The sequence below is a fragment of the Ancylobacter moscoviensis genome, assembly GCF_007559435.1.
GTDB lineage: Bacteria > Pseudomonadota > Alphaproteobacteria > Rhizobiales > Xanthobacteraceae > Ancylobacter > Ancylobacter moscoviensis.
Genome location: NZ_VMBP01000007.1, coordinates 172598 through 229933, shown reverse-complemented (window position 1 = coordinate 229933; position 57336 = coordinate 172598). Strand labels below are relative to the sequence as shown.

Below are 57336 nucleotides of genomic sequence, written 5' to 3'. Positions count from 1 at the left end.
AGAGCCTGTCGGGCTTTTTTTGTGCCTGAATTCCGGCGGGACAACGCGGTTCCGCCCGTCCCGGAATGCCCGCGGCCGGCTCTCCTTTCCGCGGCTCCTTCCCCCGATCCCACAAGAACGCAATGGCCCGGCCGCTTGCGATGAGCGCCCGCGCGCCTTTCCGAGGAGAACCCACCCATGTTGCACGGCGACGTTTCCAGCAGCAAAGACACCGTCGGCGTAGCGGTCGTGAACTACAAGATGCCGCGGCTCCACACCAAGGCCGAAGTGCTCGAGAACGCGAAGAAGATTGCCGACATGATCGTCGGCATGAAGACCGGCTTGCCGGGCATGGATCTCGTCATCTTCCCGGAATACTCGACCCACGGAATCATGTACGATTCCAAGGAGATGTACGAGACCGCCTCCACCGTGCCCGGCGACGAGACGGAGATCTTCGCCGAGGCCTGCCGCAAGGCGAAGGTGTGGGGCGTGTTCTCGCTCACCGGCGAGCGCCACGAGGAGCACCCGCACAAGGCGCCCTACAACACGCTCATCCTGATGAACGACAAGGGCGAGATCGTCCAGAAGTACCGCAAGATCATGCCCTGGGTGCCGATCGAGGGCTGGTATCCCGGCAACTGCACCTATGTCTCGGAAGGCCCCAAGGGACTGAAGGTCTCGCTCATCATCTGCGATGACGGCAACTATCCCGAGATCTGGCGGGACTGCGCGATGCGCGGCGCCGAGCTGATCGTGCGCTGCCAGGGCTACATGTATCCGGCCAAGGACCAGCAGGTGGTCATGGCCAAGGCCATGGCATGGGCGAACAACTGCTATGTCGCGGTGGCGAACGCCGCCGGCTTCGACGGCGTCTATTCCTATTTCGGCCATTCGGCCATCGTCGGCTTCGACGGCCGCACGCTCGGCGAATGCGGCGAGGAGGAATACGGCATCCAGTACGCCCAGCTCTCCGTGTCGCTGATCCGCGACGCGCGCAAGAACATGCAGTCGCAGAACCATCTCTTCAAGCTGGTGCATCGCGGCTACACCGGCATGATCAATTCCGGCGACGGCGACAAGGGCGAGGCCGCCTGCCCCTACGACTTCTACAAGCGCTGGATCGCCGATCCGGAAGGCACGCGCGAGATGGTGGAATCCTTCACCCGCACCACCGTCGGCACCGAGGAATGTCCCATCGAGGGCATCCCCAATCCCGAGAACACGCATCGATAGGCGTCGGATCCCGCCTCCTGCAATCTCATGGCCGGGCGTGTCCCGGCCATTCCTGTCTTCGCGCTCACCGCCGCGCCAGGCGGAAATAAAGCTCCGACAGCCGCATCGGCAGGTCCTCGAGCCGGCGCACCGGCATGGCGTTGGTCTTCCCGAAGATGGCCGGCCCGGAGCCGACCTCACCCGGATCGAGCGTGACCCCGAACGTGTCGATGCCCTGCGAGCGCAGCTGCAGCACGACCCGCCGCGCGTCCTGAACCAGATCCTGTGCGGCCACATCGATGTCGGAGGGCTCGCCATCGGTGAGCACAAGGATCAGCTTGCGAAAGCTGCGCACGCGCGACATCTCTGCTCCGGCATGGCGCAGCGCCGCCCCGAGCCGGGTCGACAGACCCGAGGTCAGTCCCGCGAGGCGCGACATGGCCGGGGCGCCGTAAGGCTCGTCGAAGCCTTTCACGCACGTCACCCGCACATCGTCGCGTCCCGCCGAGGCGAAGGCGAGCAGCGCGAAGTCGTCGCCGAGCCCTTCGAGCGCCTCGCCCAGCATCGCCACGGCGAGCTTTTCGACGTCGAGCACGTTGGAACCGTCCGTCAGCTTCTCGCGCGTCGATTGCGACACGTCGACCAGCACCAGCACGGCGAGATCGCGCTGCAGCAGCGCGGTGGAGCGGAACACCCGCATATCCGGCATCTCGCCGGCATGCCGGGCGATGGCGGCCTCGATGGCGGCGTCGATGTCGAGGTCGTGGCCTTCCGCCTGCCGCTTCAGCCGGGCCGCACGGCCGACCTTCGCCGCCCTGACCAACCGGGCGATGCGCGCGCGCACCGGTGCGGCGCGGTCCAGCGCGCGTTGCAGCGGGCGGGTATCCCCCTCGACCGGCAGGGCCGCCCGCACGCTCGTCCAGTCCGGTCGCTCGACACCCGCGCCCGCGTCCCATTCCGGGTAGGTGGCGATCACGACGCCCTTCTCGCCCGCGGCCTTCGGCCGGACGCGGCCGGCGGGCTCCGGCGTCGGCTCCTCGTCCGCCGTGCCGTCCTCGGTCTCATGCCGCTCGATGCGGGCGGCATCGACCATCATCTTGATCTCGGCCACCACATCCGGATCGATGTCGCCGAAGTCCCAAAGCCCCAGCCCGTCGTCGCGATAGGCGGGCTCTACCACATGGCCCCGCCCGTCGAAGCGGATGCGCCGCTGGCCGACATCATTGGCAAGCCTCGTGCCGACATCGAGGCTGATCAAGGGATCCTCGATCCGTTCCAGCGATGCGGCGAACAGCGCCTGCGCCTTGCCGACCAACGCATCCGGATCGCTGTAGGAGGGATCGAACAGCCCGCGCGCCACCCGCGCCAGCAGCGCGCCCGTCGTCGGCCCGTCCTCCGGCGAGGCGACGTGATAGGGCACCCAGAGCCGGCGCAGGCCGGGATAGAGCCGCATCGCCAGAAGTTCGATCCGCGCATCCTCGACAAGGTTGGCCAGCACCATCTGCACCGGCTTGAACTTGCGGATCGGAAAGCGCGGATTGCCGAAGAAGAGATGCGCGCCGGCATGGGCGGCAGCGGCGAGATAGAGCCGGCGCGAGGCCTCCCCCGCAACGCCGGGAAAGACATCCGGCAGGCGGATCGCCGGCCCGGCGATATTGGCGCGGCCCGGCGTGTCCGGGCCGGCGGGCGGCAGCGGCTGAAGGTTCGGCGTCGCGCCCCACAAGGCGGTCAGCACCATTTTTAGACCGGCCTCCAGTTCGTCGAAGCCCGGTCCGGCGCCGATGCGGGCAAGGAGGCCGAGCGCCAGCCGGTCCTCCAGCGCGAAGAAGGCGTGCTGGCGCGCGCGGTCGCGGCCGGCGGCCTTCAGCCCGGCCTCGATGAAGCCCTCGAAATCGGCCGCATGGCCGGGCAGCACCAGCCGGTGCGCCTGCCCGGCGACCCGTTCCACGCAGTCCGGCGCGGCACGGCCGAGGGCGGTCAGCGCGCGCCACCAGATAGCCCGCTCGCCCGCACCGGCGAGACGCGGCTCTATCTGCGTGAAAGCGGCCAGTGCGGCGACGGTGGCGCTCGATCCGGCCTCCCGGCACAGAGCCGCGGCTCCAAGGGCGGTCTCGCCGAGTTCCGCCGGCGTCAGGCGCGGCGACAGCTCGACGCTGGCGCGCCAGAAGGCGAGCAGACCGCCGGCACCCGCGTTGACGTCGACCAGCGCCAGCACGCCCTTCGCCCACGGTTCCAGTTCCGCCTCGCCATGGTATGCGGCAACGCGGCGGCGGGCATCGGCGAAGACGGCGGCCAGCGCCTCGCGCGCGGCCATCAGCCGGACAAGGCGCGTGATCGCGGGCGTGGCGACGCCCGGCGTGTCGAGGTCGACGAGGTCGCTCATGCGAAGCAGGCGGAAATGGCGGAGCCGAGCGCCTGCCGCACATCGGCGTCGTCGGTGATCGGCAGCACGATCCCCGCATGCACCGCCGCCTCCAGCGGCACCCCGCCCGCCGCGAGCCGGCCGGCATGGATCAGCATGCGGGTGGAGGCGCCCTCGTCGAGCCCCTGCCCCTTCAGGTTGCGCGAGCAGGCGGCGATGGCGACCAGCGTGCGCGCGAGGGCGGGATCGGTGCCGGCCTCGCGCATCACGATCTCGGCCTCGAGTGCCGGCGCGGGATAGTCGAAATCGATGGCGACGAAGCGCTGTTTGGTCGACTCCTTGAGGTCCTTCACCGCGCTCTGGTAGCCGGGGTTGTAGGAGATGACGAGCTGGAAGTCGGGATGCGCCGGTATCAGTTCGTTGCGCTTCTCCAGCGGCAGCATACGCCGTGCATCGGTGAGCGGATGGATGACGACGGTGGTGTCCTGCCGCGCCTCGACGATCTCGTCGAGATAGCAGATGGCGCCGTGGCGCACCGCCAGCGTCAGCGGCCCGTCATGCCAGACGGTGCCCTCGGGGGTCAGCAGGAAACGGCCGGAGAGGTCGGCCGCGGTCATGTCCTCATGGGCGGCGACGGTGATCAGCGGCCGGCCGAGCCGCCACGCCATGTATTCGACGAAGCGCGTCTTGCCGCAGCCGGTGGGGCCCTTGAGCATGACCGGCAGACGATGCTTCCACGCCGCCTCGAAGACGGAGATCTCGTCGCCGACCGGCCGGTAATAGGGCTCGGCGTCGATGCGGTAGGCGGCAAGATCAGGGGCGACGAGCATCGGGGTCTCCGCGATGGTGCAGGACCATCCCTCCCCGTCGGGCAGGAAAGGACGGCCCGAGAGAGGGCTGTCGGCAATCCCTGCCGCATCGCCGACAACGGCTTTGTTGCCCGGCAGCGTCATTAGAAATCCATTCGCCGCGCCGCACAAGAGGATGTTTGCGGAGCGCACCGATGGACGCGATGCGCTAGCATGCACCGGCGTCACGGACGGAGCGCCCGCCATGAAGAAGCTCTCCCTCGACAAGGTCTACCAGCTCATCGAGCCCGGCCCGGTCGTCCTGCTCACCACCGCCGAGAACGACCGGCCCAACGTGATGACGATGTCATGGCACATGATGGTGGAGTTCAGCCCTCCGCTGATCGCCTGCATCATCAGCCAGGGCGATTTCAGCTTCCGCGCGCTGGAGAAGACCCGCGAATGCGTCATCGCCCTTCCCGCCGTCGAGATCGCGGAGAAGGTCGTCGCGATCGGCAACTGCTCGGGCCGCGACGAGGACAAGTTCGGCCGGATCGGCCTCACCCCGCTGCCGGCAGGCACCGTCTCGGCCCCGCTGGTGAAGGAATGCTTCGCCAATCTCGAATGCCGGGTGGTCGACACCGCACTGGTCGAAAAGTTCAATCTCTTCGTGCTGGAGGTGGTGGCGGCGTGGTTCGATCCGGCGCAGAAGAATCCGCGCACCATCCATCATCACGGCTACGGTCACTTCGTCGTCGACGGCGAGGAATTGCGGATCGCGTCGAGAATGCCGTGATCCGGTCCTACTGTGCGGCCTGCAGCGCCTTGCGGAAGCGTAGCCCCGCCAGCAGAAAGAAGGCAGCGCCGATGCCGAGCAGTGCCAGCAGCTTCGGCCAGATCACCGAGAGCCCGGCGCCGCGATAGAGCACAGCCTGCGACAAGGCTACGAAATGCGTCGAGGGCGAGAGCTGCATCACGTTCTGCAGCCAGACCGGCATGCTCTCCATCGGCGTGGTCGCCCCCGAGAGCAGGTTCATGACGATCAGCGCCGGCATGACGATGAGGCCGAACTGCGCCATGGAGGTCGACACCGTCGCGACGAGGATGCCCAGTGCCGTGACCGAGAACTGGTAGACCACCATCGACGCGACGAAGAGCGGGACCGAGCCCTGCACCGGCACGCCGAGCAGCCGCTCCACCACCACCAGCAGCGAGAGCGTCGCCGCCACCACGATGACAAGGCCGTTGGCCCATATCTTCGCCAGCATGATCTCGGTCGGCGTCACCGGCATCACCAGCAGGTGCTCGATGGTGCCATGCTCGCGCTCGCGGATCAGCGCCGCGCCTGCGAGGATCACCGCCAGCATGGTGACGTTGTTGATGAGCTGCATCACCGAGGTGAACCATGCCGAGTTCAGGTTCGGATTGAACATCGCGTGGATCACCACGTTGACCGGCTGCGTGGTCGCCGCGCCGGGCACCGCGGCCAGCACCTCCTGGATCAGGATGTTCTGGATGTAGGAGGCGCCGTTGCCCGCCTGCGACATGGCGGTAGCGTCGATGTCGAGCTGGATGGTGGGCTGGCGGCCGGCGATGACGTCGTGCTCGAATTTCGGCGGAAAGCTCACCACGAAGACGAAGCGACCCGAATCCATCGCCGCGTCGACCTCGTCGGCGCCGATGAGCACCGGCTCCTTGAAGAAGGGCTTCAGCAGGGCGTCGCGCAGCCGCTTCGACAGCGCCGTCTGGTCCTCGTCCACCACCGCGACGGCGGCGTTCTCCACCTCGAACTTGGCCCCCGAGGCGACCGTGTAGATCGCCACGGTAAAGGTATAGAGGATCAGCCCTGCCAGAACCGGGTCGGCCCTGAGGCTGTACAGCTCCTTGATGCCGAGCCGGAAGATGCGGGCGAGACGTGCGAACATCGTCAGGCGCTCCGCTTGCGCAGCGCCACCATCGCCGCGCCGATGAAGCCGAGCGCGAAGAGGAAGATCACCACGATGTTGAACCAGAGCGAAGCGAAGCCGAGGCCCTTGGTGAAGACGCCCACGCTCACCGGCTGATACCATGCCGCCGGGAACGAAAGCCCGATCAGGCGCGCCCCGCCCGAGAGCGAGGACACCGGCACCAGCAGGCCGGAGAAATTCACCGCCGGAATGATGGAGATGATGGCGGTGGCGAAGATCGCCGCCACCTGACTGCGCACGAAGCTCGACACGAACAGGCCGAAGCCGGTGGTCGCCAGCACATAGGCGAGCGAGCCGAGCGCCAGCGTCGGCAGCGAGCCCTTCACCGGTACGTCGAAGATGATGCGCGCCACCAGCACCAGCGTGATGAAGCTGGTGAAGGCGATCGCGACATAGGGCAACTGCTTGCCCAGCAGGAATTCGACGCGCGTCACCGGCGTGGACTGGAAATTGGTGATGGAGCCGGTCTCCTTCTCCTTCACCACGCCGAGCGCCGTCATGATCGCCGGAATCAGCACGAGCATCAGCACGATGACGCTCGGCACCATGGCGTTCACGCTCTTGAACGCCTGATTGTAGCGGTAGCGTGGCTCGATCGTGATGGGATAGGGCTCGGTCTCCTTGCCGGTGGTGCGCAGTTGCGCGTCGGCGAGATAGCCCAGCGCGATGCCCTGGACATAGCCGCGCGTCGTCTCGGCGCGGAACGGCATGGCGCCGTCGACGAACACGCCCACTTCCGGCTGGCGCTCGCGCAGCAGGTCGCGGCCGAAATCGGTGGGAACCTCGATGGCGAGCTTGAGCTCGCCATCCTTCAGCCGCTGGTCGAGTTCGTCGGGCGAGGCGATCGAGGGGCGCGTCTCGAAGTAGCGCGATCCCTCGAAGCTCTCCAGCAACTGGCGGCTCTGCGCGCTCTGGTCCTGGTCGAAGACCGCGTAGGGCAGGTCCTCGACATCGAAGGATATGCCGAAGCCGAAAGCGAACATCAGCAGGATCGGGCCGATCAGCGCGAAGGCGAGCCGCGCGCGGTCGCGCAGGATCTCCAGCGCCTCGCGCCACGCATAGGCCCAGAGCCGGCCGACGTCGAAGCGGCGCACATGTGCCGGCGCCGCCGGCCGCTCCCGGAGGTCGGCCTCGCCGTCTTCCCGGCCCATGCCCGCCTCCTCCAGCACGGCGATGAACACCTCCTCGAGCGTATCCATCCCGCGTTCGCGCTTGAGCTCCTCCGGCGTGCCGATGGCGAGCACCTTGCCGGCATGCATGAGCGAGATGCGATCGCAACGCTCCGCTTCGTTCATGAAGTGGGTGGAGAGGAAGATCGTCACCCCGTCCTGGCGCGACAATTCGATCAGCGTGCGCCAGAAGCCGTCGCGCGCCACCGGGTCGACGCCGGAGGTCGGCTCGTCAAGGATGAGGATTTCCGGACGGTGGATCACCGCAACCGCGAGTTGGAGGCGCTGGCGAATCCCCAGCGGCAGGCTCTCGGGCCGGACGTCGACGACATCGGCGAGATCGAAGCGTTCCAGCATCTCGGCCACGCGGCCCTCGACGTCGGCGATCTCGAACAGCCGCGCATGCAGCACAAGGTTCTGCCGCACGGTCAGCTCGGCGTAGAGCGAGAATGCCTGCGACATGTAGCCGACGCGCTTGCGGGTCGCCATGTCGCCGCCGGCGAGCTTCGCGCCGAACAGCCTGGCCTCGCCCTCGCTCGCCGGCAGCAGGCCGGTGAGCATTTTCATGGTCGTCGACTTGCCTGAGCCGTTGGAGCCCAGGAAGCCGAAGATCTCGCCCTTCTCGATGCGGAAGTTCACTTGGTCCACGGCGACGAAATCGCCGAAGCGGCGGGTGAGCCCGGTGGCCTCGATAGCAGGCGCACCGTCATGAACGACACGCGGAAGGTCGGGCATCGGCGCGGCATCCCCGCGCTCGGCCTCGGGCAGAAGCGCCACAAAGGCCCGCTCCAGCGTCGTCTCGCCCGCCTGGCGGCGTATGTCGTCCGGGCTGCCTATGGCGAGAACCTTGCCCGCGTTCATCGCCGCCAGCCAGTCGAAGCGCTCGGCCTCCTCCATGTAGGCAGTGGCGACGACGACGCTCATGCCGGGACGCCGGGCGCGCAGGCGCTCCATCAGCTCCCAGAACTGGCGCCGCGACAGCGGATCGACGCCGGTGGTCGGCTCGTCGAGGATGACGAGATCGGGATCGTGGATCAGCGCGGCGCAGATGCCGAGCTTCTGCTTCATGCCGCCCGACAACTTGCCCGCGGCGCGGTCGGCGAACGGTGCGAGGCCCGTGGCAGCGAGAAGCTCGGCGATCCGCTCGCGCCGCTCGACGGCGCCCTGCCCGAACAGGCGACCGAAGAAATCGAGATTCTCCGCGATGCTCAGCGTCGGATAGAGATTGCGCCCAAGCCCCTGCGGCATGTAGGCGATACGTCCACCGACCTGCCGCCGCCAGGCCGCCTGCGCCATGTCTCCGCCCAGCACCCGCACGTTGCCCTGCTGCAGGCGGGTGACGCCCGCCGCGAGCGAGAGCAGCGTCGACTTGCCCACCCCGTCCGGCCCGATCAGCCCCGCCATGCAGCCCGCAGGAACGGCAAGGTCCACGCCATCGAGCGCGCGCGTCTTCCCGTAGCGATGCACGACGCCGGAAAGGGCGATGGCGGGCTCGCTCATTGCGGCAGCTTCACCGCGAGCGTATCCGGCCAGGAAGTAGCGGAATCGGTACGCACATAGGCGACGCCGCGCACGCCGGTCTTCACCCGGTTCTCGTACTGGCGAAGCAACTGCGGGGCGATGCGCAGCTTCACGCGGAACATCAGCTTCTCGCGCTCATCGGCGGTCTCCACCGACTTCGGCGTGAACTGCGCGCCCGCCGCGACGAAACTTACCGTCGCCGGGACCACATAATCGGGCGCCGGGTCGAGCACGATGCGCGCCTCGTCCCCGAGCGCGAGGCGGCCGGCGACGCGCGCCGGCACGAAGACGGTCATGTAGACATCGGAGAGGTCGAGCAGCGTCACGATCGGCGCACCGGCCGCCACTACCTCGCCGGACTGCACCAGCTTGTACTCGACCCGCCCGCGGCGAGGTGCCTTGAGAGTGGAATCGTCGATCTGCGACCGGATGCGCGCCACCTCGGCCCGCGCCGCGTCGGCGGCGGCATCCGCCTCATCCAGCGAGGCCTGCGCCGCCTTGAGCGCGGCCAGCGCGACGTTGAGCTCGCTCTGGCGGATGTCGAGCGACTGGATCGTACCAAAGCCGCGCTCCTTGAGGGTGGAGGCGCGCTCGTATTCCTGCTCGGCGAGGGTGCGCTGGCTCTCGCGCTGGGCAATGGAAGCCTCGGCCTCGGCGATGGACTTCTCGGCCCGACGCACCTGCGCCTCGCCTCCGGCGAGCTGGGCCTCCAGCTCGGCGGTGTCCATCCGCGCCACCACCTCGCCGGCATCGACGGTCTGGCCTTCCTCGACCAGGACCTGCGCGACGCGGCCGGCGAGCTTGGCGGAAACCAGCACCTGCTCGGCCTCGATCCGCCCATTGGTGGAGAACAGCCCCGCCGGCAGGCCCCGGCCGGTCAGCTTGCCGATCAGTTCCTGCAGCCGCGCGCCGAGGCCTGCGATCGACTTCCCGCTGTCCTGCGCCGCGGCGGGTGCGACGACGCATGCGCACAGCATCGCTGCCGAAAGAAGACGGACCGCCCCCCGTCGCTGCCCAACCATCATAACTCCGTAGAATTGGATTGATACGACCGACAACATGGCGCGCGCGGCCGTCTTCGCCAAGGTGGTCGCGAACATAGCCATCGCCCCTATCATCGTCTTGACCGCGATCAAGGATGGAGACGCAATGGCTATGTTGGATGACGCCTCCGGAACGGCGCGAGGGATTGCGATGAAGGCCATGGTTCTCCACGCCTATGGCGAGGCGCTGCGCCTCGAGGAACGGCCCCTGCCCGTTCCCGGCCCCGGCGAGATTCGGGTGCGCGTCGAGGCTTGTGCCGTCTGCCGCACCGACCTCCATGTCGTCGATGGCGAACTGCCACCAGGCAAGCTGCCCATCGTACCGGGACACGAGATCGTCGGCATCGTCGACGGACGCGGCCCCGGCGTCGTCGCCCCCGCCATCGGCACCCGCGTCGGTATTCCCTGGCTCGGCCATACCTGCGGCGTCTGCCCCTATTGCGAGATGCACCGCGAGAACCTGTGCGACGCGCCGCTCTTCACCGGCTACACGCGCGACGGCGGCTTCGCCACCCATGTCGTGGCCGACGCCGCCTATTGCTTCCCGCTCGACGGCTTCAACGACCCGGTGGCCGCCGCCCCGCTGATGTGCGCCGGGCTGATCGGCTGGCGCACGCTGAAATTCGCCGGCGATGCCGAGCGGGTGGGCATCTACGGCTTCGGCGCCGCCGCCCATCTCATCGCGCAGGTGTGCCGCTGGCAGGGACGCGAGTTCTACGCCTTCACCCGCGAGGGCGACGAGGCGGCACAGCAGCTCGCCCTCTCGCTCGGCGCGCGCTGGGCGGGAGGCTCGGACGAGATGCCGCCCGAGGAGCTCGACGCCGCCCTGATCTTCGCGCCGGTCGGCGCGCTGGTGCCCGCGGCGCTGCGGACCCTGCGCAAGGGCGGGCGCGTCGTCTGCGGCGGCATCCATATGAGCGACATCCCGCAGTTTCCCTATTCCATCCTGTGGGAGGAGCGGCAGGTGGTCTCCGTTGCCAACCTCACCCGCGCCGACGCACTCGAATTTCTCGACATCGCGCCCCGCGCCGGCATCACCGCCACCACCACGACCTATCCGTTGGAACAGGCCAACGAGGCGCTTGCGGACCTGCGCGCCGGGCGCTTCCAGGGGGCGGCCGTACTGGTCCCGTGACACCGGTCCCCGCGCCCTGACTGACCCCATCGACACAGCAGAGGAGAACGAGCCCATGGCAGCCGAGCAGGCCACCGCCGGAACGCTGAGCCCCGACCTGGTCACCCGCATGAACGCCTGGTGGCGGGCGGCGAACTACCTGTCGGTCGGCCAGATCTACCTGCTCGACAACCCGCTGCTGCGCGAGAAGCTCACGCTGCAACATGTGAAGCCACGCCTGCTCGGCCACTGGGGCACGACACCGGGGCTGAACTTCATCTATGTCCATCTCAACCGCGTCATCCGCGAGACGGACGCGAACGTGCTGTTCGTCGCCGGCCCCGGCCACGGCGCGCCGGGCGTGGTGGCCTCGACCTATCTGGAAGGCACCTACAGCGAACTCTATCCCGACGTGTCGCAGGACGCGGAAGGGCTGCGCAAGCTGTTCCGCCAGTTCTCCTTCCCGGGTGGCATCCCCAGCCACGCGGCGCCCGAGACGCCCGGCTCGATCCATGAAGGCGGCGAGCTCGGCTATTCGCTTTCCCACGCCTATGGAGCCGTGCTCGACAATCCCGACCTGATCGTCGCCTGCGTGGTCGGCGACGGCGAGGCGGAGACTGGCCCGCTGGCCACCTCCTGGCACGGCAACAAGTTCCTGAACCCCGTCAATGACGGCGCGGTGCTGCCGATCCTGCACCTCAACGGCTACAAGATCGCCAATCCGACAGTGCTCGCCCGCATCTCGCCCGAGGAGCTGAGGAGCCTGATGGAAGGCTTCGGCTACGCCCCGATCTTCGTCGAGGGTGACGAGCCGGAGGTGATGCACCAGCTCATGGCAACCGCCCTCGACACGGCTTTCGCCGATATCCGCGCCATTCAGAAGGCCGCCCGCACCGCCGGCGACACGGAGCGCCCGCGCTGGCCGATGATCGTGCTGAGGAGCCCGAAGGGCTGGACCGGCCCGAAGACGGTCGACGGCAAGAAGGCCGAGGGTTTCTGGCGCTCGCATCAGGTGCCGTTCTCCGACATGTCGAAGCCCGAGCATCTGGCTCTCCTCGAAGATTGGATGCGCAGCTATCGGCCCGAGGAGCTGTTCGACGACGCCGGCCGTCTCCGGCCGGAAATCGCCTCGGTCGCGCCGGTCGGCGAGAAGCGCATGAGCGCCAATCCGCACGCCAATGGCGGGGCGCTGCGCCGTCCCCTGCGCCTGCCCGACTTCACCGACTATGCGGTGAAGGTGCCCCATCCCGGCGGCGTCGAGCTGGAGTCCACCTATGTGATGGGCACCTTCCTGCGCGACGTGATGAAAGCCAATGCCGCGAGCCGCAACTTCCGCGTCTTCGGCCCGGACGAGACCGCCTCCAACCGGCTTCAGGCGCTGTTCGAGGTGACCAACCGCGCCTGGGAGGCCGAGACCTTCTCCTATGACGACCACCTCGCCCGCGACGGCCGGGTGATGGAGATGCTCTCCGAGCACATGTGCCAGGGCTGGCTGGAGGGCTACCTCCTCACCGGCCGCCACGGGCTGTTCTCCTGCTACGAGGCGTTCATCCACATCGTCGATTCGATGTTCAACCAGCACGCCAAATGGCTGAAGACGGCAAGCGAAGTGGAATGGCGCCGGCCTATCGCCTCGCTCAACTACCTTCTCACCTCCCATGTCTGGCGGCAGGACCACAACGGCTTCAGCCACCAGGACCCCGGCTTCATCGACCACGTGGTAAACAAGAAGGCGGACATCGTGCGCGTCTACCTGCCGCCCGATGCCAACACGCTGCTCTATGTCACCGACCACTGCCTGAAGAGCTGGAACCGGGTGAACGTCATCGTCGCGGGCAAGCAGCCGGCGGCGCAGTGGCTCGACATGGACGCCGCCATCCGACACTGCGCGCAGGGCATCGGCACCTGGGAATGGGCTAGCACCGATCAGGGTGGCGAGCCCGACGTGGTCCTCGCCTGCGCCGGCGACGTGCCGACATTGGAGACGCTGGCCGCCGCCGACCTGCTGCGCTCACACGTCCCCGACCTCAAGGTGCGTGTCGTCAATGTCGTCGACCTGATGACCCTGCAGCCGAAATCCGAGCACCCCCACGGGCTGTCCGATGCCGATTTCGACGCGCTGTTCACCAAGGATAAGCCGGTGATCTTCGCCTATCACGGCTATCCCTGGCTCATTCATCGCCTCGCCTACCGGCGCACCAACCACGACAACATGCACGTGCGCGGCTATGTCGAGGAAGGCTCCACCACCACCCCCTTCGACATGGTGGTCCGCAACCGGCTCGACCGCTTCCACCTCGCCGCCGACGTGCTCGACCGCGTGCCGAAGCTCCAGGGGGACGTCCATACGCGGCAGGCGATTCGCGACAAGCTGACCGAGCATGCGCGCTACATCCGCGCCCACGGCATCGACCTGCCGGAAGTCCGCGACTGGCGCTGGCCGCAGAAAGCGTGACCAAACGGCAGCCGCGCATGGGTAACTGCCTTCGCTGACAGGTCTCCGACAGCCACCGGGACTAGCGTTCGGTGGCTCCGATCGCGAGCCTGATGGTCAGAAAAGGAAATCCCATGCGCACGCTCGTCGCCGGCTCCCTCGCCGGCCTCATTGCCCTTGGCACGCTCGCCCCGCTCGCGGCCGTCGCCGGCCCGACCTGCACTACCGAGACCAAGGACAAGTGGATGACCGAGGACGCCATGAAGGCCAAGGTCGCCGAAATGGGCTACCAGAAGATCAAGACCTTCAAGGTTTCCGGCAGCTGCTACGAGATCTACGGCTACACCAAGGACAACAAGAAGGCCGAGGTCTATTTCAACCCCGTCACCGGCGCCGTCGTGAAGTCCGAGATCGACTGATGGCGCCTGACACGGCTGAGGCCGGGGGCCGCGCGTCCCCGGCCGCGGGCAAGGACGTCCGGGTGTGGGACCCGGTCGTGCGCCTGTTCCACTGGACCGTCGTCACCGGCTGCGTCCTGAATCTGTTCTTGCTGGAGGACGGCGAGCTGGCGCACAAGATCGTCGGCTATGTCGTCGCCGGTGCTCTCGCCATCCGCCTCGTCTGGGGCTTCATCGGTACGAAATACGCGCGATTCGCCCAGTTCGTTCCCTCCCCCGGGCGGCTGACGACCTATGTCACGGCGCTGCTGCGCGGGCGAGAACCACGCATGCTCGGCCACAATCCGGCGGGCGCGGTGATGATGGTGGCGCTGATGGTGCTGCTCGCAGGCGTCTGCCTCACCGGCTGGATGTCCACCCTCGACGCGTTCTGGGGGGAAAAGTGGCTGGAGGAGGTGCATGAAAGCCTCGCCAATGCCATACTTCTCCTCGCCCTCCTGCACGCAGGCGCCGCGCTGTTCGAAAGCTGGCGCCACCGCGAGAATCTGGTCTGGGCGATGGTGACGGGTCGGAAGAGGCCGTGAGGTCGCGGTGAGGCTGCTGCTGGTCGAGGACAGCGCCCGTCTGCGCGAACTGGTGGGCGAGACCATTCGCGCCGCCGGCTGGCGGCTTGATGCCGTCGGCACGGTGGCGGAAGGCGAGGATGCGCTCGCCGCCACGAGCTACGATCTCGTGCTGCTCGATCTCGGCCTTCCCGACGGCGACGGCCTCGACCTGTTGCGGGCCCTGCGCCGGCGCAAGGACAGCACGCCCGTCCTCGCGCTGACCGCGCGCGGTGCGGTGGACGAACGCATCGCCGGGCTCGACGCCGGCGCGGACGATTATCTCCCCAAGCCCTTCAACAATGGCGAGCTGCTGGCCCGCGCACGGGCATTGCTGCGCCGCGCGCCGCTGTCCGCCGATCCGGTGCTGGAGGCGGGCGCCCTGCGTTACGATCCTGCCACGCACGATGTGCGGTGCGGGGAGGAAATCCTCGCCCTCGCCCCGCGCGAACGGGCGGCTCTCGAGATCCTGATGCGCAATGTCGGGCGCGTCACCGCCAAGCGCGGTCTGGAGGAGAAGCTTTCCGAGTTCGACGAGGAAATGAGCCCGAACGCGATTGAGGTCGTGCTCTCGCGCCTGCGCCGACGACTCGCTCCCTACGAGACCGGGACCGCCATCGAGACCGTGCGCGGCGTCGGCTATCTGTTGCGCGAGCTCGACGCATGAAACATGCAGCGGCGGCGCCGCTCGGGCGCATCGTCGCCCTGCGCATCATGTTGTTCGCCGCGCTCGCCATGCTGACCCAGCTCGTCGCGGTGCTGGTCGAATATGGCAGCGACCCGGAATATCTCTCCCTGCTCGCGCTCGAGCAGGAGACCGATGTCCTGGCACTCGGGCTGTCGGTCCAGGGCAATCACCTGTCCTATCAGCTTCCCGACGCGCATGCGGCGCGCTACGGCACCGAGGATTCGGGATATGTGGCACGGGTGCGCACCGCGAACGGCGTCGTGCTGTTCTCTCATTGCGATGCGGCCTGCACCGAGCACTTCCTGCCTCTCGACCTCAACCCGCCCTCGGTCTGGCTGCGCGTGCTGACGCCCGGATACCCGCTGTCCTTCGCCGGCGGCCGCATTATCGAGAAGGAAGGCCAGCGGATCTTCTTCGAGATCGCCGTCGAGCGCGACACCCAGCACGTGGTCTGGGAGGTGCTGGCCGACGAAGTGCTCGACCACATGATCCTGCCGATGAGCCTCACGCTCATCTTCGTCCTTGGTGCAACGCTCCTCTCGGTGCGCTCGGCGCTCAGGCCGGTCACGGCGGCGGCGGAACAGGCGGAGGAACTCGACCCGCTCAGCCCCGACGCGCGCATCGAGGAAGCCGGCATGCCGCGGGAGATCGCCCAGCTGGCCGGGGCGGTGAACCGTTCCTATGCCCGCACCCGCGAGCTGATGGCCGCGCAGAAGCTGTTCACCTCCGCCATCGCCCACGAGATCCGCACGCCGCTCGCCATCATCCGGCTGGAGCTGGAGCGGATCGACCATCCCGCCGCCCGCCGCGCCACCGCCGAGCTCGACGAACTCAGCCATTTCGCCGAGCAACTGGTGACGCTGGCGCGGCTGGAGGCGCTGGACCGCAGCGGCTTCCAGCCGGTGGCGCTCGACGATCTCGGCCGCGACATTGTCGGCACGATGGCCCCCTTCGTCTATTCCCACGGCGCCAGCATCGCCTTCGAAGGGTCGGACAATCCCACGCTGCCCGGCAATGCCGCCCTGCTCAAGGATGCCGTGCGCAATCTCATCGAGAACGCGGTGCGCCACAGCGGCCCCGGCATCGCCATCGTGGTGCGAACCGATGACGGCCCCGGCCTCTCGGTGAGCGACGACGGAACCGGCTTCGTGCCCTCACGGCCCGGTGACGCGCCGGGGCACTACAAGCGCGCCGGCGGCCTCGGCATCGGTCTGGAGATCGTCCGCCGCATCGCCGCCCTCCATGGCGGCCGCCTTGAGCTCGAACGGGTCGAGCCGCACGGCACGCGGGCCCGGCTGATCTTCGCCCCGGCGCCGAGCGTCACACCCGATCGATGAGCGCCATGGCGGCGGCCGGATTGCGTGCCTTGAAGCCGCTGATGACGAACAGGAAGACCTCGCGCGGCTCCGCCTTGGCCGGCGGGGCGAGCAGCGTATCCTTCAGGGCGACGGGCGTCCGGCCCTCGGCCCATGCCTTCGCCGCCTCGGCCCAGCCGTCGAGCGCCTTCCCGGAATAGCCGAGCGGCTCGTCCTCCGTCGTGCCCATAATGCGCGCATAGACGAAGGGTGCGGTGACGTCGGCGATCGAGGGGAACTCGCTGTCGCCGGCGAAGATGACGGCGACGCCGTATTCCCGCGCCAGCGCGATGAACTCGGGCGTCTTGAAGCTGTCGTGACGCACCTCGACCGCGTGGCGGACGGCGATGCCGTCGACGCTTTTCGGCAGCAGCTTGAGGAAGCCTTCGAAATCGGCCGGATCGAACTTCTTGGTGGCCATGAACTGCCAGTTCACGGGGCCGAGCTTCTCCTTCAGTTCGCTCACGCCGCTGGCGAAGAAGCGCTCGATGGACTCGCCCGCCTCGGCGAGCACCCGCCGGTTGGTGGTGAAGCGCGGCCCCTTCAGCGTGAAGACGAAGCTGTCAGGCGTCTCCGCGCGCCATTTGGCGAAACTCTCCGGCTTCTGCGAGCCGTAATAGGTGCCGTTGATCTCGATGGCCGTCAGCTTCGAGCTGGCATATTCCAGCTCCCGCTTCTGCGCGAGGCCGTGGGGATAGAAGGCGCCGCGCCAGGGTTCGAAGGTCCAGCCGCCGACGCCGATACGAATAGGGCCATGCTTCGCCATCGCGACCTCGCTCGCCTGCCCGGAAGGGGTGGCAGGATAGGAGCCGGCATCCGACCCGGCAATCCACCCGATCTCCGCCCCCGCCTATTCGACCGGCAACGCCTGCGAGTGCTTCACCTGGCTCAGCGCGAAGCTCGATTCGATGGAGGCGACGCCCTCCAGCCGCGTAAGAGTGCGCTTTAGGAAGGCCTCGTAGGCCGGCAGGTCCTTGACCACGATGCGCAGCAGATAGTCCCGCTGACCGGTCATCAGATAGCACTCGACGATCTCCGGCCAGCGCGAGATCGCCTTGGCGAAACGGTCCAGCTCGTCCTCGCGCTGGCGCTCCAGCCTGATCGAGGCGAAGACGCTGATCGGCAGCCCCACCTTGTCCTGATCGACCACCGCGACATAGCGCTTGATGACGCCCGCCGCTTCCAGCTGGCGCACCCTCCGCGCGCAGGGTGAGGGCGACAGGCCGACGATCTCGGCCAGCCGCTCCATCGTGGTGTGCGCATCCTCCTGCAGTGCCGCGAGGATGCGTCGGTCGATCGCGTCGAGCTTGGTATCTGCCATATTCAGCCACTTGTAAGCCATTTCATGGCTGGTTCAGCGAATATCATCCCACACCATAGCCTATAATGGCCGCACAAGCTCCCGCCGCGCGTGTAGCGTTCCCTATCGACAAGCGGGAGAAGGCAGATGTCCGCGGCACGGATGGAAGACGTCGAATATCTGGCGGAGCTGGAGCGCAAGATCCTCTGGCTGGCGACGTGGACGATCCACAACGCCAATCATCTGCGCCCCAGCACGGACGGGCTGAAGGTCGGCGGCCATCAGGCCTCCTCGGCTTCGCTCGCCACCATTATGACGGCGCTCTACCTCAAGGCGCTGCGGCCCGAGGACCGGGTGGCGGTGAAGCCGCATGCGAGCCCGGTCTTCCATGCCATCCAGTACCTGTTCGGCCGCCAGACGCGTGAGAAACTGGAGAATTTCCGCGGTTACAAGGGCGCACAGTCCTATCCCTCGCGCACCAAGGACACGGACGACGTGGACTTCTCCACCGGCTCGGTGGGTCTCGGCGTCGCGCAGACGCTGTTCGCCTCGCTGGTGCAGGACTATCTCACCGCCAAGGGCCTGGGCCACGGGCCGGAGGGGAAGATGATCGCTCTCGTCGGCGACGCCGAGATGGACGAGGGCAACATCTTCGAGGCGCTGCTGGAAGGCTGGAAGCACGGGCTGCGCAACACCTGGTGGATCGTCGACTACAACCGCCAGAGCCTCGACGCGGTGGTGCGCGAGGGGCTGTGGGAGCGCTTCGAGTCGATCTTCCGCAATTTCGGCTGGGACGTCGTGATCCTGAAATACGGCCGGCTGCAGCAAGCCGCCTTCCGCGAGCCGGGCGGCGAGGCGCTGCGCCGCTGGATCGACGCCTGCCCGAACCAGCTCTATTCCGCGCTCACCTTCCAGGGCGGCAAGGCCTGGCGCAAGCGCCTGATGGACGAGATCGGCGACCAGGGCGACGTCACCGCGCTGATCGAGCGCCGCTCCGACGAGGAGCTGGCGCAGCTCATGGCCAATCTCGGCGGCCACGACCTGCCCTCGCTGATCGATGCCTTCGAGAAGGCGCGCGCCCACGACCGACCGGTCTGCTTCATCGCCTACACCATCAAGGGCTTCGGCCTGCCGCTCGCCGGCCACAAGGACAACCACGCCGGCCTCATGACGCCGGCGCAGGTCGAGGATCTGCGCGCCCGCCACCATGTCCGCCCCGGCCATGAGTGGGAGCGGTTCGAGGGCCTGTCGATCCCACCCACGCAACTCGATGACTTCCTGAAGGCGGTGCCGTTCAACACCGATGGTACACGGCGACATCAGGCGCCGCAGGTCGCCGTGCCGCCAGTGCTGGATGTCCCGCTGCAGCCGGCCATGTCGACCCAGCAGGGCTTCGGCCTGCTGCTCAACGAGATCGGCAAGCGCGAGGACGACTTCGCCGCGCACATCGTCACCACCTCGCCGGACGTCACCGTCTCCACCAATCTCGGCGCCTGGGTGAACCGGCGCCAGCTCTTCGCCCGCGAGGAGCTGGCCGACACCTTCAAGCGCGAGCGCATCCCCTCGACCTTCAACTGGGAGTTCTCGCCCAAGGGCCAGCACATGGAACTCGGCATCGCCGAGATGAACCTGTTCATCATGCTCTCCGCGCTCGGCCTGTCGCATTCGCTGTTCGGCGAGCGGCTGCTGCCGGTGGGCACGCTCTACGATCCCTTCATCGAGCGCGGCCTCGATGCGCTGAACTACGCCTGCTACCAGGACGCCCGCTTCATCCTCGCCGCCACGCCCTCCGGGGTCACGCTGGCGCCGGAGGGCGGCGCGCACCAGTCCATCGCCACGCCGCTGATCGGCATGGCGCAGGACGGGCTCGCCAGCTTCGAGCCCGCCTTCGTCGACGAACTCGCGGTCATCCTGCGCTTCGCCTTCGACCATGCGCAGCGCGAGGATGGCGGCTCGACCTACCTGCGGCTCTCCACCCGCACCATCGAGCAGCCGCGCCGCACCATGGATGCCGCCCTTGCCGAGGACATTGTGAAGGGCGGCTACTGGCTGCGCCGGCCGGGACCGAACGCGCAGGTCGTCGTTGCCTATGCCGGCGCGCTGGCGCCCGAGGCCATCGAGGCGGTGGGGCTGATCGCCGAGGACCGCCGCGATGTCGGCCTGCTCGCCGTCACCTCGGCGGACCGGCTGCATGCCGGCTGGACAGCCGCCCAGCGGGCACGCGAGGACGGCGAATACGGGGCCCGCGCCCATGTCGAGACCCTGCTCGACGCCGTGCCGCCCGGCTGTGCCGTCATCAGCGTGGTGGATGGCCATCCGGCCACGCTCGGCTGGCTCGGCTCGGTCCACGGCCACCGCTCGCGCGCGCTCGGCGTCGAACGCTTCGGCCAGACCGGCACGCTGCAGGATCTCTACCGCCACTATGGCATCGATGCGCAGGGCATCGCCCGCGCGGCGCAGGCGATGACGCCGGGGCGGCCGATCCGTCACCTGCGCGCGGTGGGCTGATCCACCGTTCCAGCCGCGCGCCAACACCGCTTGCCCGCGCCCGGCCCGGCGGCGTAACAGAGCCGGCCGGGTTCTCACCGCCACCGGGCGGTGATCCCGTGACGGGCGAGGTTCGGCATCGTGGCAGAGCGGCGTGTCTTCATCACCGGCACGGCCGGTTTCATCGGCTTCCATCTGGCCCGGCTGCTGCTGACCGAAGGCTTCCGGGTTCACGGCTATGACGGCATGACGGACTATTACGACGTCCGCCTCAAGCAGCGCCGCCACGCCATGCTCGCCCAGAGCGAGAGCTTCACCGCCACCGAGGCCCGGCTGGAGGACATGGACACGCTGCGGCGGACGGTCGAGGCGTTCCGACCCGACATCATCGTCCACCTCGCTGCGCAGGCGGGCGTGCGCTACAGCCTGGAGCAGCCGCGCACCTATATCGAGGCCAACATCGTCGGTACCTTCAACGTGATGGAGTGCGCCCGCGCCGTGCCGGTGCAGCATCTGCTCATGGCCTCGACCTCCTCGGTCTATGGCGCCAACGAGGAGATGCCCTTCCGCGAGACCGACAAGGCCGACACGCCGCTCACCATCTATGCCGCGAGCAAGAAGGCCACCGAGGCGATGGGCCATTCCTACGCCCACATCTACGGCCTGCCGACGACGCTGTTCCGCTTCTTCACCGTCTACGGCCCCTGGGGCCGCCCGGACATGGCGCTGTTCAAGTTCACCCGCGGCATTCTCGAGGGCACGCCGATCGACATCTACAACCACGGCGACATGTGGCGGGACTTCACCTATGTCGACGATCTCGTGCGCGGCATCCGCCTGCTGATCGACACGGTGCCGCCCCTGCCCGAGGCACGCGGGGAGAGCGTGCCCGGCGCGAATGTGCCCGGTGACAGCCTCAGCCCCGCCGCGCCGTTTCGCATCGTGAACATCGGTAATTCCGACAGGGTGCGCCTGCTCGATTTCGTCGACGCCATCGAGGCGGAGATCGGCCTCAAGGCGATCCGCAACTATCTGCCGATGCAGGCCGGCGACGTGCCGGCGACCTGGGCGGATGCCAGTCTCATCCACGCGCTCACCGGCTTTCGGCCGGCTACCCCGTTCCGCGAGGGCGTGGCGCACTTCGTCGCCTGGTACCGCGATTATTACGGCCGCTAGGTAGGCTAGCCTTCCGACGCGGTCTGGAAGGCCGCCTCCGCCAGATCGACCTCGCGCAGCAGCTTGTGGGCGAGATCGGTCGAGATGCGGTGGCCGCGCGCCATGTGGGCGATGGCAGCGCGCTCGGCCTTCAGCGCCACGACGTGAAGCAGCTCCTCGTCATGCAGGCGCTCCTCGCCGGTGGCCATGCTCGGCTCGGGCTGCAGTTGCGACAGGCGGTGCTGGTAATAATCCGCCACCGCCGCGACCGCAGCCAGATGGTCGCCCTGCTTGGCGTCCCCCTGCTTGCCCTCTCCCTTCTGTCCGGCCTTGGCGAGGGCGGCGATCGCCGCCTTGGCGGCCTCGATCCGTGCCATGCGTTCCTGCTGGTCGTGGTGAGGTTCGGGCGGCACCTTGGTCGTCCGCAGCAGGCCCGGCAGGCTCGCATTGGCGACGACCAGCGAGACCAGGATCACGCCCGCGGCGATGAGGATCACGAGGTCGCGCGAGGGAAAAGGCGCGCCGTCGGGCAACGCCAGCGGCAGGCTGAGAGCGCCGGCGAGCGTGATGGCACCGCGCACGCCCGCCGTCGACATGACGGTGACCAGCCTCCAGTTGGGCAGCCGCTGGCCATTGGCGAGGTCCGGATGCCGGTGCAGCCAGATCACCACCGACACCCACACCCACGCGAAGCGCAGCACCGCGAGCACCGCCGTCACCACCAGCATGTAGACGAGCAGCCATGCGAGATCGGCCCGCCCGCTCTCGGCGGCACCGGCGCTCACGCGGGAGAGAATGTCCGGCAGTTGCTCGCCGAGCAGCAGGAAGATCGAGCCGTTCAGGGTGAATTGCAGCGTCTCCCATACGGCGTTGCGGCGGATGCGGGTCAGGGCGAGCGCCTCGCCGCCGACCTCGACCCAGCTCATCACCAGCCCGGCAGCGACGGCAGCCAGCACGGGCGAGGCGCCGGCCATGTCGGCGAGTAGATAGGCGCCGTAAGGAGTCAGCAGGCTGATGACGATCTGGGTCGACGTATCCTCGCCAAGCCGGGCCACGACCCACAGCTTGATCAGCGACACCAACCGGGCGAAGACGAGGCCGAGCGCAATGCCGCCCGTAGCCGCCCAGGCGAGTTCGCCGGCCGAGTTCCAGAAGGCGAAGCTCCCTGTCATGGTCGCCGTCACCGCGACGCGCAGGCAGACGAGGCCGGCGGCGTCGTTGAACAGCGCCTCGCCTTCCAGGATACGCAGCATCCGGCGCGGGATCGTCACGTTCGCCGCCATCGCCGTCGCCGCGACGACATCGGTCGGCGACAGCACCGCCGCCAGGGCGAAGCAGACCGGCAGCGGCATGGCGGGGATGATGGCGTGCAGCAGGAAGCCGACGCCGACCACGGTAAGAATGACGAGGCCAAAAGCGAGCGACAGGATTGTGACGGCGTTGTCCTTCAGGTCCTGCTTGGGCACACGCCATCCGTCGAGGAACAGCAGCGGCGGCAGGAACAGCACGAAGAACAGTTCCGGTTCCAGCCGCACGCCGAAATCCGTCGTCAGGCCGATGATCGCGCCGGCCGCGATCTGCACGAGCGGCAGCGCGATCCGTCCACCGAGCGCCTTCGCGATCCAGTGGGTCGCGACGACACCGACGAGCAGAACGAGGATGATACCGATCACGCTCATGGAAACCTCGACAGGAAATCGTGAAGGCTTGGCCGGGTGCGGATCGGCGCACGCGTCGATCCCGCGGCAGACGCTGCCACGCGCTGAGCCGGCCTGTTGCTTATGCGCACGATGGTCGCACAGCGGGAAGCCGGGCTCGCGCTTTTTGCCGACGTGCCGGGGCAGCTGCCGGGCGGAGCGGGAAAATAGGAAAAAATCCCACTTTGTAACAGGAACAAAGTGCAAGGCCGGCGAATTTGTTAGGAATTCGTAGCGATTTCCTGACAGGCGAATGCAAGCCTCTCCCGCCTAAACGTTAATTGCCCAAACGTAATATTGAGACCGGCGTGCGGGCCCCCGCCTTCCGCGGCAGCTCGTGGACGCAGCAGGGAGACACGTCGGTAACGACATAGAAAATAATAAGAGAAATATTCTTGCTCTTATTATTCTGAATGCATTTTCTAGTCTTATTAATCGCAATATTTATACTAACAAATAAATGTAATTCCACATACATAACGTAAGTTAGGCCTGATAATATCGAAAAAAGTTCTATTTGATGCATTGACACTAAAAAACAAATACAGATTTACTTATCATTAAGGGGCGGAATTGGGCGGAGGCTCAAAAGCCGTGCGGAGCCAGACACACAGTCAGCTATTGATCTAATCGTCTCCAATGCCCGGATCGGGCTGCGAGCGCCGCTGTCGCAATCTCCAGATTAAACGGATCTGCTCGTCGGCAATGCCGGAACGTCGTTCCCGGCAGCGAGGCGCCGCGTCCGCGACAACACTCCAAACTCATTCATGACGAAAGTTCTGCATCATGCAACGAGCGATGACGCATGTCTTTACGCCACATATTTCGGGCACATCGCGACAGTATCGTCGCGTTCTTGTTACCGGCGGCGCTGGATTTCTCGGCTCTCACCTGTGCGATCGACTGATCGATCAGGGAGATCATGTCGTATGCCTGGATAATTTCTCCACCGGGCGACGGTGTAACATCGAACATCTCATCGGGCACCCCCGTTTTTCGCTGGTCTGCCATGATGTGGTCGACCCGCTCGCTGTCGATGTAGACCAGATCTACAACCTGGCCTGCCCGGCCTCGCCGACCGCCTATTCGGCCGATCCGGTGCACACGACCAAGACCAGCGTGCTCGGCGCGCTCAACCTTCTCAAGCTCGCGACGGACCGCAACGCCCGTATCCTCCAGGCTTCCACCTCGGAGATCTATGGCGACCCGCAGGTCAGCCCGCAGCACGAGGCCTATTGGGGCCACGTCGACCCGACCGGTCCCCGCGCCTGCTACGACGAGGGCAAGCGCTGCGCCGAGAGTCTGTTCTTCGATCATGCCCGTCGCTTCGGCACGCGCATCAAGATCGCCCGCATCTTCAACACCTACGGGCCGCGCATGCGCGGCGACGACGGTCGTGTGACCTCCAACCTCATCATCGAGGCCCTGCGCGGCACCGAGCTGACGGTCTATGGCGACGGTTCGCAGACGCGCTCCTTCTGCTACGTCGACGAAACGGTCGACGCGCTGATGCGCCTGATGGCGACGCCGGACGGGATCGAAGGCCCGGTCAACATCGGCAATCCCGACGAGCGCACCATAGGCGACTTCGCCACCATCGTTCGCCGGCTCACGGGCTCGGATTCGCGGATCGCCTACCGCCCCCTGCCGGTGGACGATCCGCGCCGGCGCTGCCCGGACATCTCCGAGGCCGCGCGGCTTCTCGGCTGGATCCCGACGATCTCGCTGGACGAGGGCTTGAGCCGCACCATCGACTATTTCCGCGCGGAGCTCGTGCGCGAGCCCACGGTGAGGGAGGCGGTGGCATGAATGCCCCCCGTATCCTCGTCACCGGCGGCGCCGGCTATATCGGCAGCCATACCTGCAAGGCGCTGGCGGCGAACGGCTTCCAGCCCGTGACCTACGACAACCTCTTCCTCGGCCATCGCGACGCGGTGCGCTGGGGGCCGCTCGTGCACGGCGACATACTCGACACGCAGACGCTCGCCGAGGCCCTGCGCTTCCACGGCATCAGCGCCGTCATCCACTTCGCCGCGCTCGCCTATGTCGGGGAGTCGGTGGGTGCACCGTCGCGCTACTATCGCACCAACGTCGTCGGCACCCTCTCGCTACTGGAAGCCTGCCGCACGGCCGGCGTGCGCCATGTCGTGTTCTCCAGCTCCTGCGCCACCTACGGCATCCCCGATTGCCTGCCGATCCGGGAATCGACGCAGCAGCTGCCGATCAATCCCTACGGGCGCACCAAGCTGATCGTCGAGGACATGCTGGCCGACGAGGCCAATGCCTACGGCCTGCAGTTCGTCTCGCTGCGCTACTTCAACGCCGCCGGCGCCGACCTGCAGCTCGAGCTCGGCGAGCGGCACGAGCCGGAAACCCATATCGTGCCGCTGGCGATCCTGGCAGCGATGCACCGTACCGGCGCGCTGCCGGTCTTTGGCGACGACTATCCGACACCCGACGGCACCTGCGTGCGCGACTTCGTGCACGTCAGCGATCTCGCCGACGCCCATGTGCGCGCGCTGGACTATCTGCTCAGCGGCGGCGGCAACCTCGCGGTCAATCTCGGCTCGGGTACCGGCACGTCGATCCTCGATCTGCTCGGCGCGGTCGAGCGCCGCATGAACTGCAGCGTGCCGATCCGTGTCGTGCCGCGTCGCATCGGCGATCCCCCGGCGCTCTATGCCGACGGCACGCTGGCGCGCGAGCGTCTCGGTTTCGTTCCGAAATTCTCCGACATCGACACCATCGTCACCACCGCGGTCCGCTTCCACGCACAGGGGGCCGCGCTATGAGCCGCGAGACCCCCGTCATCCTCGCCGGCGCAGACGACCTGCCCGTTTCCGGGTTCAGCGACCGGCGGGCCCACAGCCGCCCGCGCGCTGTGCTGGCGCCGCTGCTGAAGCCGGCGCAGCGCGTGGAACTGGTCGTCGCCATCACCGTCTGGGGAGCCGCCTTCCTGTTTTTCTGGGTCTGGTGGCTCCAGCCGGCGCATGTCGTCGGCATCGGCCGCTTCATCTTCGCGAGCCTTCCTTTCGTCTGGCTCACGCTGATGCCGATCTATTTCTTCTCGGTCTTCACCGGCAGCCGCAAGCCGGCCGGCGCGACGCAGCTCCCTCCCGGCAGCCGCGTGGCGATGGTCGTCACCAAGGCGCCGTCCGAACCCTTCGAGGTCGTGGCGCAGACGCTGGAGGCCATGCTGGGCCAGCCCTATCCGCACGACACCTGGCTGGCGGACGAGGATCCCTCGGACGAGACGCTTGCCTGGTGCGCCGGGCACGGCGTGCGCGTTTCCACCCGAAAGGGCGTCGCCAACTATCAGCGGCAGGAGTGGCCGCGCCGCGTGCGCTGCAAGGAAGGCAACCTCGCCTATTTCTACGACCACTATGGATACCGGCTGTACGACTTCGTCGTCCAGATGGACGCCGACCATGTGCCGACGCGCCATTATCTCGAGCGCATGCTGGCCCCCTTCGGCGATCCGACGGTCGGCTATGTTTCCGCGCCGAGCATCTGCAGCCGCAACGCCAAAGAGAGCTGGGCCGCGCGGGCGCGCCTCTACGCCGAGGCTTCGATGCACGGCCCACTGCAAGCCGGCTATACCGGAGGCTGGGCGCCCCTGTGCATCGGCTCCCATTACGCCGTGCGCACGCAGGCGCTCCAGGCCATCGGCGGCCTAGGCCCCGAGCTCGCCGAAGACCATTCCACCACGCTGATGATGAATGCCGGCGGCTGGCGCGGCGTCCACGCCATCGATGCCATCGCCCATGGTGACGGGCCGCGGACCTTCGCGGACCTCGCCACGCAGGAATTCCAATGGTCGCGCAGCCTCGTGACCATCCTGCTGCGCTATTCGCCAGCACTCGTGCCCCAGCTTCCGGGACGCCTGCGCTTCCAGTTTCTGTTCTGCCAGTTCTGGTATCCGCTCTATTCGGGCATCTGGGCGCTGCTGTTCCTGATGCCGGTGCTGGCACTGGCCAGCGGCGAGCGCTTCGCCAACGTGACCTATATCGACTTCGCCCTGCACTACATGCCGATGTCACTCGTCCTGCTCGTCATGATCTATCGCTGGCGGGCGAGCGGTTGGCTGCGGCCTGCCGATTCCCGGCTGCTGAGCTGGGAGGAGATCCTCTTCGTTCTCGCCAAATGGCCGTGGTCGCTGCTCGGCACGCTCTGCGCGGTGCGCGACTTCCTTGCGGGTTCCTTCGTCGACTTCCGCGTGACGCCGAAGGGCACGGGCACGGTCGATCCAGTGCCGCTGCGGGTGCTCGCACCCTATGTCGCGATCTCGGCGGGCTCTGCCGCGGCGGCACTGCTCTTCCATAGCGCCGGCACGGCGAGCGGCTTCTACATCTTCGCCATCGTCAACGCGGCGCTCTACGCCCTGCTGGTGCTGGTCATACTGGTGCGGCACGGCATCGAGAACCCCGGCCGCCGGCGCGCGGGAGTGCGCGGCACGGCACAGGCAGGGCTGGTCCTCGGCCTGTTCGTGCTGCCGTTCACCGCCGCCGTTCAGCGCGGGCCGGAAGGGCTTGGCGCCCTCACCTGGGGCGCCATGCCGATCTCCTACACCCGCACCGTCTTCTCCGCCGCCGGCGCCGGCATGGGCTACGGCACCTACCGTCTCATCTTCATCCCGCCCTGGATCGCCAGGGACCCCGATCAGGCCGCGACACCGGCCGCCGGGGCCCCGGTCGCCCGGCCGGCACACAAGCGCGACCTTGGGAGGTCAGAATGAAAATCGCGGTCATTGGAACCGGTTATGTCGGCCTCGTCGCCGGGGTGTGCTTTGCCGAGATGGGCAACGCCGTCATCTGCGTCGACACGAACGCCGCCACGGTCGGCAAGCTGAGGAAAGGGCAGAGCCCGATCTTTGAGCCCGACATGGATGAGCTACTCGCCCGCAACATCGCGGCGGGCCGGCTCTCCTTCACCACCCAGGCCCGCGAGGCCGTGGACGGCGCCGACCTCGCCTTCATCTGCGTCGGCACCCCGCCGCGGGACCGCGACGGCGAGCCGGAACTGTCCCTCGTCTACGGCGCCGCGAAAGACATCGCCCGGGCGATGACCGGCCCGCTCACCGTCGTCATCAAGTCGACCGTCCCGGTCGGCACCGGGGACGCCGTCGAGGAGATCATCCGGCGGACCCGACCGGGCGCCGTGGTCTCGGTCGCCTCCAATCCCGAATTCCTGCGCGAAGGATCGGCCATCGACGACTTCAACCGCCCCGACCGGATCGTCATCGGGGTCGAGGATCTTCGAGCGCAGGAAACGCTGCAGCGACTCTACCTGCCGCTCTGCGCGGCCGGCGCGCCGCTGATCGTCACCCGTCGACGCACCTCGGAGCTGACCAAATACGCCGCCAACGCGTTCCTCGCGACGAAGATCAGCTTCATCAACGAGATGGCCGACCTGTGCGAGAAAGCCGGCGGCGACGTCACCGAGCTCGCCGCCGGCATCGGCCTCGACGAACGCATCGGCCGGGCCTTCCTGAATGCCGGGCCGGGCTATGGCGGCTCATGCTTTCCCAAGGACACCTGCGCCCTCCTGCACACCGCGCAGGAATACGGCGTGCCGCTGCGCGTGGTGGAGGGCACCGTCGCCGCCAACAACGCGCGCAAGCACCGCATGGCGATCAAGGTGATGAAGGCTGCCGGCGGTTCCGTCGCCGACATGAAGATCGCGGTGCTCGGCCTGACCTTCAAGCCGGACACCGACGACATGCGGGAGGCACCTTCCATTCCGCTCATCCGCCATCTGCAGCGGGCGGGCGCGCGGATCGCCGCCTACGACCCTCAGGGCATCCGGCAGGCCCGCGAGCACCTCAGCGACGTGGACTTCCACGACGATCCCTATGAGTGCGCGCGCGACGCCGACGTCGTGGTGCTGATGACCGAGTGGGACGAGGTCAGGACGCTCGATCTCGCCCGGCTCAACCGGGTCATGCACACGCCCACCATGGTGGACCTGCGCAACATCTACGCCCCCGAGCTCGTCCGGCGCTTCGGCTTCCGGCTGGCCGGCATCGGCCGTCCCGCCACACCGCGCCCCGAGGCCCCTCTACCGGCCCCGCCCGCCCCCATCCGGAGCGAGCGCGAGCTGGAGGCGATCGTCGTCAAGTAGAAGCTGGAGGAGAGATCTGATGAAACGCGTTTCCAAGAAGACCTATCTCGCCGGACTGTCGGGCGCGGCACTGCTCGCCATGTCCGCAGCGCTGGTGGTTCCGGCTCTGACACAGCCGAACGCGCCGCGCCCCATGCCGCCACCGGCCGGCAAGGTGGCGTTCGGCGTCTACGATCCCGACGGCGTGTTCGCCGGTGATCCGAGCGTCCGCATCGAGCATGTCTACATCCCATGGCAAGATGCCGACCTCGCCTCGCTGACGCGGGCCGACACCTATGCCCGCCAGCATCGCCGCGACCTGCTGATCTCGGTGGAGCCGTGGTCCTGGTCGCCGGGCGCCAACGTTGCCGACGAGCAGTTGCTGCATGGCATCCTCGCCGGCGCCTACGACGCGCAGGCCAAGGCCATCTGCGCGGAATCCGCAAAGCTCCAGAGCCCGGTGACGATCCGCTGGGCGCACGAAATGGACCTGCGCAACGGCCGTTTCCCATGGTCGAGCTGGGCACCGGAAGACTATGTGGCGGCCTACCGGCATTTCGTGACGATCTGCCGCCAGCAGGCACCGCAGGCCCGCTTCATGTGGTCGCCGCGCGGCGAGGACGGTCTCGCCGCTTACTACCCGGGCGACCGCTATGTCGACCAGATCGGTCTCACCGTGCTCGACCTGCAGCAGTACGACATGGACCATTTCGGCCATGCGCGCAGCTTCTCCGAGGCGCTGCGGCCTGCCTATGACCGCGTGGCCGGCTTCGGCAAGCCCGTCGTGGTGGCCGAGCTCGGCTTCCATGGCGATACCGCCTTCAGCGAGCAGTGGCAGCAGGACATGCGCACGATCGGGGACGGTTTCCCCCGCCTGACCGCCGTCGTCTACTTCAACGCCGTCGAGCCCTTCGCCTGGCCGGATCCCTATGGCCGGCCCGACTGGCGGATGCAGCGTGGCCTCGTGAACTGAGCCCGGCCGCGGCTCAGGCCGCGGCCCGTTCCCTTCCAACAGATGGACAACGACAATGACGAACTCGACACTCACATGCACGGCGGCCGCGGCCGCCCTTTCCGCCCTGCTGGCGGCCGGCGCGCCGGCCGGCGCACAAGCCGGCGGCCTCCCGCAGCCCGTCAGCATGGTTCAGCCCCATGACCTCGCCGGGCTCTACGCGGGCAAGACCTGGATGTGGTCGGACGGCGCCGCCTATTTCGCGCCGAACCGCCGCTTCATCGCCTGGTCCGGCTCGGGCAAGGACGCGACCTACGCAGAGGGCGAATGGCGCGTGACGCCGCTGGGTCGCCTGTGCTTTTCGGCGATCTGGCGCAGCCGGGGGCCCTCGGGCCGCAACATCACCTGCTTCGGCCACCGCATGGCTGGCGGACAGGTGGTCTACCAGCAGCGCGAGCCCGGCGGCGACTGGTACGTGTTCAAGCACATGAAGCCGGTGAACGGCGACGAGTACTTCAAGTTCAAGGACGGGGATCAGGCGAGCGCCGGCGTCACCAAGGTGAAGCAGGAGCTCAAGGCGCTCAGCGCGCGCAGCTGAACCGGGCCCACGACCGCCAGGCCCGGGGCAGGCGGACGGGCGGGGAGCGTTATGTGTCCCGCCCGTCCGTTCCTCCCGCTCAGAGCGGATCGCGCAGGATCGGACAGGTCATGCAGTGACCGCCGCCACGACCGCGCCCGAGCTCATCGCCCTCAATGGTGATGACCTCGATGCCGGCCTTGCGCAGCTTGGTATTGGTGTAGGAGTTGCGCTCGTAGCCGACGACGACACCCGGCGCGAGCGCGACGACGTTGTTGCCGTCGTCCCACTGCTCACGCTCCTGCTCATAGGTATCGCCACCCGTGGTGACGATGCGCAGATGCTGCAGGCCGAGCGCGTCGGCGGCGACGCCGGTGCCGTCCTCGGTGAGGAAGGGCCGGTTCTCGACGTGGTACTCGACGTCCTCGCCATTGTCGCCGGGGCGCAGGCTGTAGCAGGTGATCTGCTGGCAGACCTCAAGGAAAATGTTGGCGACGTCGCGGTCGCACAGGGTGAACACCGTGTCGAGGTGCATCGCCGCGCGCGACTTGGGCATCTGGCAAGCCACGACCCGCGTCGCCGCCTCGCTGTCGAATAGCGCCCGCGCGAGCTGGCCGACCGCCTGCGGCGTGGTACGCTCGCCCATGCCGACAAAGACGACGCCGTTGCCCACCGGCATGACGTCGCCGCCTTCCAGCGTCGAGGGGCCGAAGTCCTCGTCCGGGTCGCCCCACCAGATCTTGAAGTCGCCGTGGCGGAACTCCGGGTGGAACTTGTAGATCGCGCTGACCAGAAGCGTCTCCGGCTTGCGCGCCGGCCAGTACATCGGGTTCACCGTCACCCCGTTGTAGACCCAACAGGAGTTGTCGCGGGTGAAGATGGTGTTGGGCAGCGGCGGGATCACGAAGTCACTGGGCCCGAGATAGCGGCCGAACATGCCGCGCGGCTCGAAGGGCAGCTCGAAGCGCGCAATGCCGCCGATGAGATGCTCGGCAAGCTTCGCCGCCGGCATTTCGTCGAGCCAGGAGCGCAGGTCCTTCAGCATACCCGCCCCGACATGGTTGGCGGTGATGCGCCGGTCGAGCACCCATTCGCGGCCCTCCTTGGTCTCCAGCACCCGCGCCAGCAGGTCATGGAACTCCAGCACCTCGACGCCGAATTCGCGCATCTTGTTGCAGAAGTTGAAGTGCTCCTTCTGCGCCTCCTGCACCCACAACACGTCGTCGAACAGCAGTTCCCGGCAATTGCCCGGGGTCAGCCGCTTGTGGGCGAGACCCGGCCGGCAGACCATCACGGTCCGCAGGCGCCCCGCCTCGGAGTGCACACCGAACTGCCTCATGACGTTGCTCCTTGAACTTCCGCATAGCGGATACCGTTTTCTTCCGCCGACACCGTGGTGCCGGCACGGCCGGCGATGATGTCGGCAAGGTCCTTCAGCGCGCCGATGCACGCCCTCTTGCCGGTAGCCTTGGCGAAGCGGCAGGCCGCCTCGACCTTCGGTCCCATCGAACCGGCAGGGAAGGACAATGCGGCGAGCGCCTCGGGCGAGGCGCTGCGGATGGCCCGCTGGTTGGGCGTGCCCCAGTCGACATAGACCGCGTCCACATCGGTGAGGATGGCGAGCAGGTCGGCGCCGAGTTCGCGCGCCAGCAACTCCGTGGCGAGGTCCTTGTCGATGACGCATTCGACGCCGACGAGGCGCCGCCGCCCGCCCGGCTGCTCGCCGGCCTCGTACATGGTCGGAATGCCGCCGCCGCCGGCGGCGATGACGACCGTGTTCTGGTCGAGAAGCCAGCGGATCGGCCGCAACTCGAAGATGCGCCGGGGCACGGGCGAGGCGACGACGCGGCGCCAGCTGTCCCCGTCCGCCTTGAAGACCCACCCCTTTTCCGCGCCGAGCCGATCCGCCTCCTCCTTGGGATAGATCGGCCCGACAAACTTGGTCGGGTTGCCGAAGGCCGGATCGTCGGGATCGACCTCCACCATGGTGAGCAGCGTGGCGAGCGGGCGTTCGAGCGGCAGCAGGTTCCCCAGCTCCTGCTCGATCATGTAGCCGATCATGCCTTCCGTCTGTGCGCCGAGCACGTCGAACGGATAGGTCTCGACCTTGCCGTAGGCCGCGCCCTGCAGGGCGAGCAAACCAACCTGCGGGCCGTTGCCGTGCCCGACCACCAGCCGGTGCTCCATGGCAATGGGCGCCAGCGAACGGGCGGCGATGGCGACGTTCTCGCGCTGGTTCTCCGCCGTGAGCGCCTGCCCACGACGCAGCAGCGCATTGCCGCCGAGAGCGGTGACGATGAGCATGGCGTCAGTCCCCGAGCGTGGCGACCAGCAGTGCCTTGATGGTGTGCAGGCGGTTCTCCGCCTGCTCGAAGGCGATATTCGCCTCGCTCTCGAACACTTCGTTCGAAACCTCCAGCCCGTCGGTGATGCCGAACTTGTCGGCAATGTCCTTGCCGACCGTGGTCTCGGTATCGTGGAACGCCGGCAGGCAGTGCATGAACTTCACGCGCGGGTTGCCGCTCGCCTTCATCAGCGCAGCGTTCACCTGGAAAGGCTTCAGCAGCTCGATACGCTCGGCCCACACCTCCTTGGGCTCGCCCATCGACACCCAGACGTCGGTGTGGATGAAGTCGACCCCCTTCACCGCGACCTGCGGATCGTCGGTGATGGTGAGCTTGGCGCCGTATCTCTTCTCGAGATCGCGGGCGATCGAGACGAACTCGTCCGACGGCCACAGCTTCTTCGGGCCCGCGATGCGCACATCCATGCCCATCAGGCAGCCGGCGATCATCAGCGAGTGGCCCATGTTGGAGCGCGTGTCCCCGACATAGGCGTACTTGATCTCATGGGCGGGACGGTCCGAATGCTCGCGCATGGTCATCACGTCGGCGAGCATCTGGGTCGGGTGATACTCGTCGGTCAGGCCGTTATAGACCGGTACGCCGGCATATTTGGCGAGCTGTTCGACGCCGTGCTGGGACGCCCCGCGATACTCGATCGCGTCGAACATCCGCCCCAGCACCCGAGCCGTGTCCTTGAAGGATTCCTTGTGGCCGATCTGCGAGCCGGCCGGGTCGAGATAGGTCACGTGTGCACCCTGGTCGTGGCAGGCGACCTCGAAGGCGCAGCGCGTGCGCGTGCTGGTCTTCTCGAAAATGAGGACGATCTCCCGCCCCTTGAGGTGCGGCTCCTCGGTCCTGGAGTACTTCGCCCGCTTCAAATCGCGGGCGAGATCGAGCAGGTACTGGAATTCGCGCTGCGTGTAGTCCTGGACGGTAAGCAGGGAACGGTTGCGGAGATTGAAGGACATGGAACGCCTCCTCGGGGACGGATCTTGTGAATTGGCGCGGTCGTCATTTCGCCGCGCAGCCGCGATGGCGGCCGCGAACCCGCCATCCGCCAGGGAATACCCCGCGAGGCAAGTATTGCCCCGCGGGATCTGTTCCATCCGGGTAGCCCTCAGAGCGGGCTGATGACTCCGGTAGCGATGAGGTAGGCCGAGAGGCCCGCCAGGGCCAGCATGCCGAGCGCGAAGAGCAGGTCGATCCCCGTATAGGGACGCGCCCCGCGCTCGCGGCAGGCGATCGCGTAGATGACGAGGCCGGGCGCGAAGAGCAGCGTCGCCATCAGCAGATACTGCAGCCCCGCCGCGTAAACCAGCCACAGGCCGTAGAGCGTCGCGACCAGCCCCACGATCAGGTCGCGCCGGCGACGTCCCTCCTCGCCGCTCTTGTAGGTCTCTCCCGTCAGCGCGAGCTTGAGCGCGTAGCCACCGGAGAACACATAGGGCGGCAGGATCGCCACCGAGGCGATGAAGTAGAAGAAGTTGTAGGCATCCTTGGAGAAATAGGTCAGCACCAGGAAGGCCTGCACGCACAGGTTCGTCACCCAGAGCGAGTTGACCGGCGTGCCGCGGCTGTTCTCGGCCGAGAACCAGCGCGGGAAGGTGCCGTCCTTGCCGCAGGTGTAGGGGATTTCAGCGCTTAGCAGCGTCCAGCTCAGGAAGGCACCGCCGACCGAGATGATCAGGCCGAGATTGATCAGCCCCGCACCCCACGGCCCGACGACATACTCCAGCACGCCCGCCATCGAGGGCACCTTCTGCCCGGCAAGCTCCGGCTGAGCCATAATGCCGACCGAGAGCAGCGAGACGAGGACGTAAATCGCCAGCGCCCCGATGAAGCCAATCACCGTGGCGCGCCCGACATCGGAGCGCTTGGCGGCGCGGGCGGAATAGACGCTCGCGCCCTCGATGCCGATGAACACCCACAGCGTGACCAGCATGGTGCTTTTCACCTGATCGAGCAGGCTGCCGAGCCCCGCGCCTCCTTCGCCCATGCCCGCGCCCATGTTGCGGAAGGCGGCGAGGAACAGGTCGAAGTTGAAGGCGACGATGGCGACCATGATGAACACCAGGATCGGCACCAGCTTGGCCACGGTGGTGATGGCGTTGACGAAGGCTGCCTCCTTCACCCCCTTTAGGATCAGCCCGTGGATACCCCACAGCGCCAGCGAGGCGCCGACGATGGAGATTACATTGTTGCCGTCGCCGAAGATGGGCGCGAAGTAGGACAGCGCCGAGAAGATGGCCACCGCATAGGCCACGTTGCCGAGGAAGGCGCTGATCCAGTAACCCCACGCGCTGTTGAAGCCGACGAAGTCGCCGAAACCCGCCTTGGCGTAGGCGTAGGGCCCGTTGTCGAGGTTCGGCTTGCGCAGCGACAGGCCCTGATAGACGAAGGCCAGCATCAGCATGCCGATGCCCGTGATGACCCAGCCGAGGACAATGGCCAGCGGGGAGGCGCCGCGCGACATATCGCTCGGCAGGTTGAAGACGCCACCGCCGATCATCGAGCCGACGACAAGGGCGATCAGGGGCAGCAGCGTCAGCTTTCCGGCCTCTGGCCGTGCGGGCGCGGAGGCCCGGTCGACGGCTGGCTGGTGAGCGAAAGTGTCGGCCATCTTGGTGTGCTCCTCCGCGGAAGATACTCTTTCGGCATCATGGCGCCCGGTCCCGCGCAAGGCGCTGACGTCCCGGGTCGAGGTCCCGGCGGAACCGTTCCAACGGCACCGCCAGAGTATTCGCAGCAGGCTACCGCGCTAAGGCATCCCGCACCGTATGTTCTTGAGCCATATCAACGATATGGACATAAGCCTCGATCAGTATCAATGTATATACGTGGTGGGACGGATCGCTTTTGCGGGCGATGGCTGGAAGCAGCAGTCATTGACAGGAAAACGGAAGCTTATTCGGTAAACAATATTGACTGACCCTCCGGCAACTCACGGCGTCGGCGGGGTTGCGTGCGCGTTCTCGATCGACTGGAAGACTGTGTGACATGACCAAGACGGCCAAGGACGACAACAGCGGCAAGAAGCTGTCCCGCAAGGTCTACGATCAGGAACTGAAGCGCCTCCACGGCGAACTGGTCGGCCTGCAGGAATGGGTGCGCGCCACCGGCGCCAAGATCTGCATCATCTTCGAAGGGCGCGACGGCGCGGGCAAGGGCGGTGCCATCAAAGCGATCACCGAGCGCGTCAGCCCGCGCGTGTTCCGCGTCGTCGCCCTGCCAGCGCCCACCGACCGCGAGAAGTCGCAGATGTATGCCCAGCGCTACCTGCCTCACCTGCCGGCGGCGGGCGAAATCGTGATCTTCGACCGCAGCTGGTACAACCGCGCCGGCGTCGAGCGCGTCATGGGCTTCTGCACCGAGGAACAGGCGGACAAGTTCCTGTCGAGCATCTCCGACGTGGAGAAGGCCATCATCGAATCCGGCATCCTGCTGCTGAAATACTGGCTGGAGGTCAGCCCCGAGGAGCAGACCCGCCGCATCGAGGGCCGCATCCACGACCCGCGCAAGATCTGGAAGCTCTCGCCGATGGACCTGAAGTCCTACGGACGCTGGTATGACTATTCGCGAGCGCGCGACATGATGTTCGCCGCCTCCGATTCGGCCTGGGCTCCCTGGTACGTCGTCGATTCCAACGACAAGAAGCGCGCCCGGCTGAACGTCATCCGGCATTTGTTGTCCAAGGTGCCCTACGCGGCCCCGCACCGCGAGAAGGTCACACTGCCGAAACGACAGAAGCCGAAAGATTACGTCGAGCCGGAAGACATCCGGCACCACGTGCCCGCAGCCTTTTGACAGACACCACGACGCACATCCGCCAGAGCGAGACGGAGCACCATAATGAGCGATATCGGCACCAAACCTCCCGGCAAGGAACACGAACTCGGCGACGAGAGCTTCATGTCGGCCGCCGACCTGCGCGGCTATATGGACAAGATCGCAGCCGCGCACGCCGAGGAGGCGGTTGAGGCGATCGACCGCGCCCGTCACGCCAAGGAAGAGCTGGCGAAGACGCTCGCCGAGCCGATCGCCCTGACGCCGGAGCGGCTCCACGCAATCACCCAGAATCTCCTCGTCAAGCTGCGTTCAGCCGCCGAGCGCGGCGAGAACGAGATCATGGTGATGCGCTTCCCCAACGAGCTGTGCACCGACCATGGGCGGGCGATCAACAACACTGAGGAAGGCTGGCCGGAGACTCTGACCGGCCGCCCGCGGCAGGCCTACGAGCTGTGGCGCGACCACCTCAAGGCCGCCGGCTACGGCCTCGCCGCGATGGTCATCGAATGGCCGAACGGGATGCCGGGGGATATCGGCCTGTTCCTCACCTGGGGAAAGAGGTAGGTCGCGACAACGCCGAACTCCGACGCAACACCCCTTTCGGAGAGTGGGCATGACACCCGCGCCTCACCCGGCCGCCACCGGGCACTTGCCGTTCTTCATCACCGCTCCGGGCGCGACCGACATCCTGATGATCGTGGCGGCGGTGACGCTCATCGTGTCGGTGCTATTCGCGGGCGTCCTTTTCCTGCATCTGCATTCGCTCCCCGAGCGGATGGCGCATCGCGGTCAGAAGCTGCAGTTCGAGATCGTGGCGGTGCTCTGCCTGCTGGCGCTGTTCACCCATACGCACATCTTCTGGGTGGCGGCGCTGCTGCTCGCCTTCGTCGACCTGCCCGATTTCGGCACGCCGCTGAATCGCATCGCCCGCGCGGCCGAGGCGGTCGCCGGGCTCCCCCCGCCTCCCCCAAAGCCGGAGGACGCCGCCCCGCCGGCGGACGCTCACGGTCCCCACGCGACGCAGGGGCATGAAACGGAGGGCCGGCAGCATGCTTGAGCTCATGCTGTGCTCCCTGCTCACCATCCTGCCGGACTACCTCTACCGGCGCTATGCACAGGGCAAGCGCATCGGCCGGGAGATCACGCTCTACTCGGTCTGGTTCGAGCTGCGCTGGGGCATCACCGCCTGCCTGATGCTGACGGTCGCGCTGATCACCATCATCTTTTACAACCACCCCTCGTCGAGTAACGTCGCCGCCTATTTCCGTACGGTGCCGATCGTCCCCGAGACCATCGGCCGGGTGGCGGAGATCTATGTCGGCGTCAGCGACAACGTCGAGCAGGGCGAGCCGATCTTCCGTCTCGACGATTCCTCCCAGAAGGCCGCGGTGGAAACCGCCCGCCGGCGCATCTCCGAGACGGACGCGGCGATCGTCGTCGCCCGGACGGATGTCGCCATCGCGGACGGGCAGATCACCCAGGCAGAGGAAGCCCTGCAGCAGGCACTCGACGAGTTACGGACCAAATCCGAGCTGAACACCCGCAACGCGGACGTCGTGACCCGCCGTGAGCTGGAGCGTCTGCAACGGGTGGTCGACGGGCGCGAAGGCGCCCTCAACGCTGCACTCGCCACCCGGGAGGGGGCGACGCTGCGCCTCGAAACCCTGCTGCCGGCGCAGAAGGCGAGCGCCGAGGCGGCCTTGTCCGAGGCCGAGGTGCAACTGGGCAAGACGGTGATCCGCGCCGGTGTCTCCGGTCGGGTCGAGCAGTTCGCGCTGCGCGTCGGCGATCTCGTCAATCCGCTGATGCGGCCCGCCGGCGTGCTGATTCCGGCAGGAGCGGGCCGCGAGCGGCTGATCGCCGGCTTCGGCCAGATCGAGGCGCAGATCATGCGGCCCGGCATGCTCGCCGAAGCGACCTGCCTTTCCCAGCCTTTCGCCATCATCCCCATGGTGGTGACGAGCGTGCAGGACTACATCGCCGCCGGCCAGTTCCGCGCCAGCGAGCAGCTGCTGGACATGCAGGCGGTGACGCCGGGCACCATTACGGTCTTCCTCGAACCGCTTTATGAGGGCGGGCTCGATGCCGTCCCGCCGGGGTCGAGTTGCGTCGCCAACGCCTATTCGAGCAATCACGACCGCCTTGCCTCCGGCGAGGTCGGTGGCCTGCACGCGGTCTATCTGCACATCGTCGACACGGTGGCACTGGTCCACGCGCTGCTGCTGCGCATTCAGGCGCTGATCCTGCCGATCCAGACGCTGGTCTTCGGCGGCGGGCACTGACGGAAAGGACGGGGCGGTCCACGCCCGCCCCGCCATCTCAATCCATGATGTGGTAGCCGCCGTCGATATAGAGCACCTGCCCGGTCATCAGGCGTGTCGCATCGTGGGCGAGGATGGCGGTGGCGACGCCCACATCGTCGATCGTCACCAGTTCGCGCGCCGGCGCCTTGCGCTTGGCCTTTTCGAGCAGCGTGTCGAACTCCGGGATGCCGGAGGCCGCGCGCGTCGCCAGCGGCCCCGGCGAGATGGCGTGGACGCGGATGCGCTTGGGGCCCAGTTCCGCCGCCATGTAGCGCACGGCGCTCTCCAGCGCCGCCTTGGCCACGCCCATGATGTTGTAGTTCTCGATGACCTTCTCCGAGCCGTAATAGGTCATGGTGAAGAGGCTGCCGCCGTTCTTCATCAAGGGCTCGGCCAGATGCGCCATGCGGATGAACGACCAGCAGGAAATCTCCATGGTCTTCAGGAAGCCGGCGAGCGGCGCGTCGGTGACCCGTCCCGCCAGCGTGTCGCGCGGGGCGAAGGCGATGGAGTGCACCACGAAGTCGAGTTCGCCCCAGGTCTCGCCGATGCGCTCGAACACGGCCTCCATCTGCCCCGGCACGGTGGCGTCGAGCGGCATGAAGATCGGCGCCTCCAGCTCGCGCGCCAGCGGCTCGACATGGGGCTTCGCCTTGCCGTTCAGATAGGTGACGGCAACCTCCGCCCCGAAGCCCCGGAACGCCCGGGCGCATCCCCACGCGATGGACTGGTCGTTGGCGATACCGACGACGAGGCCCTTCTTGCCCTCGAGCAGCTTCATCTTGACCGCGGGGATGGACATCCGGCCTCCAGATCAGGTGGGGATCGCGTGTTGGCGCGGCGCTTCAGTCTTTCTTGCTGGCCAGCTTGAGCGCGGGCTTGCGGACGCTCGGCTCGGGCGCGGTGGCAAGCCCGAACAGGGTGCGGATCTCCTCCAGCCGCTCGCCAGCCTCTCCGGTCACCGGGCCCCGCGCCGAGAGCACCTCGCGCAGCACCTCAAAGGCCGCCGCGCGCTCGTCCGGCTCCGCCGGCAGCAGGCCGGGGATGGCCTGCAGCGCCGCCGCGGGGTCGATCAGCAGCATGAAGTACTGCTCTCGGACCATCGCCTTGAATTCCTCGAGGGTGCACTGGCGCGCCCGCTCATGCTCGGCCCGCAGCCGGCGCACGGCCTCGAAGCCGCGCTCGTCAGCGCTGTTGCGGGCGAGGCCGATGTAAACCAGCGCACGCGTCACCGCCTCCAGCAGGCCGCCGCGGCCGACATCCTCGCGCAGCTCGCGGATACGCCGGCGGATCAGCTCGCGGTGCAGCTCATTCTTCGCCGCGCTGCGCGGGCGCCTGTCGGCGGTGCGGTCGATGCCCACCGCCGCCTGCAGCAGTGGCGAGCCGTAGATCGCGCGAAAGGCCAGCTCGCTCTGGTGCTCGACGGTCTGGCGCCAGGCATCGAGGGTTTCGACGATCTGACGCGAGACCTGCTCCTGCGCCTTGATGAAGGGATTGTCGGGCGAGACCGGCTGGCGCTCCTCGCGCACCTTCTCCGCCGCCTCGCCCACCCAGGCGAGGAAGGGGTTGCGGGAGCCGAACAGCTCATATTGCAGGCGAAGCGGATGCAGCTTGCGGAAGGCTTCCGCCATCGCCGGGTTGACGCCCGCGCGCACGAAGGGCTGCGCCAGCGCCCGGTAGAGCGAGAGATTGGTCTCGGAGACGCGCGCGGCGGCGGCGAACTGGCGCTCGTCGTCGAGATCGTTGCCGCCGAGCGCCCGGATGTCGTCGAGGTCGCGCGCCTCGCAGCGCATGATCCAGTCGCCGGTGATCAACTCGGGATCGGCCTCGGAGCCGGTCTTCGGCTCGAAGATCGCCTCGTAGAGACCGGGCGGAAGCACATCGATGAAATCGATGTTGGAAGCGAACTCCTCGTGCTCCTTCCGCGCCACGCTGCCGGAGACGAAGATGCCGAGATGACCGATCTTGTCGTGCACGGAATAGACGATGGTCTGGCCGTAGGAGCGGATCTCGTCGACGCTGTCATAGAGGTCGAGAATCCAGTCCAGCGCCTGCTGCGGCGGGGTGATGTTGTCGCCCTGCGAGCAGAACACCACGATCGGCGAGCGGATGTTGCGCAGGTCAATCGCCGTGCCGTCGGAGGTGCGGATGTCGCCGCAGGCAAGGTGATTGCCGACGAACAGCTCGTCGACGATGAACTGGATTTCCTCTGCGTTCAGCGTCACATGACCGCCCCACCACTTCTCGAAACCGAGATAGCGGTCCACCTCGGTGTCGATCTTCGAATAGAGGTTGTACTGCTTGGTCCAGAGCGTGTTGGCGGGGTTCTGGTTCTCGAAGTTCTGCACCAGCCAGGCGCCGTCGAACACGCCGGCGCCGAGGTCGCTGGTCAGCGCGGTCAGCCAGGTGCCGCCGAGCAGGCCGCCGGAATAGCGCATCGGGTTGCGCCCTTTCACGCCGGCCCAGTAGGAGAGCGGCGCGCCGGCGATGATGATCGGGCCGAACAGATCCGGCCGCACCGCCGCCAGCATCATCACCGCCCAGCCGGCCTGGCAGTTGCCGATCACGCAGGGCTTGCCCTCCGCCTGCGGGTGGCGGGCGATGATCGTCTCCAGGAAGTGCGCCTCGGCGCGGGAGATATCCTCGATCGTCTGGCCGGGCACCGGGTCTGGCAGGAAACCGACGAAATAACAGGGATGGCCGGCCTTCATGGCGACGCCGATCTCACTGTCGGCCTTGAAGCCGCCGATGCCGGGGCCATGCCCCGCGCGCGGGTCAACGATCATGAAGGGCCGCTTGCGCTCGTCGACGGAGGTGCCCGCCGGCGGCACGATGCGCATCAGCACATAGTTCACCGCGCGCAGCAGTTCCCGCCCGTCGCTGATCAGTTCGGCGGCATAGTCGAGCACGTTGGGCAGCGGCTCGGCCAGATGGGCCTCGTACTGCAGCCCGCGTCGGCGCAGCGTGTCGAGGAACAGCGTCCAGCGCTGGCCCGCGTCCACCGCATAGGCAGCGGCATCCGCCATCAGCCCGGCACCTGTCACAGCCTCACCTCGGACGTCCATGGCTCCACCTCCAGGTTTCCGACAGCATACGATGCCCGGCCATTACAATCGATGCATGACGCTCCCGGCTTGACGCCTGTCAAAGGGAGGCCTCATCCCCGCCGCACCTCGCGGCGCAGATCCGTCGGCGTGATCCCCCGCAACCGCTTCAGCGTCGCCGTCATGTGGCTGTTGCTGGAGAATCCGGCAGATCGGGCCACCATGTCCAGCGGCGTGTCGGTCGTCCTTACCAGCCGCTCGACGAAGGTCAGACGCTGGGCGACGAGGTACTGGTGCGGCGTCTGGCCGGTGGTCCGGCGGAAGGCCCGCAGGAAATGGCTCGGCGACAGGTTCGCCACGTCGGCGAGCTGCGCGATGGAGAGCCGCCCGGACAGGTTGTCCTGGATGTAATCGCTGACGCTGCGCCACGCCCTCGGCGACAGCCCGCCGCTCATCAACGGATCCGACTGCTCGCGCAGGGAGGAATAGTTGCGGAGCAGATGGGTCGCGAAGAGCGTGATGAGCCCGTCGAAGCAGAGCTCGTTGATCTCGGATCCACGCTGAAACTCTTCCCGCATCAGATTCGTGAATACCAACGCCTTCCGGTCGATGAGGCCGACCTTCGGCGGCTGGAGCTCGAAGCTGTCCTTGCCGAACTCCATGCCCGCCAGCCGGGAGAGACGTCTCTCATCGATAGCGACCAGCATGTTCTCCTTGTCTACCGTCCAGCGCGCGAACACCTCGGCCCCCGCCGGCACGATCTCGATGGCGCCGATCGGAGCGAGCCCGACGGTCTTGCGGTCGCTGTTCAGCGCCACTTCGCGGTTCGGCTGCGGCGAGAGCATCACCAGCGCCAGATTGGCGGGCGCCGTGAAGCTGATCTCGTTCGGTCCCGTCCGCGTCTGGGTTGCCTCACCGCTTTCCGCCCTGACTTTCGGACCCCAGGCATTCGGAACCGCTCGCAACAGGCCAGACAAGGGAACTCCCGATCGATTGAATGACGGAGGAGAATGGCGACACCACCGCCGTTCAATCAATCGACGTCGAAGGACACCGGCGCAACCCACCCCATACGGCCCCCGATGGAGGACTCGGACGCGCGCGCGCCATATATGGCAGGCGTTTGTGATGGCCGGAGGCGATATGTCAGAAGGCGACGCGCTATCGGAATAGCGCTCTATTCTGGTCATTTCGGACCGTCCGGTCGTGAAACGCCCTATTCGGTCGGGCAAGAAGCGTCCCGATCCGATGCCTTGCCATGGAGCCATGCTCCAGGGCGGGAATGTGCCTGTCGTGATCCGCCGGTGGTACGGGCATGACCGCGTCCCCGGTCGCCGACCGCGGCCCGTCCGCCGCGTCGATCGCTCCGCGACCGGGGGTATCGGTACGCACTGGAAGCGACGAAGGAGATGCTCATGGAGACGCCCCGCTGCCGGCCTGCCGGCGCCGCCCTGCTCGCTCTCGGCCTGGCCGTTCTGGCGGCACCGGCCGCCGCTCAGGAGGACACCGGCTTCGAGGTGAACATCGTCCTGTCGGCGAAAGCCGCCGCGACGCTGGCCGCCCGGCACGAAGCGATGGTGATCATGGTCGATTATTACGGCTGGCCGAAGAAAGGCTCGCAGAAGCACGCCGACGAGATGGGCCAGATCGGCTTCGGCCCGAGCCGGGACATCCCCATTCCCGGTATTGCGGGCCGGTATGCCGTTCCCGCCGTCCGGCTCGATCCGCAGCACCTCGGCTGGCTGGAAGGCCCCGTGCAGGTCAACGTCAACATCGCCTCGGCGCGCAAGAGCAGCGACGACAACCTGCTCGATTGCGACATCATCGACGGCCCGCTCGCCGAGGCGAGGCAGGCTCCAAAGACGCTCGCCTGCAAGCTGATTGGCGAGGCTACCGGCACGCCGGCCAAGCCCTAGCCGCAATCCGCCGCAGACCGCCTTCACCAAAAGCCCGCCATCGGCGACACGTCGATCGCCGCCACCGATCCGTCCGGTCGTGGTAACAGGGCGGCGCCCCCCCGGGCCCGGCTGCGGCTTCCGCTCCGGGCCGCTCGTGAGGAATCATCGATGATCCGTCTTGCCTTCCTGCTCCTCGGAGGAGATGCGCTACGCCCTCAGTGGCGCGTCCTCGCGATGGCGGGCGCCGGCACCTGCCTGCTCGGCCTGCTGATGCTGGCCGACCTGAGCGACGGCAAGCTGAGCGTCGTCACCGATACGCTGGGCATCCTTCTCGCCCTGCACGGGCTGGTGGAGCTCGCCGCCGCCATGCTGCTCGGAGTGCGTACTCATCTGCGAGCGGTGGCGCGGGGACTCGCCTTCCTCATCGCTGGCTTCCTGGTCGCCGACATTCCCTGGGACAACAACATCGGCAGCGCCACGCTGTTCGGAGCTGCCTTCGCCATCGACGGCGTTCTGCGCATCGCCTCCGCCGCCGTCGTGCGCAATCCGCGCTGGCGGCAGGGACTGGCCGCAGGCCTCGTCGAGATCGTCCTCGCCGTCGTCATCCTGGCCGGCCACCCCCTGCCCCATCGCCTGACCGTGCCCTTCTGCCTCGCGCTACTGCTGCTGAGCTCGGGCTACACGCTATTCCAGCTCGCCATGCAGTTGCGCGCCCTCGGCCCGGGCCGCTCCGTAACATCGCTGCCCTTCTACGCTTCCCGCAACTGGCATGGCGGCGGGGGCCACGGCTATGAGAACAGGGGGGCCGGCGCGGAGTTTCCGGGACAGACGCTGATGCTTCACGTATGGACCGCCACCGGCTCGGCCGACGGAGGCCACGGCCCCATCGTGGTACGCCGCTACGTCGCCGCGGTAGACCGCCACGGCGTGGTGTCGACCGGCCATGCAGCGCTCGAACTGCCGCCCGATCTCTATGTGAGCCACTATCCGGCGGTCGAGATCGATCGCGACAGCGACGACTTCCGCCACCTGCTGGATTCCCGCACGCAGAACGACGTCGCCGGACGCTTCCAGCCTTCCTACGCGGAAGAAGTCGCGGGCTGGTGCCCCGCAGATCAAACCGTCACCTTCACCCGCTTCAACCCCGCGGCGCTGCGCGCCTTCTGGCGAGAGTATTCGCAGGACACGACCTACAATCTCACAGCGCGCAACTGTTCGTCGTCGTCCATTCTCGCGCTCGATGCGGCGATGGAGGGCGTTCTCCGGGACGGCAAACCCCTGCGCCGCCTGCTGAAGCTGCTCGTCGACCCGCATTTCTGGCTGCTGCGCCTGGTGCGCGGGCGCGCCGAGCTGATGACGTGGACGCCGGGCCTCGCGCTCGACTATGCGCGCTTCCTCCACGAGGTGACCGAGCGTGGCGACCGGCGCTGGCGCCAGCGCCTTCAGGACGCCTGGCGCGAGCGTCACATCGCGGCGCGGGCCCGCATCGGCGAGCGGGCGTGAAGCGCCGGCCCGTTCGTCGGCCGCTCAGTCCGCCCATTCCGGATCGGTGGTGAAGACGATGGTCATCCACCGGTCGGGACTGTCCCTGCCGATCAGCGCGCCGATCTCGTCACGGACCGCGTCCCACGCCTCCAGCCGCCGCGCCGGCCATGCGGCCGGAACGATGACGTAGAGCTCGATCTGCCGGCCGCGACCGACGCGCGCGATATGGGCCCGGCAGGACACGAAGCCGTGCCGCTGGACGATGGTTCGGGCCACCTCGTCGACATGCTGCTTGAGATCGGCCGGCGTCACCAGAAGGATGTCGGCCAGCGCCCGCCGCACGGCAGCGACCGGCATCGGGATTCCACGTTTGCGGCGTCAACAGGCGCAGGGCAGGGCGCGAGGACGCCGCATCGACAATCGCCCCGGCGCAAATTATCTATAAAATATGAGCACACGATCGGAAGAGACGCTGGCGGCCCGCATCAGCCGCACCCTCGCGGAACGGATCATCGCCGGGCAGATCGAGCCCGGCGCCCGGCTTCGGCAGGATCATATCGCCGAGGAATTCGGTGCCAGCCATGTTCCGGTTCGCGAGGCATTTCGCCGTCTGGAGGCGCAAGGACTGGCGGTCAGCGAGCCGCGTCGCGGTGTGCGCGTCGCGTCCTTCGAGCTGGCCGAAGTGAAGGAGGTCGCGCAGATGCGCGCCGCCCTCGAGGTGCTCGCCCTTCGGCATGCCGCGCCTAACCTCACTGCCGCCATTCTCGACGCCGCCGAGGACGCCACGCATGCTGGCGACGCCTCGCGGGATGTACGCTCGTGGGAGGAAGCCAACCGGCGCTTTCACCGCCTGATCCTTGAACCCTGCGGCATGCCCCGCCTGCTCGCCGCCATCGATGACCTGCATGCCGCCAGTGCGCGTTTCCTCTTCGCTGCCTGGCGCTCGGACTGGGAGGCGCGCACCGACCACGATCACCGCGCCATCCTCGCCTATCTGCGCAAGGGCGACATCGAGTCCGCCTGTGCGACCCTTACCCGGCATGTCGGCTGGATCGGGCAGCGTCCGGTTTCCGGCTCCGGCGGCACGCCGCGCAGCGCCTTCGCCATTGTCGGCTGATTATTATCTATAAATAGCATTGCGTCCCGGCTGCTCCTGTGGATTCATTATCGATAGATTCGATAATTATCTATAATTCAGGAGTGATCATGAATCAGACTCTCGCCCTGTCGCCCCCGCAGCTTCGCTCGATGGCGAAGAAAACCGCCGTGATCGTTCTCGGCGTCGCGCTCATCACGCTGTGTGCGAAAATCCGCGTGCCATCCTGGCCGGTGCCGATGACGCTGCACACGCTGGCGGTGATGACCGTCGCCCTCGCCGTCGGCCCGCGCCTCGCCACCGCGACCTTCCTGACCTATCTCGCTGTCGGCGCGGCGGGTCTACCGGTCTTCTCCGGCACCCCGGAACGCGGCATCGGCCTCGCCTACATGGTCGGCCCCACCGGCGGCTATCTCCTGGGCTATCTCGCCGCGAGCTGGATTTCCGGCGCGCTGGCGGAAGGGCGTGGCACGCTCGGCCGCACCGGCGCCATGCTGGCCGGCCTTGCCGTCACCTATGCGCTCGGCCTTATCTGGCTGGCACTCTATGTTCCGGTTGCTGACGTCGTTCCGCTCGGCTTCACACCCTTCATCCTCGGCGATCTGATCAACATCGCCATGGTCGCGATCGGGGCGCTGTTCGTTCCCCGGCGGTTGATCGGGAAGATCGGGCGGTGAGCGCTGCCCCTTCCTCGCCCGGCCGATCCGAGGGGTCGGCCGGCTCCCGCCGCCCCCGTTGGACACAGGCGCAGGCACGGGACATCTACACCCTCCCCTTCCCCGAACTGCTCTTCCAGGCCCAGAGCGTCCACCGTTGCTGTTTCGATCCGGCAGTGGTGGAGACGGCGACGCTGCTCTCCATCAAGACCGGGGGCTGCCCGGAAGATTGCGGCTACTGCTCGCAAAGTGCCCACCACCGCGGCAGCGTGAAAGCGACAAAGCTGATGGAGGTGGAGGCCGTGCTCGCCGAGGCGCGGCGGGCGAAAGCGGGCGGCGCCACGCGCTTCTGCATGGGCGCGGCGTGGCGGAGCCCCAAGGACCGCGACATGGACGTGGTGTGCGCCATGATCGAGGGCGTCAAGGCGCTTGGCATGGAAGCCTGCGTCACGCTCGGCATGCTCACGCCCGCGCAAGCGGAACGCCTCGGCGAAGCGGGCCTCGACTACTACAACCACAACATCGACACCTCCCCGGCCTTCTACCCCCAGATCGTCACCACGCGGACGATGGAGGACCGGCTGGAAACGCTCGACCACGTCCGCGCCGGCGGTATCAAGGTCTGCTGCGGGGGGATCGTCGGCATGGGCGAGACCATCGACGACCGCATCGTCATGCTGGTCACGCTGGCCGATCTCGACGAGCCGCCGGAGAGCGTGCCCCTCAACATGTGGCATCCGATCGCCGGTACGCCGGTGATGCAGAAGGCCGAACCCGTCGAGCCGATCGCTTTCGTGCGGCTCGTCGCGCTCGCCCGCATCCTGATGCCGCGCAGCGTCGTGCGCCTTTCGGCGGGACGCAGCGCCATGAGCGACGAGTTGCAGGCCCTTTGCTTCCTCGCCGGCGCCAACTCCATCTTCACCGGAGAGGTGCTGCTGACCACCGGCAACCCGGCCCGGGACCGGGACGCCACCCTGCTCGGCAAGCTCGGCATGCGGGCAGCGGCGTTGCCTGGAGAGAACGCGGGTCTCCCGACACCATACAGCCCGGCGCAAAGGCCGGTCGCGCATCGACCCGCGCCCGCGACGCCGCTTGCCGGGGATACGCGGTGAACGCCCAGAGTGCCGGCGACGCGCGCATCGTGGTCGCCGGCACCGATACGGACATCGGGAAGACCGTGTTCGCCGCCGGCCTCGCGCGCCGGATCGGCGCATCCTACTGGAAGCCGGTGCAGGCGGGCCTCGACGGCGAAACCGACAGCGAGGTCGCGAAAAGGCTCGGCGGCCTTCCGGCCGGACGGGTTCTGCCGGAAGCCTATCGACTGTGCACACCCGCCTCGCCGCATCGGTCAGCCTGCATCGACGGCGTTACGCTCGAAGCCGGCCGCCTCGTCCCGCCGGCGGCTGCCGGTCCGCTGGTCATCGAGGGAGCCGGCGGGCTGATGGTGCCGCTGACCCGGCGGCTCACCTTTCTGGATGTCTTCGCCGACTGGCGGCTGCCGGTGATCCTGTGCGCACGCACCCGGCTGGGCACCATCAATCACACGCTTCTGTCGCTGGAAGCACTGCGCCGTCGATCCATCCCGGTCCTCGGCGTCGCCTTCATCGGCGATGCCGAGCCGGATACGCAGGAGATCGTCGCCGATCTCGGCGGTGCTGCCGTTCTCGGCCGCCTGCCGATGCTGGCGCCGCTTACGGCGACGACGCTGGAAGCAGCCTTTGCGGCGTCCTTCCCGCATCTTCCGATATGACGCCGCACGCGGAGCCTCGTTGGTCCGCGCGCGGCCTGCTCCTTATTCCGCCGCCTGACGGGCGGGCTCGGCGGCCGGCCGGCCGATCCGCCACTGATAGGGCGGCAGGGTGCCGTTGACGGCGAAGTCTCCGACGATGCGGTCCTTGTAGATGCGCGGATTGTGCGAGGAGAGCGTGCGCGCATTGCGCCAATGCCGGTCGAGACCGAGCGGCTTGCGCGTGGCGGAAGCGCCGAGCGCGTCGAACAGGCTGGTGGCGGAATCGAGCACCAGGCTCGTCACCACCGTCTGCGCCTGCGCGGTCTCCAGCTCGGCAATGGCGTTGGCATGTTCCTCGGCCTCGTCATTCCCGGTGAAACGCGCGTCGAAGGCCCGCTGGAGTGATTCCGCCGCCTTCAGTGCGATGGCACCCGCCGAATAGGCCGCACCGCGCGCGCGTCCCACCACCGCCAGAACCTGCGGGTCCTGGCTGGAACGGGACCCATTGGCATGGGTGTAGGTGCGATTGCGTGCGGCGACCGCGCGGGCAACGTCGCGCGTAATGGCGCGTCCGATGCCGGCGATCGTGGCGAGATGGTAGAGCTGGTAGAATGCCGCCGAGTATTTGAAGCGGTCCTTGTCGTCCACCACCTCCTCGCGCGCCACCGGCACGTCGGTGAAGGTCGTGGTGCCACTCACCGAGAGAATCTGGCCGAAGCCATCCCAGTCGTCGACGATCTTCACACCCGGCGCGTCCGCGCGCACGAAGACCGAAAGCTCCTCGCCCTGCGGACCGGTGACGCCGAAGTCGATCCAGTCGGCGTAGAGAGAACCGGTCGTGTAGTATTTGGCGCCGGTGACGGTGAGTTCGCCGCCCTTCTCGGTCAGCCGCGTACCGAACGCCTCGATCGAGGCATTGCCGGCCTCGGTCCAGGCGCTGCCGGTGGTCTCGCCGGCGGCGATGCGCTTGAACCAGCGCTCGCGGCGGGCGGCGTCCCTCGTGTTGAGGATGTCCTCGACCACGCCGAAATGCACGCGCAGCGCCTGCGTGACATTGGAATCCGCCTCGCTGAGCTCGATCAGCAGATTGGCGAGCTCGGGCAGGCTGGCGCCGAGCCCGCCCGCTTCCACCGGCAGGCGAACCGCACCGAAGCCGGCCTCCTTGAGCCATTTGATCGGCTCGAAGGCGAGCTCCCGTTCGAGCTCGCGCTGGACGGCGCCTTCCGCAATCCGCGCGAAGACCGGACGAAAATGGTCGGCCAGCGCCTCGTAGCGCTCGCTCGGGCCTGCACCCCAGGCGGAATCGATCTGGCTCATGATGTCGTCACCTTGTGAAGAGTGTCGGGAAGCGGCCCACCCGGACGAGGATCGACGCCGGCGGGCCTGCGGAGTTCATTCGGCAGCCACCGCCCCGGAGGCGCGCTGCTCGGCCTCCCGGCGCTTGACCGCCTCAATGTCGCGATAGCCCTGCGCCGGATGGGTCGCCGGCAGGTAGGGCCCGTCGCCGAACAGTTTCTCGCGCAGCGTCCCCGGCCGGTAGGCCGTGGGATAGGCGCCTCGCTTCTGAAGTTCCGGCACCAGCAGGTCGACCACCGTCTCGAAGCTCTCCGGCGTCACCGCATAGGCGAGGTTGAAGCCGTCGACATCGGTCTCCTCCACCCATTCCTGCAGGATATCGGCGAGCGTCGAGGGCGAGCCGACGAAGACCGGTCCGACGCCGCCGATGCCGCCCCAGCGCGCCAGTTCCTCGACCGTCCACGGCTTGTCCTTGCCGGCGAAGTGCTCGACCATCGAGACGATGGCGTTGGTCTCGACCTTCCTGAGCAGATCGGTCGGGGCGTACTGGCCGAAATCGATGCCGCTCCAGCCCGACATGAAGACCAGCGAGCCGTCATAGGAAGCGTAGCTGCTGTAGTCCTCGAAGCGCCGCCGCGCCTTCTCGTCCGTCTCATCCACGATCAGGGTGATGAGATTGTAGATGTAGACCTTGCGCGGATCGCGCCCCGCCGCCGCGGCCTGCGCGCGGATATCCGCGACATAGGCCTTCAGCAGTGACTTGGTCGGTGCGCCGACGAACACGCATTCCGCATGGCCGGCGGCGAAGGCCTTGCCGGCGCCGGAGGCTCCCGCCTGATAGAGCACCGGCGTGCGCTGCGGCGAGGGCTCGGTCAGCCCATAGCCGGGAACCTCGAAATACTTCCCCTTGTGCCCGATCTCGTGAACCTTGGCGGGGTCGGTGAAGACGCGGCCGTCGCGGTCGCGGATCACCGCGTCCTCTTCCCAGCTGCCTTCCAGCAGCTTGTAGAGAACCTCGACATACTCACTCGCCACCTCGTAGCGGTTGTCGTGCCCGCGCAGACCACCCTGGCCGATGTTCTTGGCGCCGCTCTCCAGATAGGAGGTCACGATGTTCCAGCCGACGCGTCCCTTGGTGTGATGGTCGGCGGTCGCGAGGCGGCGGGCGAAGGTATAGGGGTGCTCGAAGGAGGTGGAAGCGGTGATGCCGATGCCCAGATGCTCGGTCGCCAGCGCGATAGGCGCGGCAAGCTGGAGCGGGTCATTGACCGGGATCTGCGCCGCCTCGCGGATCGCGTGCCAGTTCGACCCCTTGTAGACGTCGTAATAGCCGATCACGTCGGCGATGAAGATGCCGTCGAAAATCCCGCGCTCGAGCGTGCGGGCAAGGTCCTGCCAATAGTCGAGGTCCTTGTATTTCCACGACTTGTCACGCGGGTGCGCCCACAGTCCCGGCGACTGGTGGGCGACACAGTTCATGTCGAACGCATTGAAGCGGATGTGGCGGGACATGGTCGTCTCCCGTTGTTCCGGCCGCGCGGGCCAGCCTCAGATCCAGGAATGAAGCGGGGGGTGGACGCCGTTCAGGTAGAACTGGCCGACTGCGTGGTACTTCCACCGCACGGGGTCATGCAGCGTATGGGTGCGCGCGTCGCGCCAGAGGCGGTCGAGCCCATGGTGGGCGAGGCTCGCGCGGGTGCCGCCGAGCTCGAACAGCTTCGAGGTCGCCAGGAGCGCGATGTCGGTCGTCAGTACCTTCGCCTCGGCGGTCGCCACCTTGGCCAGCGCGATGCTGTCGAGGTTGATGTCCCGCAGCGTGGCGTCGATCTGCTCGCCGGCACGGTCGAGCAGGGCCTCGGCCGCGTGCAGCCGGATCGCCAGATCGCCGATGGCCGCGATGGTGTAGGGATCCTCCGTGGCCTTCTCCTGCCCGCTATCGATCCAGGGACGGGCTTGGTTTCGAACGAAATCGATGGTCGCTGCGAGCGCGCCCTTGGCAATGCCGGCATCGATGGCGGCCTGCAGGAGCTGGCTCTGCGGCCCGACGGCACTCGGATTCTCGTAGACGATGTGGGCCGGCAGCAAGCGCGAGGCCGGGATCACGACCTCCTCGATGCGGACCGTGCCGCTCGCCGTGGTGCGCTGGCCGATGCCGGACCAGTCGTCGATCACCTTGAGGCCGGGCGCGTCGCGCTCGGCGACCGCCACGACGACATGCCCCTCTTCATCGAGGGCGATGATCGGCACGAGATGGGCGAAGAGCGCGCCGGTGGAATAGAACTTCTCACCGCTGACCACGTAATGGTCGCCGCGTCGGACGATCCGGGTCGAGAAATCCTCGACATTCTTGCCCTTGAACTCGGAGAAGGCGTTGCCGAGCCGATGGCCCGCGAGCACGAGGCCGAACAGCTCGCGCTTCTGCTCCTCGCTGCCGGTCCGGCGGATGACGTCGATGATCTCAAAGCTGTTCTGCGCGATCTGGGTGAGCGAGGCGTCGCCCGAGGCGAGCTCGACGAACACCCTCGCCAGCGTGCGCTGGGAGACGCCAGCGCCGCCATATTCCCTGGGGATGGTGATCCCCCACAACCCGCTCTGCGAAAAGACATCGACCTCCTCGAAAGGCAGGCGTCGTTCAAGGTCGCGCTCGCGCGCGTCGCGGGCGAAGAGCGGCGCGAGGCTCTTCGCCACCGCGATCGCCTCGGCATCGTCGGCGATCACATGCGCGGGACGCGCGGGACGGGAGGGCACCCAGCCCGGCGCTCCCGGGGCCGGCGGCGCAGCGGGCCGGGGCGCGAAGGCAGTGGCGTCGATGCTCATGATGTCGATATCCGCTGGCGGGAAGGAGGAGGCGGGCACCGGCCGGGCGCCCGCCAGGACCGCATCAGAAGGCCGGATAGACCTGCCCCTGATAGCGCTCCTTGATGAATTCGCGGGTGGCGTCGGAGTTGAGCGCCTTGGCGAGAAGCTTGATCGCCGGGTCGTCCTTGTTCTCGGGACGGGTGACGAGGTACTCGCCCCAGACGTTCTTCCCGTCCTGACCGCGCTCGATGTAGAGCGACTTGTCCAGGTCGAGCTTAGCTTCCAGCACGTAGTTGCCGTTCAGCGCAGCGAGATCGACCTGCGAGAGGGCGCGCGGCAGGATTGCCGATTCCAGCTCGACGATCTTGAGGTTCTTCGGATTCTCCAGAATGTCCTTCTGGCTGGGCAGCGGGTCTTCCGGCGTGTCGAGTTCCGCCTTGCCCTTCAGCTTGATCAGGCCGAGCTTCTGCAGCAGCAGCAGGCCGCGCCCGCCATTCACCGGATCGTTCGGAATGGCGACCGTGGCGCCGTCCTTGATCTGATCGACCGACGTGATCTTCTGGGAATAGGCGACGAAGGGCTCTACATGCACCGGGACGATCGGCACCAGTGCGGTGCCGCGCTCGCGGTTGTAATCGTTCAGGAACGGCCGGTACTGGTAGTAATTCGCGTCGAGCTGCTTGGAGACGAGCTGCGCGTTCGGCTGGATGTAGTCCGAGAACACCCGGATATCGAGCTCCAGCCCGTCCTTCGCGACGATGGGCTTCACGAACTCCAGGATTTCCGCGTGCGGAACCGCGGTGGCGCCGACCACCAGCTTCTCGCCGGCGAAGGCCGGGGCGCCAAGCAGGGCAACAGAGAGGACGGTCGAGATGAGGGTCTTGAAGAGGCCGGTCTTGAACGGGCTCATGACATGCATCCGTGGCTGGATCATTTGCGGGAAAAGTGAAGGACGAGCCGGTTTCCGGCCGCCTGAAGAAGCTGGACGAGGACGATGAGCAGGATCACCGTCACGACCATCACCTCGGTCTGGAAGCGCTGGTAGCCATAGCGGATGGCGAGATCCCCGATGCCGCCGCCGCCGATGGCGCCCGACATCGCCGTGTAGTCCACGAGCACGATGGCCGTGACGGTGATGCCGGCGATGATGCCGGGCAGCGCTTCCGGCAGCAGGGCTCGGAAGACGATCTGCCCGACGGTGCCGCCCATGGCCCGCGAGGCGTCGATGACGCCCCGGTCGACCTCGCGCAGCGCGGTCTCGACGAGCCGCGCGAAGAAGGCGGTGGTGCCCACCACGAGCGGCGGGATCACGCCGCGCACGCCGAGCGAGGTGCCGGTGAGGACCGTCGTCACCGGCATCAGCACGATGAGCAGGATGATGAAGGGCACTGAGCGCAAGATGTTCAGCACGAAGGACAAGGCGCCGTAGATCACGCCCTGCTGCAGAAACTGGCCCCGGCCGGTGAGGAAGAGGATTACGCCGAGCGGCAGGCCGAACAGCACGGTGAAGAACAGCGCGCCGCCGAGCATGGCGAGCGTGTCGAGCGCGGCATGGCCGATCTGCACCCAGTCGATGCGGTCAAACGACATGGGCCAGCTCCCGGATGCGGGCTTCGGCGGGTATGGCCGCAGCGGATCGGTCGTAGAGCGCCTCGACATCGATGCCGGCCGCGTCGAGGCGTGCGAGGGCGCCGGCCACGTCGCCGCCGCTGAAAGCCACGTTGAGCTGTGCGAAGGGTTGGTCGCGGATTGATCCGATCTGGCCGCCGACAATGCTGAAATCGACGCCATGCTCACGCGCCAGCACGCCGAGGATGGGGCTGTGCGTCGCCGAGCCCAGAAAGGTCAGCCGGTGGATGGCGCCGTGGACGGGCGAAACCTCGCCGTCCTCTTCGCGCGCGGCCTCGCGCACCAGGGCGAGCGTCGCGGGGTGGCGCGGATGCAGGAACACCTCCTCCACCGGCCCGGTCTCCGCCACCCGCCCGGCGTCGAGCACCGCCACGCGATCGCAGATCTGCCGCACCACGTCCATTTCGTGGGTGATGAGCACGATGGTCAGGCCCAGCTCGCGATTGATCTCCGAGAGCAGCCGCAACACCGAGCGCGTGGTCTCGGGATCGAGCGCGCTCGTCGCCTCGTCGCAGAGCAGGATGGACGGACGGCAGGCGAGTGCGCGGGCGATCCCCACGCGTTGCTTCTGCCCGCCGGAAAGCTGACGCGGATATTTCTGTGCGTGCTCGGAAAGCCCCACGCGGGCCAGCAACTCGGCGACACGCGCCTCGATCGCGGCGAGATTGCGCTCACCGGCCAACTGAAGCGGAAAGGCGACATTCTGGGCGACCGTCTTGGCGCTCAGCAGGTTGAAATGCTGGAACACCATGCCGATGCGGCGGCGCAATGCGAGAAGCTCGCGTCCGCGCACCCCATCGGTGGCGCGCCCATCGACGGCCACGAGGCCGGCATCGGGACGCTCCAGCAGGTTGATCAGACGCACCAGGGTCGACTTTCCCGCGCCGGACGCCCCGATGATCCCGAAGACCTCCCCACGCTGGATGTCGAGATCGACCGCGCGCAACGCCGTGGTCGAACGCGCGCCGGCGGCATAGGTCTTGGTGACGTTTTTCAGCGAGATCATGGCTGCGAAATCGGGGACGGTTGCCGTCGTGAGAAAAGGGACGCGACGCGCCCCGGGCCGGACTTCAACGACAGGCGCGGAGCCGTGCGGCGCACGCTGCGGGAGCCCCGACGCCGGACGCCGGAACGCCGTGAGACCGGCCGTTCCGAGGAACCGGCCGACACACCAGCGATGCGCATATCCTGCGGCGAAAAGGCATCATGATTGACGTCTCTATGACTTTAATACACTAAATCGATAAACTATTGGCAATGTCAAGCGAAACACTCGCCTGCCTCTCCCCTCTCTCGTCAATGCCTTGAAACGACGATGACTTTTCCAACGCTCCGCCTTCTACCGAAGGGCGCGCCCAAGGAGACCGTCTTGTCCCGCGAAATCCGCTTCAACGCCTTCGCCATGAACTGCGTGGGTCACCAGTCGCCCGGCCTGTGGCGCCATCCGCGCGACCGCTCGGCGGAATATCGACACCTGCGCCACTGGCTCGAACTCGCCCGCACGCTCGAACGGGGGCGGTTCGACGGCATCTTCCTCGCCGACGTGCTGGGCGTTTACGATGTCTATGGCGGTACCCCCGATGCCGCCCTGCGCAGCGCGGCGCAGGTCCCGGCGAACGATCCTTTGCTGCTGGTTCCCGCCATGGCGGCCGTCACGGAGCACCTCGGCTTCGGCGTCACCTCGACACTGACCTACGAGCCCCCCTTCCCCTTTGCCCGGCGCATGTCGACCCTCGATCATCTCACCGGCGGGCGGGTCGGCTGGAACATCGTCACCGGCTATCTCGCCAGCGCGGCACGGGCGGCCGGCGGTGAAAAGCTGATCGCCCACGACGATCGCTACGACATCGCCGACGAGTACATGGAACTTGTCTACCGGCTGTGGGAGGAGAGCTGGGACGCCGACGCCGTGCGCCGCGACCGGCAGGCCGGCATCTTCACCGACCCCGCCAAGGTCAGGCCCATCCGCCATGAAGGCGCGCATTTCCGGCTCGACGCGATCCATCTCTCGGAACCCTCGCCGCAGCGAACCCCGGTGCTCTACCAGGCCGGCAGTTCGCCGCGCGGGCGCGCTTTCGCGGGCCGGCATGCCGAATGCGTGTTCGTCTCGGGTCCTTCCGCCGCGGTGATCGCCCCGCGCGTCGCCGCGATCCGCGAGGCCGTACGCGCCGCCGGGCGCGAGCCGGCCGCCATCCGCGTCTTCAGCATGATGACCGTGATACTCGGCGCCACCGACGCGGAAGCGGCCGCGAAGCTCGCCGAATACAGGTCGCATGTCAGCCACGAGGGCGCGCTGGCGCTCATGTCCGGCTGGACCGGGGTCGACTTCTCGCGCCTGAGCCTCGACGATCAGGTGCGTCATGTCGAG

The 57336-nt window shown here is 67.3% G+C and carries 49 protein-coding genes and 1 pseudogene (1 of these 50 running past the window's edge); 27 read left to right on the top strand and 23 right to left on the bottom strand.

From position 1 onward, the window contains the following. Positions 1 to 177: 177 nt before the first annotated feature. Positions 178 to 1215 carry an aliphatic amidase gene (locus FO470_RS19180; protein WP_144344599.1) on the top strand — a complete coding sequence of 346 codons (1038 nt, stop codon included), beginning with the start codon at positions 178 to 180 and terminating at the stop codon, positions 1213 to 1215. Between the two features lie 64 nt (positions 1216 to 1279). Here the strand turns inward: FO470_RS19180 and FO470_RS19175 are convergent, their stop codons facing one another. Then, on the bottom strand, positions 1280 to 3577 hold the full coding sequence (locus tag FO470_RS19175) for a nitric oxide reductase activation protein NorD (RefSeq protein WP_144344598.1): 2298 nt from the start codon (positions 3575 to 3577) through the stop codon (positions 1280 to 1282). Continuing rightward, positions 3574 to 4386, bottom strand: a complete 813-nt coding sequence (locus tag FO470_RS19170; protein WP_144344597.1) for a CbbQ/NirQ/NorQ/GpvN family protein — start codon at positions 4384 to 4386, stop codon at positions 3574 to 3576. Before FO470_RS19170 ends, FO470_RS19175 begins: the two co-directional genes overlap by 4 nt. A gap of 223 nt (positions 4387 to 4609) precedes the next feature. Between FO470_RS19170 and FO470_RS19165 the strand changes: the two genes are divergently transcribed. Then, entirely contained in the window at positions 4610 to 5140 is a 531-nt protein-coding gene (locus FO470_RS19165; protein ID WP_144344596.1) for a flavin reductase family protein, read from the top strand. Positions 5141 to 5147: 7 nt separating this feature from the next. Here the strand turns inward: FO470_RS19165 and FO470_RS19160 are convergent, their stop codons facing one another. Genes FO470_RS19160 through FO470_RS19150 form a run of 3 tightly spaced genes read right to left on the bottom strand, consistent with a single transcriptional unit; the run spans position 5148 to position 9978 of the window. Next, complete coding sequence (locus tag FO470_RS19160; RefSeq protein WP_144344595.1) at positions 5148 to 6269, bottom strand: ABC transporter permease; 1122 nt, start codon at positions 6267 to 6269, stop codon at positions 5148 to 5150. Positions 6270 to 6271: 2 nt separating this feature from the next. Then, complete coding sequence (gene rbbA, locus FO470_RS19155; RefSeq protein ID WP_144344594.1) at positions 6272 to 8980, bottom strand: ribosome-associated ATPase/putative transporter RbbA; 2709 nt, start codon at positions 8978 to 8980, stop codon at positions 6272 to 6274. After that, complete coding sequence (locus FO470_RS19150; RefSeq protein ID WP_144344593.1) at positions 8977 to 9978, bottom strand: HlyD family secretion protein; 1002 nt, start codon at positions 9976 to 9978, stop codon at positions 8977 to 8979. Before FO470_RS19150 ends, rbbA begins: the two co-directional genes overlap by 4 nt. A 217-nt stretch (positions 9979 to 10195) precedes the next feature. On the opposite strand from FO470_RS19150, the gene FO470_RS19145 reads away from it, so the two are divergent. The 6 genes from FO470_RS19145 (at position 10196) to FO470_RS19120 (ending at position 16617) form a co-directional block, all read left to right on the top strand. Beyond that, positions 10196 to 11179: a zinc-dependent alcohol dehydrogenase family protein gene (locus FO470_RS19145; RefSeq protein ID WP_144344592.1), complete on the top strand. Its 984-nt coding sequence runs from the start codon at positions 10196 to 10198 to the stop codon at positions 11177 to 11179. A gap of 55 nt (positions 11180 to 11234) precedes the next feature. After that, entirely contained in the window at positions 11235 to 13613 is a 2379-nt protein-coding gene (locus FO470_RS19140; RefSeq protein ID WP_144344591.1) for a phosphoketolase family protein, read from the top strand. A 113-nt stretch (positions 13614 to 13726) separates the two neighbouring features. After that, entirely contained in the window at positions 13727 to 14011 is a 285-nt protein-coding gene (locus FO470_RS19135; protein WP_144344590.1) for a PepSY domain-containing protein, read from the top strand. Continuing rightward, a complete protein-coding gene (locus tag FO470_RS19130) occupies positions 14011 to 14574 on the top strand; it encodes a cytochrome b/b6 domain-containing protein (RefSeq protein ID WP_144344589.1) in 564 nt (187 codons plus the stop codon). The genes FO470_RS19135 and FO470_RS19130 overlap by 1 nt, the downstream gene beginning before the upstream one ends. A 7-nt stretch (positions 14575 to 14581) precedes the next feature. Next, the gene (locus FO470_RS19125; RefSeq protein ID WP_144344588.1) at positions 14582 to 15259 is read left to right on the top strand and encodes a response regulator; all 678 of its coding nucleotides are present in this window, start codon (positions 14582 to 14584) and stop codon (positions 15257 to 15259) included. Further along, the gene (locus tag FO470_RS19120) at positions 15256 to 16617 is read left to right on the top strand and encodes an ATP-binding protein (protein WP_144344587.1); all 1362 of its coding nucleotides are present in this window, start codon (positions 15256 to 15258) and stop codon (positions 16615 to 16617) included. The genes FO470_RS19125 and FO470_RS19120 overlap by 4 nt, the downstream gene beginning before the upstream one ends. Here the strand turns inward: FO470_RS19120 and FO470_RS19115 are convergent. Further along, entirely contained in the window at positions 16601 to 17401 is an 801-nt protein-coding gene (locus tag FO470_RS19115) for a DUF72 domain-containing protein (RefSeq protein WP_144344586.1), read from the bottom strand. The two genes, FO470_RS19120 and FO470_RS19115, sit on opposite strands and share 17 nt — an antisense overlap. A gap of 84 nt (positions 17402 to 17485) precedes the next feature. Next, positions 17486 to 17956: an Lrp/AsnC family transcriptional regulator gene (locus tag FO470_RS19110; RefSeq protein ID WP_144344585.1), complete on the bottom strand. Its 471-nt coding sequence runs from the start codon at positions 17954 to 17956 to the stop codon at positions 17486 to 17488. Positions 17957 to 18082: 126 nt separating this feature from the next. On the opposite strand from FO470_RS19110, the gene FO470_RS19105 reads away from it, so the two are divergent. Together FO470_RS19105 and FO470_RS19100 are read left to right on the top strand one after the other, a co-directional pair. Continuing rightward, entirely contained in the window at positions 18083 to 20443 is a 2361-nt protein-coding gene (locus tag FO470_RS19105; protein WP_144344584.1) for a transketolase, read from the top strand. 120 nt (positions 20444 to 20563) lie between these two features. Further along, complete coding sequence (locus tag FO470_RS19100; protein ID WP_144344583.1) at positions 20564 to 21598, top strand: NAD-dependent epimerase/dehydratase family protein; 1035 nt, start codon at positions 20564 to 20566, stop codon at positions 21596 to 21598. A gap of 5 nt (positions 21599 to 21603) precedes the next feature. Here the strand turns inward: FO470_RS19100 and FO470_RS19095 are convergent, their stop codons facing one another. Continuing rightward, positions 21604 to 23256, bottom strand: coding sequence for a Na+/H+ antiporter (locus FO470_RS19095; protein ID WP_144344582.1), 1653 nt, complete (start codon positions 23254 to 23256; stop codon positions 21604 to 21606). Between the two features lie 783 nt (positions 23257 to 24039). After that, positions 24040 to 24285 carry a hypothetical protein gene (locus FO470_RS19755; RefSeq protein WP_244616962.1) on the bottom strand — a complete coding sequence of 82 codons (246 nt, stop codon included), beginning with the start codon at positions 24283 to 24285 and terminating at the stop codon, positions 24040 to 24042. On the opposite strand from FO470_RS19755, the gene FO470_RS19090 reads away from it, so the two are divergent. From FO470_RS19090 to FO470_RS19065, 6 genes are read left to right on the top strand one after another with little or no spacing between them, the layout of a single operon-like run. Beyond that, positions 24166 to 25083: a UDP-glucuronic acid decarboxylase family protein gene (locus FO470_RS19090; protein ID WP_246659647.1), complete on the top strand. Its 918-nt coding sequence runs from the start codon at positions 24166 to 24168 to the stop codon at positions 25081 to 25083. The two genes, FO470_RS19755 and FO470_RS19090, sit on opposite strands and share 120 nt — an antisense overlap. Further along, complete coding sequence (galE, locus tag FO470_RS19085; RefSeq protein ID WP_144344580.1) at positions 25080 to 26066, top strand: UDP-glucose 4-epimerase GalE; 987 nt, start codon at positions 25080 to 25082, stop codon at positions 26064 to 26066. The genes FO470_RS19090 and galE overlap by 4 nt, the downstream gene beginning before the upstream one ends. Further along, positions 26063 to 28009, top strand: coding sequence for a glycosyltransferase (locus FO470_RS19080; RefSeq protein ID WP_144344579.1), 1947 nt, complete (start codon positions 26063 to 26065; stop codon positions 28007 to 28009). Before galE ends, FO470_RS19080 begins: the two co-directional genes overlap by 4 nt. Continuing rightward, complete coding sequence (locus FO470_RS19075) at positions 28006 to 29394, top strand: UDP-glucose dehydrogenase family protein (protein ID WP_144344578.1); 1389 nt, start codon at positions 28006 to 28008, stop codon at positions 29392 to 29394. Before FO470_RS19080 ends, FO470_RS19075 begins: the two co-directional genes overlap by 4 nt. 19 nt (positions 29395 to 29413) lie before the next feature. After that, complete coding sequence (locus tag FO470_RS19070) at positions 29414 to 30346, top strand: glycoside hydrolase family 26 protein (RefSeq protein WP_144344577.1); 933 nt, start codon at positions 29414 to 29416, stop codon at positions 30344 to 30346. Positions 30347 to 30401: 55 nt separating this feature from the next. Beyond that, entirely contained in the window at positions 30402 to 30923 is a 522-nt protein-coding gene (locus FO470_RS19065; protein ID WP_144344576.1) for a DUF995 domain-containing protein, read from the top strand. A 79-nt stretch (positions 30924 to 31002) separates the two neighbouring features. Here FO470_RS19065 and FO470_RS19060 read toward each other — a convergent pair whose 3' ends face one another. The 4 genes from FO470_RS19060 to arcD form a co-directional block, all read right to left on the bottom strand. Continuing rightward, positions 31003 to 32241 carry an arginine deiminase gene (locus tag FO470_RS19060; RefSeq protein ID WP_144344575.1) on the bottom strand — a complete coding sequence of 413 codons (1239 nt, stop codon included), beginning with the start codon at positions 32239 to 32241 and terminating at the stop codon, positions 31003 to 31005. Then, on the bottom strand, positions 32238 to 33206 hold the full coding sequence (arcC, locus tag FO470_RS19055) for a carbamate kinase (protein ID WP_144344574.1): 969 nt from the start codon (positions 33204 to 33206) through the stop codon (positions 32238 to 32240). The genes FO470_RS19060 and arcC overlap by 4 nt, the downstream gene beginning before the upstream one ends. A 4-nt stretch (positions 33207 to 33210) precedes the next feature. Then, positions 33211 to 34215, bottom strand: a complete 1005-nt coding sequence (locus tag FO470_RS19050) for an ornithine carbamoyltransferase (protein ID WP_144344573.1) — start codon at positions 34213 to 34215, stop codon at positions 33211 to 33213. A 149-nt stretch (positions 34216 to 34364) separates the two neighbouring features. Beyond that, the gene (gene arcD, locus FO470_RS19045) at positions 34365 to 35867 is read right to left on the bottom strand and encodes an arginine-ornithine antiporter (protein WP_144344572.1); all 1503 of its coding nucleotides are present in this window, start codon (positions 35865 to 35867) and stop codon (positions 34365 to 34367) included. A 377-nt stretch (positions 35868 to 36244) separates the two neighbouring features. On the opposite strand from arcD, the gene ppk2 reads away from it, so the two are divergent. From ppk2 to FO470_RS19025, 4 genes are read left to right on the top strand one after another with little or no spacing between them, the layout of a single operon-like run. Beyond that, positions 36245 to 37051, top strand: coding sequence for a polyphosphate kinase 2 (gene ppk2, locus FO470_RS19040; protein ID WP_144344571.1), 807 nt, complete (start codon positions 36245 to 36247; stop codon positions 37049 to 37051). A gap of 45 nt (positions 37052 to 37096) precedes the next feature. Further along, on the top strand, positions 37097 to 37597 hold the full coding sequence (locus tag FO470_RS19035; RefSeq protein ID WP_144344570.1) for a hypothetical protein: 501 nt from the start codon (positions 37097 to 37099) through the stop codon (positions 37595 to 37597). Positions 37598 to 37646: 49 nt separating this feature from the next. Next, positions 37647 to 38090 carry a hypothetical protein gene (locus tag FO470_RS19030; protein ID WP_144344569.1) on the top strand — a complete coding sequence of 148 codons (444 nt, stop codon included), beginning with the start codon at positions 37647 to 37649 and terminating at the stop codon, positions 38088 to 38090. Further along, the gene (locus FO470_RS19025; RefSeq protein WP_144344568.1) at positions 38083 to 39315 is read left to right on the top strand and encodes an HlyD family secretion protein; all 1233 of its coding nucleotides are present in this window, start codon (positions 38083 to 38085) and stop codon (positions 39313 to 39315) included. Before FO470_RS19030 ends, FO470_RS19025 begins: the two co-directional genes overlap by 8 nt. A 37-nt stretch (positions 39316 to 39352) precedes the next feature. On the opposite strand, the gene fabI is transcribed toward FO470_RS19025, so the two are convergent. From fabI to FO470_RS19010, 3 genes are all read right to left on the bottom strand, one after another. Next, on the bottom strand, positions 39353 to 40138 hold the full coding sequence (fabI, locus tag FO470_RS19020; RefSeq protein ID WP_144344567.1) for an enoyl-ACP reductase FabI: 786 nt from the start codon (positions 40136 to 40138) through the stop codon (positions 39353 to 39355). A 43-nt stretch (positions 40139 to 40181) separates the two neighbouring features. After that, positions 40182 to 42362 (bottom strand): DUF3141 domain-containing protein, encoded by a 2181-nt coding sequence (locus FO470_RS19015; RefSeq protein ID WP_246659641.1) that lies wholly within the window; start codon positions 42360 to 42362, stop codon positions 40182 to 40184. Positions 42363 to 42493: 131 nt separating this feature from the next. Then, a complete protein-coding gene (locus FO470_RS19010; RefSeq protein ID WP_159599216.1) occupies positions 42494 to 43357 on the bottom strand; it encodes an AraC family transcriptional regulator in 864 nt (287 codons plus the stop codon). A 438-nt stretch (positions 43358 to 43795) separates the two neighbouring features. On the opposite strand from FO470_RS19010, the gene FO470_RS19005 reads away from it, so the two are divergent. Both FO470_RS19005 and FO470_RS19000 read left to right on the top strand, forming a co-directional pair. Further along, positions 43796 to 44296, top strand: coding sequence for a hypothetical protein (locus FO470_RS19005; protein WP_144344565.1), 501 nt, complete (start codon positions 43796 to 43798; stop codon positions 44294 to 44296). Positions 44297 to 44446: 150 nt separating this feature from the next. Beyond that, positions 44447 to 45781, top strand: a complete 1335-nt coding sequence (locus FO470_RS19000; protein WP_144344564.1) for an HdeD family acid-resistance protein — start codon at positions 44447 to 44449, stop codon at positions 45779 to 45781. A 24-nt stretch (positions 45782 to 45805) separates the two neighbouring features. Here the strand turns inward: FO470_RS19000 and FO470_RS18995 are convergent. Beyond that, a pseudogene (locus FO470_RS18995) lies at positions 45806 to 46126 on the bottom strand (cation transporter); the annotation flags it as partial. A gap of 85 nt (positions 46127 to 46211) precedes the next feature. Between FO470_RS18995 and FO470_RS18990 the strand changes: the two are divergent. From FO470_RS18990 to bioD, 4 genes are all read left to right on the top strand, one after another. Continuing rightward, complete coding sequence (locus FO470_RS18990) at positions 46212 to 46880, top strand: GntR family transcriptional regulator (RefSeq protein WP_144344563.1); 669 nt, start codon at positions 46212 to 46214, stop codon at positions 46878 to 46880. An 89-nt stretch (positions 46881 to 46969) separates the two neighbouring features. Next, positions 46970 to 47536, top strand: coding sequence for a biotin transporter BioY (locus FO470_RS18985; protein WP_144344562.1), 567 nt, complete (start codon positions 46970 to 46972; stop codon positions 47534 to 47536). Continuing rightward, complete coding sequence (gene bioB, locus FO470_RS18980) at positions 47533 to 48627, top strand: biotin synthase BioB (protein WP_144344561.1); 1095 nt, start codon at positions 47533 to 47535, stop codon at positions 48625 to 48627. Before FO470_RS18985 ends, bioB begins: the two co-directional genes overlap by 4 nt. Further along, positions 48624 to 49265 (top strand): dethiobiotin synthase, encoded by a 642-nt coding sequence (gene bioD / locus FO470_RS18975; protein ID WP_144344560.1) that lies wholly within the window; start codon positions 48624 to 48626, stop codon positions 49263 to 49265. Before bioB ends, bioD begins: the two co-directional genes overlap by 4 nt. A 42-nt stretch (positions 49266 to 49307) precedes the next feature. Here the strand turns inward: bioD and FO470_RS18970 are convergent, their stop codons facing one another. The 6 genes from FO470_RS18970 to FO470_RS18945 all read right to left on the bottom strand — a co-directional run bounded on the left by FO470_RS18970 (position 49308) and on the right by FO470_RS18945 (position 55974). Then, a complete protein-coding gene (locus FO470_RS18970) occupies positions 49308 to 50561 on the bottom strand; it encodes an acyl-CoA dehydrogenase family protein (protein ID WP_144344559.1) in 1254 nt (417 codons plus the stop codon). Between the two features lie 75 nt (positions 50562 to 50636). Beyond that, positions 50637 to 52052 (bottom strand): LLM class flavin-dependent oxidoreductase, encoded by a 1416-nt coding sequence (locus FO470_RS18965; RefSeq protein WP_144344558.1) that lies wholly within the window; start codon positions 52050 to 52052, stop codon positions 50637 to 50639. Positions 52053 to 52088: 36 nt separating this feature from the next. Further along, the gene (locus tag FO470_RS18960; protein WP_144344557.1) at positions 52089 to 53357 is read right to left on the bottom strand and encodes an SfnB family sulfur acquisition oxidoreductase; all 1269 of its coding nucleotides are present in this window, start codon (positions 53355 to 53357) and stop codon (positions 52089 to 52091) included. A 64-nt stretch (positions 53358 to 53421) separates the two neighbouring features. Further along, positions 53422 to 54249, bottom strand: a complete 828-nt coding sequence (locus FO470_RS18955; RefSeq protein ID WP_210244935.1) for a MetQ/NlpA family ABC transporter substrate-binding protein — start codon at positions 54247 to 54249, stop codon at positions 53422 to 53424. Between the two features lie 20 nt (positions 54250 to 54269). Then, positions 54270 to 54929: a methionine ABC transporter permease gene (locus tag FO470_RS18950; RefSeq protein WP_144344556.1), complete on the bottom strand. Its 660-nt coding sequence runs from the start codon at positions 54927 to 54929 to the stop codon at positions 54270 to 54272. Further along, positions 54919 to 55974, bottom strand: a complete 1056-nt coding sequence (locus tag FO470_RS18945) for a methionine ABC transporter ATP-binding protein (RefSeq protein ID WP_144344555.1) — start codon at positions 55972 to 55974, stop codon at positions 54919 to 54921. The genes FO470_RS18950 and FO470_RS18945 overlap by 11 nt, the downstream gene beginning before the upstream one ends. A gap of 363 nt (positions 55975 to 56337) precedes the next feature. Between FO470_RS18945 and FO470_RS18940 the strand changes: the two genes are divergently transcribed. Continuing rightward, a protein-coding gene (locus FO470_RS18940) for an LLM class flavin-dependent oxidoreductase (protein ID WP_144344554.1) crosses the window boundary here: on the top strand, positions 56338 to 57336 show its 5' portion. The gene runs 372 nt beyond the window's last position; 999 of the gene's 1371 nt are visible here — the first part of the coding sequence; its start codon is at positions 56338 to 56340; its stop codon lies off the right edge, out of view.

Excerpts from the sequence above, each read along its gene's own strand:
- FO470_RS19105 (WP_144344584.1), top strand. The coding sequence starts at position 18,083 with ATGTCCGCGGCACGGATGGAAGACGTCGAATATCTGGCGGAGCTGGAG.
- FO470_RS19150 (WP_144344593.1), bottom strand. The coding sequence starts at position 9,978 with ATGCTGTGCGCATGCGTCGTCGCACCCGCCGCGGCGCAGGACAGCGGG.
- FO470_RS19135 (WP_144344590.1), top strand. The coding sequence starts at position 13,727 with ATGCGCACGCTCGTCGCCGGCTCCCTCGCCGGCCTCATTGCCCTTGGC.
- FO470_RS19095 (WP_144344582.1), bottom strand. The coding sequence starts at position 23,256 with ATGAGCGTGATCGGTATCATCCTCGTTCTGCTCGTCGGTGTCGTCGCG.
- FO470_RS19080 (WP_144344579.1), top strand. The coding sequence starts at position 26,063 with ATGAGCCGCGAGACCCCCGTCATCCTCGCCGGCGCAGACGACCTGCCC.
- FO470_RS19130 (WP_144344589.1), top strand. The coding sequence starts at position 14,011 with ATGGCGCCTGACACGGCTGAGGCCGGGGGCCGCGCGTCCCCGGCCGCG.
- FO470_RS19180 (WP_144344599.1), top strand. The coding sequence starts at position 178 with ATGTTGCACGGCGACGTTTCCAGCAGCAAAGACACCGTCGGCGTAGCG.
- FO470_RS19075 (WP_144344578.1), top strand. The coding sequence starts at position 28,006 with ATGAAAATCGCGGTCATTGGAACCGGTTATGTCGGCCTCGTCGCCGGG.
- FO470_RS19030 (WP_144344569.1), top strand. The coding sequence starts at position 37,647 with ATGACACCCGCGCCTCACCCGGCCGCCACCGGGCACTTGCCGTTCTTC.
- FO470_RS18985 (WP_144344562.1), top strand. The coding sequence starts at position 46,970 with ATGAATCAGACTCTCGCCCTGTCGCCCCCGCAGCTTCGCTCGATGGCG.
- FO470_RS19110 (WP_144344585.1), bottom strand. The coding sequence starts at position 17,956 with ATGGCAGATACCAAGCTCGACGCGATCGACCGACGCATCCTCGCGGCA.
- FO470_RS19170 (WP_144344597.1), bottom strand. The coding sequence starts at position 4,386 with ATGCTCGTCGCCCCTGATCTTGCCGCCTACCGCATCGACGCCGAGCCC.
- FO470_RS19005 (WP_144344565.1), top strand. The coding sequence starts at position 43,796 with ATGGAGACGCCCCGCTGCCGGCCTGCCGGCGCCGCCCTGCTCGCTCTC.
- FO470_RS19070 (WP_144344577.1), top strand. The coding sequence starts at position 29,414 with ATGAAACGCGTTTCCAAGAAGACCTATCTCGCCGGACTGTCGGGCGCG.
- FO470_RS19060 (WP_144344575.1), bottom strand. The coding sequence starts at position 32,241 with ATGAGGCAGTTCGGTGTGCACTCCGAGGCGGGGCGCCTGCGGACCGTG.
- FO470_RS19140 (WP_144344591.1), top strand. The coding sequence starts at position 11,235 with ATGGCAGCCGAGCAGGCCACCGCCGGAACGCTGAGCCCCGACCTGGTC.
- galE (WP_144344580.1), top strand. The coding sequence starts at position 25,080 with ATGAATGCCCCCCGTATCCTCGTCACCGGCGGCGCCGGCTATATCGGC.
- rbbA (WP_144344594.1), bottom strand. The coding sequence starts at position 8,980 with ATGAGCGAGCCCGCCATCGCCCTTTCCGGCGTCGTGCATCGCTACGGG.
- FO470_RS19035 (WP_144344570.1), top strand. The coding sequence starts at position 37,097 with ATGAGCGATATCGGCACCAAACCTCCCGGCAAGGAACACGAACTCGGC.
- FO470_RS19175 (WP_144344598.1), bottom strand. The coding sequence starts at position 3,577 with ATGAGCGACCTCGTCGACCTCGACACGCCGGGCGTCGCCACGCCCGCG.
- FO470_RS18950 (WP_144344556.1), bottom strand. The coding sequence starts at position 54,929 with ATGTCGTTTGACCGCATCGACTGGGTGCAGATCGGCCATGCCGCGCTC.
- FO470_RS19120 (WP_144344587.1), top strand. The coding sequence starts at position 15,256 with ATGAAACATGCAGCGGCGGCGCCGCTCGGGCGCATCGTCGCCCTGCGC.
- FO470_RS18960 (WP_144344557.1), bottom strand. The coding sequence starts at position 53,357 with ATGAGCATCGACGCCACTGCCTTCGCGCCCCGGCCCGCTGCGCCGCCG.
- arcD (WP_144344572.1), bottom strand. The coding sequence starts at position 35,867 with ATGGCCGACACTTTCGCTCACCAGCCAGCCGTCGACCGGGCCTCCGCG.
- FO470_RS19165 (WP_144344596.1), top strand. The coding sequence starts at position 4,610 with ATGAAGAAGCTCTCCCTCGACAAGGTCTACCAGCTCATCGAGCCCGGC.
- FO470_RS18965 (WP_144344558.1), bottom strand. The coding sequence starts at position 52,052 with ATGTCCCGCCACATCCGCTTCAATGCGTTCGACATGAACTGTGTCGCC.
- FO470_RS19025 (WP_144344568.1), top strand. The coding sequence starts at position 38,083 with ATGCTTGAGCTCATGCTGTGCTCCCTGCTCACCATCCTGCCGGACTAC.
- FO470_RS19160 (WP_144344595.1), bottom strand. The coding sequence starts at position 6,269 with ATGTTCGCACGTCTCGCCCGCATCTTCCGGCTCGGCATCAAGGAGCTG.
- FO470_RS19000 (WP_144344564.1), top strand. The coding sequence starts at position 44,447 with ATGATCCGTCTTGCCTTCCTGCTCCTCGGAGGAGATGCGCTACGCCCT.
- FO470_RS18970 (WP_144344559.1), bottom strand. The coding sequence starts at position 50,561 with ATGAGCCAGATCGATTCCGCCTGGGGTGCAGGCCCGAGCGAGCGCTAC.
- FO470_RS19115 (WP_144344586.1), bottom strand. The coding sequence starts at position 17,401 with ATGGCGAAGCATGGCCCTATTCGTATCGGCGTCGGCGGCTGGACCTTC.
- fabI (WP_144344567.1), bottom strand. The coding sequence starts at position 40,138 with ATGTCCATCCCCGCGGTCAAGATGAAGCTGCTCGAGGGCAAGAAGGGC.
- FO470_RS19015 (WP_246659641.1), bottom strand. The coding sequence starts at position 42,362 with ATGGCGGATGCCGCTGCCTATGCGGTGGACGCGGGCCAGCGCTGGACG.
- FO470_RS18990 (WP_144344563.1), top strand. The coding sequence starts at position 46,212 with ATGAGCACACGATCGGAAGAGACGCTGGCGGCCCGCATCAGCCGCACC.
- FO470_RS18945 (WP_144344555.1), bottom strand. The coding sequence starts at position 55,974 with ATGATCTCGCTGAAAAACGTCACCAAGACCTATGCCGCCGGCGCGCGT.
- arcC (WP_144344574.1), bottom strand. The coding sequence starts at position 33,206 with ATGCTCATCGTCACCGCTCTCGGCGGCAATGCGCTGCTGCGTCGTGGG.
- FO470_RS18955 (WP_210244935.1), bottom strand. The coding sequence starts at position 54,249 with ATGAGCCCGTTCAAGACCGGCCTCTTCAAGACCCTCATCTCGACCGTC.
- FO470_RS19050 (WP_144344573.1), bottom strand. The coding sequence starts at position 34,215 with ATGTCCTTCAATCTCCGCAACCGTTCCCTGCTTACCGTCCAGGACTAC.
- FO470_RS19145 (WP_144344592.1), top strand. The coding sequence starts at position 10,196 with ATGAAGGCCATGGTTCTCCACGCCTATGGCGAGGCGCTGCGCCTCGAG.
- FO470_RS19755 (WP_244616962.1), bottom strand. The coding sequence starts at position 24,285 with ATGGCAGACCAGCGAAAAACGGGGGTGCCCGATGAGATGTTCGATGTT.
- FO470_RS19065 (WP_144344576.1), top strand. The coding sequence starts at position 30,402 with ATGACGAACTCGACACTCACATGCACGGCGGCCGCGGCCGCCCTTTCC.
- ppk2 (WP_144344571.1), top strand. The coding sequence starts at position 36,245 with ATGACCAAGACGGCCAAGGACGACAACAGCGGCAAGAAGCTGTCCCGC.